This window comes from Kiloniellales bacterium (genome assembly GCA_030066685.1).
Classification (GTDB): domain Bacteria; phylum Pseudomonadota; class Alphaproteobacteria; order Kiloniellales; family JAKSBE01; genus JAKSBE01.
Genome location: JASJBF010000057.1, coordinates 1 through 46,990 on the forward strand (window position 1 = coordinate 1; position 46,990 = coordinate 46,990).

Annotated in this window: 40 protein-coding genes; 21 read left to right on the forward strand and 19 right to left on the reverse strand. The window is 69.1% G+C overall.

All coding sequences use genetic code 11. From position 1 onward, the window contains the following. Window positions 1-184 precede the first annotated feature (184 nt). Window positions 185-1,294 carry a CoA transferase gene (locus QNJ30_26650; protein ID MDJ0947047.1) on the forward strand — a complete coding sequence of 370 codons (1,110 nt, stop codon included), beginning with the start codon at window positions 185-187 and terminating at the stop codon, window positions 1,292-1,294. A gap of 12 nt (window positions 1,295-1,306) precedes the next feature. Here the strand turns inward: QNJ30_26650 and QNJ30_26655 are convergent, their stop codons facing one another. From QNJ30_26655 to QNJ30_26675, 5 genes are all read right to left on the reverse strand, one after another. Then, entirely contained in the window at window positions 1,307-2,473 is a 1,167-nt protein-coding gene (locus tag QNJ30_26655; protein MDJ0947048.1) for a GNAT family N-acetyltransferase, read from the reverse strand. A 150-nt stretch (window positions 2,474-2,623) separates the two neighbouring features. Continuing rightward, window positions 2,624-3,091: a RidA family protein gene (locus QNJ30_26660; protein ID MDJ0947049.1), complete on the reverse strand. Its 468-nt coding sequence runs from the start codon at window positions 3,089-3,091 to the stop codon at window positions 2,624-2,626. Between the two features lie 200 nt (window positions 3,092-3,291). Further along, window positions 3,292-6,966 (reverse strand): vitamin B12-dependent ribonucleotide reductase, encoded by a 3,675-nt coding sequence (locus QNJ30_26665; GenBank protein ID MDJ0947050.1) that lies wholly within the window; start codon window positions 6,964-6,966, stop codon window positions 3,292-3,294. Window positions 6,967-7,165: 199 nt separating this feature from the next. Next, window positions 7,166-8,107 carry a DMT family transporter gene (locus QNJ30_26670; protein MDJ0947051.1) on the reverse strand — a complete coding sequence of 314 codons (942 nt, stop codon included), beginning with the start codon at window positions 8,105-8,107 and terminating at the stop codon, window positions 7,166-7,168. A 105-nt stretch (window positions 8,108-8,212) separates the two neighbouring features. Beyond that, a complete protein-coding gene (locus QNJ30_26675) occupies window positions 8,213-9,247 on the reverse strand; it encodes a DUF6352 family protein (GenBank protein MDJ0947052.1) in 1,035 nt (344 codons plus the stop codon). 138 nt (window positions 9,248-9,385) lie between these two features. Between QNJ30_26675 and QNJ30_26680 the strand changes: the two genes are divergently transcribed. From QNJ30_26680 to QNJ30_26700, 5 genes are all read left to right on the forward strand, one after another. Continuing rightward, on the forward strand, window positions 9,386-9,766 hold the full coding sequence (locus QNJ30_26680; protein MDJ0947053.1) for an NADH:ubiquinone oxidoreductase subunit NDUFA12: 381 nt from the start codon (window positions 9,386-9,388) through the stop codon (window positions 9,764-9,766). 71 nt (window positions 9,767-9,837) lie between these two features. After that, on the forward strand, window positions 9,838-10,341 hold the full coding sequence (mlaD, locus tag QNJ30_26685; protein MDJ0947054.1) for an outer membrane lipid asymmetry maintenance protein MlaD: 504 nt from the start codon (window positions 9,838-9,840) through the stop codon (window positions 10,339-10,341). Continuing rightward, a complete protein-coding gene (locus QNJ30_26690; GenBank protein ID MDJ0947055.1) occupies window positions 10,338-11,153 on the forward strand; it encodes a class I SAM-dependent methyltransferase in 816 nt (271 codons plus the stop codon). The genes mlaD and QNJ30_26690 overlap by 4 nt, the downstream gene beginning before the upstream one ends. 48 nt (window positions 11,154-11,201) lie before the next feature. Next, window positions 11,202-11,468 carry a hypothetical protein gene (locus QNJ30_26695; GenBank protein MDJ0947056.1) on the forward strand — a complete coding sequence of 89 codons (267 nt, stop codon included), beginning with the start codon at window positions 11,202-11,204 and terminating at the stop codon, window positions 11,466-11,468. 1 nt (window position 11,469) lies between these two features. Beyond that, window positions 11,470-11,862: a DUF2155 domain-containing protein gene (locus QNJ30_26700; protein ID MDJ0947057.1), complete on the forward strand. Its 393-nt coding sequence runs from the start codon at window positions 11,470-11,472 to the stop codon at window positions 11,860-11,862. On the opposite strand, the gene aat is transcribed toward QNJ30_26700, so the two are convergent. The 6 genes from aat to QNJ30_26730 all read right to left on the reverse strand — a co-directional run bounded on the left by aat (window position 11,793) and on the right by QNJ30_26730 (window position 16,963). Further along, window positions 11,793-12,440: a leucyl/phenylalanyl-tRNA--protein transferase gene (gene aat, locus QNJ30_26705; protein ID MDJ0947058.1), complete on the reverse strand. Its 648-nt coding sequence runs from the start codon at window positions 12,438-12,440 to the stop codon at window positions 11,793-11,795. The genes QNJ30_26700 and aat overlap by 70 nt on opposite strands. 20 nt (window positions 12,441-12,460) lie before the next feature. After that, window positions 12,461-13,810: an acetyl-CoA carboxylase biotin carboxylase subunit gene (gene accC, locus QNJ30_26710; GenBank protein ID MDJ0947059.1), complete on the reverse strand. Its 1,350-nt coding sequence runs from the start codon at window positions 13,808-13,810 to the stop codon at window positions 12,461-12,463. 21 nt (window positions 13,811-13,831) lie between these two features. Beyond that, window positions 13,832-14,284, reverse strand: coding sequence for an acetyl-CoA carboxylase biotin carboxyl carrier protein (accB, locus tag QNJ30_26715; GenBank protein ID MDJ0947060.1), 453 nt, complete (start codon window positions 14,282-14,284; stop codon window positions 13,832-13,834). Further along, the gene (gene aroQ, locus QNJ30_26720; GenBank protein MDJ0947061.1) at window positions 14,284-14,742 is read right to left on the reverse strand and encodes a type II 3-dehydroquinate dehydratase; all 459 of its coding nucleotides are present in this window, start codon (window positions 14,740-14,742) and stop codon (window positions 14,284-14,286) included. Before aroQ ends, accB begins: the two co-directional genes overlap by 1 nt. Window positions 14,743-14,825: 83 nt before the next feature. Then, complete coding sequence (locus QNJ30_26725) at window positions 14,826-15,584, reverse strand: DsbA family protein (GenBank protein ID MDJ0947062.1); 759 nt, start codon at window positions 15,582-15,584, stop codon at window positions 14,826-14,828. 83 nt (window positions 15,585-15,667) lie between these two features. Then, on the reverse strand, window positions 15,668-16,963 hold the full coding sequence (locus tag QNJ30_26730) for a M48 family metalloprotease (protein ID MDJ0947063.1): 1,296 nt from the start codon (window positions 16,961-16,963) through the stop codon (window positions 15,668-15,670). A 169-nt stretch (window positions 16,964-17,132) separates the two neighbouring features. Here QNJ30_26730 and QNJ30_26735 point away from each other — a divergent pair, with 169 nt between their 5' ends. Both QNJ30_26735 and QNJ30_26740 read left to right on the forward strand, forming a co-directional pair. Continuing rightward, entirely contained in the window at window positions 17,133-18,632 is a 1,500-nt protein-coding gene (locus tag QNJ30_26735) for a gamma-glutamyltransferase (protein ID MDJ0947064.1), read from the forward strand. 4 nt (window positions 18,633-18,636) lie between these two features. Continuing rightward, window positions 18,637-19,791, forward strand: a complete 1,155-nt coding sequence (locus QNJ30_26740; protein ID MDJ0947065.1) for an aminotransferase class I/II-fold pyridoxal phosphate-dependent enzyme — start codon at window positions 18,637-18,639, stop codon at window positions 19,789-19,791. A 73-nt stretch (window positions 19,792-19,864) separates the two neighbouring features. Here the strand turns inward: QNJ30_26740 and QNJ30_26745 are convergent, their stop codons facing one another. Next, window positions 19,865-22,474, reverse strand: coding sequence for a ribonuclease E/G (locus QNJ30_26745; GenBank protein ID MDJ0947066.1), 2,610 nt, complete (start codon window positions 22,472-22,474; stop codon window positions 19,865-19,867). Between the two features lie 480 nt (window positions 22,475-22,954). Here QNJ30_26745 and QNJ30_26750 point away from each other — a divergent pair, with 480 nt between their 5' ends. The 3 genes from QNJ30_26750 (at window position 22,955) to prfB (ending at window position 27,909) form a co-directional block, all read left to right on the forward strand. Further along, complete coding sequence (locus QNJ30_26750; GenBank protein ID MDJ0947067.1) at window positions 22,955-24,151, forward strand: N-acetylmuramoyl-L-alanine amidase; 1,197 nt, start codon at window positions 22,955-22,957, stop codon at window positions 24,149-24,151. A 122-nt stretch (window positions 24,152-24,273) separates the two neighbouring features. Then, entirely contained in the window at window positions 24,274-26,718 is a 2,445-nt protein-coding gene (locus QNJ30_26755; protein MDJ0947068.1) for a penicillin-binding protein 1A, read from the forward strand. A gap of 59 nt (window positions 26,719-26,777) precedes the next feature. Further along, window positions 26,778-27,909, forward strand: a protein-coding gene (prfB, locus tag QNJ30_26760; protein MDJ0947069.1) for a peptide chain release factor 2 whose coding sequence is annotated in 2 segments (ribosomal slippage) — window positions 26,778-26,846 and window positions 26,848-27,909 — 1,131 coding nt in all. Because the reading frame shifts where the segments join, the coding sequence is not laid out codon by codon here. Window positions 27,910-28,157: 248 nt separating this feature from the next. Here prfB and QNJ30_26765 read toward each other — a convergent pair. The 4 genes from QNJ30_26765 to QNJ30_26780 form a co-directional block, all read right to left on the reverse strand. Continuing rightward, a complete protein-coding gene (locus QNJ30_26765) occupies window positions 28,158-28,442 on the reverse strand; it encodes a hypothetical protein (GenBank protein ID MDJ0947070.1) in 285 nt (94 codons plus the stop codon). A 140-nt stretch (window positions 28,443-28,582) separates the two neighbouring features. Further along, the gene (locus QNJ30_26770; protein MDJ0947071.1) at window positions 28,583-29,407 is read right to left on the reverse strand and encodes a ferritin-like domain-containing protein; all 825 of its coding nucleotides are present in this window, start codon (window positions 29,405-29,407) and stop codon (window positions 28,583-28,585) included. A 3-nt stretch (window positions 29,408-29,410) separates the two neighbouring features. After that, window positions 29,411-29,875 carry a thioredoxin-dependent thiol peroxidase gene (gene bcp, locus QNJ30_26775; GenBank protein MDJ0947072.1) on the reverse strand — a complete coding sequence of 155 codons (465 nt, stop codon included), beginning with the start codon at window positions 29,873-29,875 and terminating at the stop codon, window positions 29,411-29,413. Between the two features lie 27 nt (window positions 29,876-29,902). Continuing rightward, window positions 29,903-32,884 carry a bifunctional [glutamine synthetase] adenylyltransferase/[glutamine synthetase]-adenylyl-L-tyrosine phosphorylase gene (locus QNJ30_26780; protein ID MDJ0947073.1) on the reverse strand — a complete coding sequence of 994 codons (2,982 nt, stop codon included), beginning with the start codon at window positions 32,882-32,884 and terminating at the stop codon, window positions 29,903-29,905. A 155-nt stretch (window positions 32,885-33,039) separates the two neighbouring features. Here QNJ30_26780 and QNJ30_26785 point away from each other — a divergent pair, with 155 nt between their 5' ends. After that, window positions 33,040-36,351, forward strand: coding sequence for an AsmA-like C-terminal domain-containing protein (locus QNJ30_26785; GenBank protein MDJ0947074.1), 3,312 nt, complete (start codon window positions 33,040-33,042; stop codon window positions 36,349-36,351). A 30-nt stretch (window positions 36,352-36,381) separates the two neighbouring features. Here the strand turns inward: QNJ30_26785 and tyrS are convergent, their stop codons facing one another. Together tyrS and QNJ30_26795 are read right to left on the reverse strand one after the other, a co-directional pair. Then, window positions 36,382-37,635 (reverse strand): tyrosine--tRNA ligase, encoded by a 1,254-nt coding sequence (gene tyrS, locus QNJ30_26790; GenBank protein MDJ0947075.1) that lies wholly within the window; start codon window positions 37,633-37,635, stop codon window positions 36,382-36,384. A 149-nt stretch (window positions 37,636-37,784) separates the two neighbouring features. Beyond that, the gene (locus tag QNJ30_26795; GenBank protein ID MDJ0947076.1) at window positions 37,785-38,444 is read right to left on the reverse strand and encodes an alpha/beta hydrolase; all 660 of its coding nucleotides are present in this window, start codon (window positions 38,442-38,444) and stop codon (window positions 37,785-37,787) included. 209 nt (window positions 38,445-38,653) lie between these two features. Between QNJ30_26795 and cysE the strand changes: the two genes are divergently transcribed. From cysE to QNJ30_26825, 6 genes are all read left to right on the forward strand, one after another. Next, window positions 38,654-39,418, forward strand: coding sequence for a serine O-acetyltransferase (cysE, locus tag QNJ30_26800; GenBank protein MDJ0947077.1), 765 nt, complete (start codon window positions 38,654-38,656; stop codon window positions 39,416-39,418). 36 nt (window positions 39,419-39,454) lie between these two features. Beyond that, a complete protein-coding gene (locus tag QNJ30_26805) occupies window positions 39,455-39,925 on the forward strand; it encodes an Rrf2 family transcriptional regulator (GenBank protein MDJ0947078.1) in 471 nt (156 codons plus the stop codon). A gap of 26 nt (window positions 39,926-39,951) precedes the next feature. Next, on the forward strand, window positions 39,952-41,064 hold the full coding sequence (locus tag QNJ30_26810) for a cysteine desulfurase family protein (protein ID MDJ0947079.1): 1,113 nt from the start codon (window positions 39,952-39,954) through the stop codon (window positions 41,062-41,064). Between the two features lie 56 nt (window positions 41,065-41,120). Further along, window positions 41,121-42,323 carry an IscS subfamily cysteine desulfurase gene (locus QNJ30_26815; GenBank protein MDJ0947080.1) on the forward strand — a complete coding sequence of 401 codons (1,203 nt, stop codon included), beginning with the start codon at window positions 41,121-41,123 and terminating at the stop codon, window positions 42,321-42,323. A gap of 95 nt (window positions 42,324-42,418) precedes the next feature. Further along, window positions 42,419-42,751, forward strand: a complete 333-nt coding sequence (locus tag QNJ30_26820; protein MDJ0947081.1) for a ferredoxin family 2Fe-2S iron-sulfur cluster binding protein — start codon at window positions 42,419-42,421, stop codon at window positions 42,749-42,751. A gap of 7 nt (window positions 42,752-42,758) precedes the next feature. Next, window positions 42,759-43,466 (forward strand): TenA family protein, encoded by a 708-nt coding sequence (locus QNJ30_26825; GenBank protein ID MDJ0947082.1) that lies wholly within the window; start codon window positions 42,759-42,761, stop codon window positions 43,464-43,466. Window positions 43,467-43,488: 22 nt separating this feature from the next. Here the strand turns inward: QNJ30_26825 and QNJ30_26830 are convergent, their stop codons facing one another. Next, window positions 43,489-43,977 carry a DUF302 domain-containing protein gene (locus QNJ30_26830; protein ID MDJ0947083.1) on the reverse strand — a complete coding sequence of 163 codons (489 nt, stop codon included), beginning with the start codon at window positions 43,975-43,977 and terminating at the stop codon, window positions 43,489-43,491. Between the two features lie 101 nt (window positions 43,978-44,078). Between QNJ30_26830 and QNJ30_26835 the strand changes: the two genes are divergently transcribed. The 3 genes from QNJ30_26835 (at window position 44,079) to QNJ30_26845 (ending at window position 46,978) form a co-directional block, all read left to right on the forward strand. Next, a complete protein-coding gene (locus tag QNJ30_26835) occupies window positions 44,079-45,431 on the forward strand; it encodes a hypothetical protein (protein MDJ0947084.1) in 1,353 nt (450 codons plus the stop codon). A 55-nt stretch (window positions 45,432-45,486) separates the two neighbouring features. Then, entirely contained in the window at window positions 45,487-46,611 is a 1,125-nt protein-coding gene (gene mnmA, locus QNJ30_26840) for a tRNA 2-thiouridine(34) synthase MnmA (protein MDJ0947085.1), read from the forward strand. Window positions 46,612-46,672: 61 nt separating this feature from the next. Continuing rightward, window positions 46,673-46,978 carry an SCP2 sterol-binding domain-containing protein gene (locus QNJ30_26845; protein MDJ0947086.1) on the forward strand — a complete coding sequence of 102 codons (306 nt, stop codon included), beginning with the start codon at window positions 46,673-46,675 and terminating at the stop codon, window positions 46,976-46,978. Window positions 46,979-46,990: the final 12 nt, after the last annotated feature.

Sequence of the window (46,990 nt, forward strand, 5' to 3'; positions counted from 1 at the left end):
GGCTTCCCCGAGAACAAGGGCAACGGCGGCAGCCCCAAGGGCAAGCGCGGCCCCGGAAAGCCCCGCCGCCCGCGCAAGCCCGGAAAGCCAAAGACAAAGCTCCCCGTCCTCGTCGAATAGGACGAGACCGTGGCGCGCTTGCGCTGGCGAGGGGCGCAAGGCGATTTGAGCGGCCGGGCACAAGATGACCTCCGATTGTCTCGCCGGATATCGCGTCGTCGACCTCTCGCAGTACCTGCCGGGGCCCTTCGCCGGCCAGATCCTGGCCGACCTCGGCGCCGAGGTGGTTAAGGTCGAACCGCCGGGCGGCGATCCCATGCGCGGCATCGGCCCGCCGGACCCGGACGGGGTCTCCGCCTACTACAAGCTGGTCAACGCCGGAAAGCGGGTGGTCCGGATCGACCTCAAGGTCGCGGCCGGGCGGGCGGCCTTCGGCGACCTGATCACGGCGGCGGACGTGCTGCTGGAGTCCTATCGGCCCGGCATGCTGGCTCGCCTCGGCTTCGACCGCACGGCCTTGGCGACCTTGAACCCGCGGCTGGTCCACTGCGCGCTCTCCGGCTACGGCCAGACCGGGCCCTATGCCGAAAAGGGCGGCCACGACCTGAACTACCTGGCCTGGAGCGGTGGCCTGGCGACCTCGGGCAGCGCAGCGCGGCCGACGATCGCCCATCCGCCGGTGGCCGACCACGCCGGCGCCCTGCAGGCGGTGATCGCGATCCTGGCGGCCCTGCTGCGGCGCGAGCGGAGCGGGGAAGGGGCCTTCCTGGACGTCAGCCTGGCCGAGACGGTGCTGGCTTGGCAGGGCGGCCAGCTCACGGCCGCCTTGCGCGGCCGGCCCATGACCCGGGGCCGGGACCTGCTGAACGGCGGCGCCGCCTGCTACGGGATCTACGCCACCGCCGACGGCCGCTTCGTCACCCTGGGCGCCCTGGAGCCGAAGTTCTGGGCCGCCTTCTGCGCGGCGGTCGAGCGGCCCGACTGGATCGCCCGGCAGGCCGAGGCCCTGCCCCAAGACGACCTGATTGCCGAGGTCGCCGCCCTTTTTGGAACTGAGAGCCTCGCCAAATGGCAGGCGCTGCTCGGGCCCGTCGATTGCTGCTGGCAGCCGGTCCTGGAGGCGGAGGAGCTGCTCGCCGACCCGCAAACCCGGGCCCGCGGCCTTTTGCAACGGACCGGGGACTTGGCCGAGGTCCTCTTCCCGGCCCTGATCGACGATGGGGTGCCCGCGCCGCGCCGGCCCTTGGAGGAGGTTTCGGCCGACGCCGTTCTGCGCGCCTGGGGGGCCGAATAGCCGCGCCCGGCGTCAGCCGCAGCCGTCCTTGCGGTAGGGGCCTTCGCCGGCGAGGGCGCGGGCCTCGTGGGAGATCGCCCGGCCCTCGCGCTGGAGGAAGTCCTCGACCGCCTGGCGGAAGCCGCCGTCGGCGATCCAGTGGGCGCTGTAGGTCTCGACCGGCAGGTAGCCGCGTTGGATCTTGTGCTCGCCCTGGGCGCCGGCTTCGACGTGCTGCAGGCCTTCACGGATCGCGTGGTCGATGGCCTGGTAATAGCAGAGCTCGAAGTGCAGGAACTTGAAGCGGCCCAGGCAGCCCCAGTTGCGGCCGTAGAGCGTGTCGGCGCCGCGCAGGTTAAGGGCGCCGGCGACCGGCCGGCCCTCGTCCTCGGCCAGGACCAGGACGACCTTCTCGCCCAGGGTCGCGCCGAGCCGGCGAAAGAAGTCCCGGGTCAGGTAGGGATGGCCCCATTTGCGCTCGCTCGTCGCGATGTAAAAGCGGTAGAAGGCGTCCCAGTGCCGGGGCCCGATGTCGTCGCCGCAGCGCCGCGTGATGGTCAGGCCGCAGGCCTCGGCCTCGCGGCGCTCCTTCCGGATCGCCTTTCGCTTGCGCGAGGCCAGGGCGGCGAGGAAGCCGTCGAAGTCCTCGTAGCCGCGGTTGTCCCATCGGTACTGCAGGCCGCGCCGCTGCAGCATCCCGAGGTCCCCGAGCAATGACCACTCCTTCAGGGTCGGGAAGGTGATGTGGGCCGAGGAAATCTTGAGCTGCCGCGCCAGCTCGGCCATGGCCCCGGCCAGGGTCCCGGCGGTCTGCCGCCAGTCCGCCTCGGGATGGACCAGCAGCCGCGGCCCGGTCACCGGCGTGAAGGGTACGCTGGACTGTAGCTTAGGGTAATAACGGCCGCCGGCCCGCTCGTAGGCGTCGGCCCAGGCCCAGTCGAAGACGTACTCGCCGTAGGAATGGCTCTTGAGGTAGAGCGGCAGGCAGCCGAGCAAGCGGCCGTCCTCGCCGTGATAGGCCAGGTGCTGCGGCAGCCAGCCGGCCTCCTGGCCGACCGAGCCGCTGTCCTCCAGGGCGGAGAGGAAGGCGTGGCTGACGAAGGGGTTTTCGGTTCCGGCGCAGGCGTCCCAGGCCGCCGCCGGCACCTCGTCGATCCCGGTCAGGACCTTGATCGCGGCGGGCTCGCGTCCGTCCGGCATGCCTTTGCGTGCTCCTCCTGCCCTTCGCCGCGGCGCGCCTGCCGCTACTCAGACCTACGCCGCGAAAGGAGAAGTGGATCTTAGCAGACTGCCGGCCGGGCTTCCCGCGCCGGGCGATGAACTTTTCGCCGGCACCTTCCCCTTCGCCGCTCAGTCGATCTCGAAGATCGCGTCGACTTCGACCGCGACGCCCCTGGGCAGGGAGGCCGCCGAGACCGCGGCCCGGGAGTGCTTGCCCTTGTCGCTGAAGACCTCGACCATCAGGTTGGAAGCGCCGTTGACGACTTCGGGCTGGTCGGTGAAATCGGCCGTCGAGTTGACAAAGCCGCCCAGGCGCAGGCAGCGCACCACCCGGTCCAGCTCGCCGCCGCAGGCCGCCTTGACCTGGGCGATGATGTTGAGGGCGCAGAGCCGCGCCGCCGCCTGGCCCTCCTCGACCCCGTAGTCGCGGCCCAGCTTGCCGACGTACTGGATCTCGCCGTTGTGGATGGTGATCTGCCCGGCCACGAAGACCTGCTTGCCGGAGACCACGTAGGGCACGTAGTTGGCGGCCGGGGCGGCCGCCTCCGGCAGCTCGATCCCCAGTTCCTCAAGGCGCGCGTCGATCGCTCCGGCCATGTCGCTTCGTCCTCCCTGTCGGCAGCGTGTTCCCGAGACCGCGCCGAGCTTATCCGCAGGCCGGAAACCGGACAAGCGAGGCGAGGGGAGGGTGGCCCAAAAAGGGGGGCGGACCGCCGCCCGCCCCAAGGTCACAGGGAGAACTCAGACATGAGTCGTCGGATAGGGCGCGCTTGCCTGCGCGCGACTTCCACCGCTCCTCATGAGCAGCCGCTGGTGGCGCCGCAGGTCACGCACTTCATGCAGGTCCCGTTGCGCACCAGTGTGAAATTGCCGCAGCCTTCGCAAGGGTCACCTTCGTAACCCTTGAGGCGCGCTTCACGGACGCGCTCGAGCCGGATATCCACGGTCTCGGTGACTACGGTCTCGACGGCAAGGGCTTCGGCGGAGCCCCCTGCGCCGGCGAGCTCTGAGGTGGCGGCGCCCGACGCCTCGGCCTTGAGGGCCGTCGCGCCGTTGCCGCCGCCGTTCAAGACGATCAGCTGGTTGCGGACGTAGCCGTTGGAGGCGATGCGGCGCACGGTCTCCGCGACCGCCTCGCGCTCCGCCTCGGGCAGCTCGCCCTCCTCGTCCCCGCGGCCCACGCTGTCGGGCAGCAGGTCGTTGGGCTCGACGTGGGCCAGGTCGTTGCGGCCCAGGTAGGAGATCGCCAGCTCCCGGAAGATGTAGTCAATGATCGAGGTCGCCATCTTGATGGCGTCGTTGCCTTCGACCATGCCCGAGGGCTCGAAGCGGGTGAAGGTGAAGGCCTCGACGTACTCCTCCAGCGGCACGCCGTACTGCAGCCCGATCGAGATCGCGATGGCGAAGTTGTTCATCAGACTGCGGAAGGCGGCGCCTTCCTTGTGCATGTCGACGAAGATCTCGCCCAGGCGGCCGTCCTCGTACTCGCCGGTCCGGAGATAGACCTTGTGGCCGCCGACGATCGCCTTCTGGGTGTAGCCCTTGCGCCGTTCGGGCAGGCGGGCGCGCTCGGTGACCCGCTCGACGATGCGTTCGATGACCCGCTCGGCGACGATCTCGGCGCGGGCCGCGGCCGGCGCCTCGGCGATGGCCTCGGCCAAGTCCTCGGCCGCCTCGCCATCGTTCTCCAGCAGGGCCGCCGAGAGCGGCTGCGACAGCTTGGAGCCGTCGCGGTAGAGCGCGTTGGCCTTGAGGCCCAGCTTCCAGGACTGCCGGTAGGCGTCCTTGCAGTCCTCGACCGTCGCGTGGTTGGGCATGTTGATGGTCTTGGAGATCGCCCCGGAGATGAAGGGCTGGGCCGCCGCCATCATCTCGATGTGGCTGCCGACCGAGAGGTAGCGCTTGCCGATCCGCCCGCAAGGGTTGGCGCAGTCGAAGACCGGCAGGTGCTCCGCCTTGAGGTGCGGTGCGCCTTCCAGGGTCATGGCCCCGCAGCAGTAGGTGTTGGCGGCCTCGACCTGCTCCCTGGTGAAGCCCAGGGCGGCGAGCATGTCGAAGGCCATGTCGTCGAGCTGCTCGGCGCTGAAGCCCAGGTGCTTGGTGCAGAAGTCCTCGCCCAGGGTCCACTTGTTGAAGGCGAACTTGATGTCGAAGGCGCTGCCCAGGCTGGCCTCCACGGCGTCCAGGCTCGCCTGGGTGAAGCCCTTCTGGATCAGCGCCGCGTGGTTCACCCCCGGCGCGTCCTTCAGGGTGCCGTGGCCGACCGCGTAGCGGATGATCTCCTCGATCCGCGTCTCGTTGTAGCCCAGGGTCTTGAGCGCGACCGGGACCGTGCGGTTGATGATCTTGAAGTAGCCGCCGCCGGCCAGCTTCTTGAACTTGACCAGGGCGAAGTCGGGCTCGATGCCCGTGGTGTCGCAGTCCATGACCAGGCCGATGGTTCCGGTCGGCGCGATGACGCTGGTCTGGGCGTTGCGGTAGCCCTGCGCCGCGCCGAGGCGCAGGGCCTCGTCCCAGGCCTCGCAAGCGGCCGAGACCAGCGCCGGATCCGGGCAGGCCTCGCCGTCCAGGGCCACCGGGGCGATCGAAAGGCCCTCGTAGCCCTCCTCCTCGCCGTGCGCGGCACGGCGGTGGTTGCGGATCACCCGCAGCATGGCCTCGCGGTTCTCGGCATAGCCCGGGAAGGCGCCCAGCTCGCCGGCCATCTCGGCCGAGGCGGCATAGGCGTCGCCGGTCAGGATCGCGGTCAAGGCGGCGGCCATCGCCCGCCCGGCGTCGGAGTCGTAGCTCAGCCCGCCGGCCATCAAGAGGCCGCCCAGGTTGGCGTAGCCAAGGCCCAGGGTGCGGAACGCGTAGGACTTCTCGGCGATGGCCTTGGAGGGGAACTGGGCCATCAGGACCGAGATCTCGAGAGTCAGGGTCCAGAGCCGGGTGGCGTGGCGGTAGGCCTCGATCTCGAAGCGGCCGTCCTTGCCCAGGAAGGTCATCAGGTTCAAAGACGCCAGGTTGCAGGCCGTGTCGTCCAGGAACATGTACTCCGAACAGGGATTGGAGGCGTTAATCCGGCCCGACTGCGGGCAGGTGTGCCACTCGTTGATCGTGGTGTCGAACTGGACGCCCGGGTCGGCGCAGGACCAGGCGGCCTCGGCGATCTGGTCCCAGAGCTGCTCGGCCGGCAGGCTGTCGGCGACCTTACCGTCGGTGCGGCGGACCAGGTTCCAGGTGCCCCCGCCCTCGACCGCCTCCAGAAACGCGTTGGTCAGGCGCACCGAGTTGTTGGAGTTCTGGCCCGAGACGGTCAGATAGGCTTCGGAATCCCAGTCCGTGTCGTAGGTCCGGAACTGGATCGAGGTGGCGCCCTGGCGCGCAAACTGGACGACCCGCTGGATGTAGTTGTCCGGCACCTTGGCCTTGCGCGCTTCGCGCACCGCCGCCTTGAGCTTCGGGTTCCGCTTGACGTCGAAGGCGGCCTCCGGCTCGCCGGCATCGGGTGCCGCGTGGCAGGCCTGGATCACCGCGTTCAGGTGCTTGCTGCAGAGCTTGGAGCCGGCGACCAGGGCCGCGACCTTCTGCTCCTCGACGGCCTTCCAGTTGATGTAGTCGAGGATGTCGGGATGGTCGACGTCGACGGTCACCATCTTCGCGGCGCGGCGGGTCGTGCCGCCCGACTTGATCGCGCCGGCGGCCCGGTCGCCGATCTTCAGGAAGCTCATCAGGCCCGAGGAGCGGCCGCCGCCGCTCAGCGGCTCGCCCTCGCCGCGCAGGCGCGAGAAGTTGGTCCCGGTGCCCGAGCCGTACTTGAACAACCGCGCCTCGCGGACCCAGAGGTCCATGATCCCGTTCTCGTTGACCAGGTCGTCGCCGACCGACTGGATGAAGCAGGCGTGCGGCTGCGGGTGCTCGTAGGCCGAGGCCGCCTTGGTCAGCTTGCCGCTCTGGAAGTCGACGTAGTAGTGGCCCTGGCTGGGGCCGTCGATGCCGTAGGCCCAGTTGAGGCCGGTGTTGAACCACTGCGGCGAGTTGGGCGCGGCCATCTGGCGGGCCAGCATGAAGCGCATCTCGTCGTAGTAGGCGCGGGCGTCCTCCTCCTGGTCGAAGTAGCCGCCCTTCCAGCCCCAGTAGGCCCAGGTCCCGGCCAGGCGGTCGAAGACCTGCTTGGCCGAGGTCTCGCCACCCTCCGCCGGCTCCTTGGCCGCCTTGCCGCGCCTGGGGGCCGGCTCGGAGCGCCAGAGCCAGGTCGGGACGCCGTCCTCCTCGACACGCTTCAGCTTGGCCGGAATGCCGCGCTTGCGGAAGTACTTCTGGGCCAGGATGTCACAGGCGACTTGGCTCCAGTCTGTTGGCACCTCGATGTCCGACTGCTGGAACACCACCGAGCCGTCGGGGTTGCGGATCTCGCTCGACGTCTTGCGGAAAGGGATGGTCTCGTAGACATCCTTGCCGTCCTCGGTGAAGTGTCGCCTGATCCGCATGTGACCCCCTTCTCGATGACTGCTGCCTGCGCGCGAGACCGGCCTCGCCAGGACTCCACCCCCAAGGGACTCGGGGCCATTGCGGCCCAGAATCTCGCCCGAACAGGGATCCAAGGCAGGTCTCGTGATGAGGAGGAAGCTAACCACAAAATCTAGATAGTGTCACCAGATTTTGTGGTTAATGAAGCGGATATCGGGATTAGTCCCTAGATGTAGTGGCGACTTTCCCTCGAGTCTCGGCCTGCGGCTGCCAGGCCAGCAGCACCAGGGCTGCGGTGACGATGAGGGCGCCCAGGAACTGCAGGGGGGCGAGAAGCTCGCCCAGGATCACCGCGGCGATGGCGATGGTCAGCAGGGGCTCGGCGTAGGAGACCAGGCCCAGCCGGCCCGGGCAGGACAGGCCCATGGCGGCGAACTGGACGACGATGGCGACGGCGTAGAAGGCGCTGGCGCCGACCAGCCCGGCCCAGCCGGTGAAGGCGTAGGGCAGGCTGAAGCCGCCTAGGAGCGTCAGCGCCGCGGCCAGCAGAAGGGCGCCGCCCAGGTTGACGTAGACGGTGATCGAGAAGACGTCGTGCAGCCCGGCCAGCCGTCGGCTGACCAGCACCGTCACGCTGGCGCCCGCCGCCGCCAGCAGGGCGAAAAGCAGGCCCTGGGGGTCGAGGTCGGCGTAGACCGTGGCCACGGCGAGCCCGAGCCCGATCAGGGCGAGAAGCGCCGCGCCGAGCCGCCGGCCGCCCAGGGCGCCGGCGCCGGACAGCGGCACCAGAAGGGCGGCGAGGAAGGGGAAGCAGTAGAGCAGCAGGCAGGCCAGACCGACCGGCAGGTAGAAAACTGCCGCCAGGTAGCTGACGTTGGTGACGAACCAGGACAGGGTGACCAAGGCGGTAAGGGGCCAAGCCTTGCGCGGCAGCAGGATCGGGCGCCGGAACATCAGGATCATCATGACCAGCGCCAGGCTGCCCATGAGGTAGCGCATGAAGGCCACGGTCAGGGGATCGCTGCCGCCGTCGTAGGCAAGCCGGGCCAAGGTCGGGATGCTGGCAAAGGAGACCGCCGCTGCCAGGGCGAGAAGCAGCCCAGCGATCCAGGGGTCGGCGCGGCCGATGCCGCGCTCCCGGGTCTGCCCGATCTCACTCATGGTCTCTGATCTCGCATTAGGCCATAAGGTGTAGCCGCTCGGCCCTGCTTTTCCATTAAGGATAAGCTTGCCCTCGCGGCAAATTCGCCCGAAATCCCGTGGGAATCAGGCGGGTCTGGCAAGCGGCAGGTTGACCAGGAGATTCTGCGGCTTGAGCTTCAGCCGGCCGCTCTCCGACATGCAGAGCGCCAGATAGACCGGGCGGCCGGCGAGCTCGGAGCGCATCGCGCCGGGGTCCTTGAAGTCGAGGCGGAACAGCGAGAGCAGGCGGGCCAGGCGGGCCTCGCCGACCTCGACCCCGTTGTAGAGGTCGTTGAGCAGGCGCGAGCCCTCGGCGTCGAGACCGAGGTGCCAGGCCCATTTCTCGTCGCGGATCTCCTGGACCGGCTGCAGGCTGACCTCGACCTCGTGGAAGCGCCGCACCCAGGCCTCGAGGACCCGGCAGAGCGCGTCGAGCCCGGCGCCGGCAAAGTTCAGGTTGAGGACCAGGTCGTGGCGTTGGTCGCGCGACCAGTAGAGCGCGGCGTTGGCCTCGTCGATGACCTCGAGGTCGACCCGGCGCAAGGGGGTCTGCGCCTCGACCACGAGGCGGCCCAGGTCGCCGAAGCCGCCGGTGGAGGCATACATCTCCACCGTCTCGGCGTCCGCGGCCATGATGTGACCGTCGTTGATGGTCACCTGCTGCTCGCGGAACAGCAGTTCGGCAGCCCGCGCTCTCAGGCCGTCCTCGCAGCCCTCCAGCAAGGCTCGTGCGATGACGTGGGCGAGCTGGTCGAGGAACAGGGGCGGCACCGGGACCCCCTTCGGCATGCTGCCGCCCGACTCGGCGAAGATCCGGGCGTAGGCGGCCTCGATCGTGCCGGCCCGAACCAGGCGGTCGCGGAAGCCGAGCACGACCTCGTAGTTCTCTCGGGCGTCCGGGTCGGCGAGCTCGGCCAAGCGGGCCTTGGAGACGGCCTCGCGCGGGTTGGCCAGGAGGCTACGGTGCAAAGCGATCTCGGCGGCACAGGACTCTTCGACCGGACGAATCTCCGGGCGCCGAAAATAGGCGGCCAGGAAGGCGTCGGTCACCGCCAGGCGGCCGGACTCGGCGTCCTGCCGCAACAAGTGATAGCCGGAATCTCGCCAGAAATCGGGCATGGCGCCACTATCGGGCGCACTCCGGGCGCTGTCCAGTCCGCCGCCGGCGGGCCCAGTCCTCCCCGGACGCAGCGTCTGGACGGGCGGGAGCGGAGGTGCAATAGTCGCGCCGGCCAAAATCTGCTGGACCAAAGGGCTATGGCACGGAATACGCTCGGTACGCTTCTCCACACCTGGCTGCGCGGCGAAGAGGTCGGCAAGGACGGGGAAGGGAACCGCTATTTCCGCGAGAAGGGCGGCGGCCGGGTCCATCCCGACAGCATCCGCAAGGAGCGGCGCTGGGTGCTCTACGACGGCGAGGCCGAGGCCAGCCGGGTGCCGCCGGAATGGCACGCCTGGCTGCATCACACCACGGACGAGGTGCCGCCGGCCGGCGGGCCGGCGAAGCGGCCCTGGCAGAAGGACCACCAACCCAACCTGACCGGCACCGACCAGGCCTATCGCCCACCGGGCCACACGCTGAGCGGGGGCCGCCGGGACCGGGCCACCGGAGACTACGAGCCCTGGCGACCGGAGTGACCGTCGCAACCAGAGGCGTCCCTGCCGACCGGCGTTAGCCGGACCCACTGACTGGCATCCGGAGTAGAGTCATGCAGAGGAACATCATCGAAACCGTGATGGGCGGCGTCGTGCTGATCGTGGCGGTGTTCTTCGTGGGTTTCGCCTTCACCAGCGCCGGGGTCAGTCCCGTGACCGGCTACGAGGTCTCGGCCCGCTTCGAGAACGCCTCGGGGCTCTCGCCCGGGACCGATGTCCGGATGAGCGGGGTCAAGATCGGCACGGTGACGCGCCAGTCGCTCGATCCCGAGACCTTCTCGGCCGTCGTAACCATGACCATCCAGGGCGACCTCGAGCTGCCGCTGGACACCTCGGCACGGATCATCCCTGACGGTCTGCTGGGCGGCAATTTCGTCGAGCTGGAGCCCGGCGGCGAAATCGAGAGCATCGCGCCCGGCGGCTCGATCGAGTACACCCAGGGCGCGATCAACATCATCGACCTCGCGACCAGGCTGTTCTTCAGCACGACAGACGGCGGCGAGTCCGGCGATGGCAGCGCGGCCGGCGGTGCCGGCGAAAGCGGCGGTCAGCAGTGAGCCCCGCGGCCGGCGATACCTCTTCCGGCCAGCGCTGGGATCCCGAGCGCTACGCCCGCAACGCGCGCTTCGTGGCCGACCTCGGCGCGCCCTTGGTCGAGCTGCTCGCGCCCCAGCCGGGCGAGGCGATCCTCGATCTCGGCTGCGGCGACGGCGCCCTGACCGAGGCCCTGATCGCCGCTGGCGCCGTGGTCGTCGGCGTCGACGGCAGTGCCGAGCAGGTCGCCGCGGCGCAGACGCGCGGCATCGACGCCCGTCAGGCCGACGGCGAAGCGCTGGATTTCGAAGCCGCCTTCGACGCGGTCTTTTCGAACGCGGCCCTGCACTGGATGCGCAGGGCGGATGCGGTCATCGACGGGGTCTGGCGGGCCCTCAAGCCCGGCGGGCGCTTCGTCGGGGAGATGGGCGGCGCCGGCAACGTCGCCGGGATCACGTCCGCGCTGCTGGTGGCGCTGGACCGCCGCGGCGTCGACGGCCGGGCGGTCAACCCCTGGTATTTTCCCACCCCCGAGGACTATCGCGGGCGCCTCGAAGCCCGCGGCTTCGAGGTCCGGAGCATTGCGCTGATCGACCGGCCGACCCCGCTGCCGGGCCCCATGGCCGAATGGCTGGAGACCTTCGCCGAGACCTTTCTCAAGCTGGTGCCGGCCGCGGCGCGCGCAGAGCTGGCCGCGGAGGTTTGCGAGGCGCTGCGGCCGACCCTCTGCGACGCCGAAGGGCGCTGGACCGCGGACTACGTCCGCCTGCGCTTCTCGGCCCGCAAGCCGGTCTTAGCCTCCGGCGGGCTTGCAGATTCGGCGGCTTCTGCCTAAGTCTCGGCTCAGGCCTCGGAATTCGGGATCAAAAGGAGGATCGCCCCCTTGGCGGCGGAGAAGGATCAAGACTTCGACTTCCCGACCTGGCTCCAGCCAGACGGCGTGCCGGTGTCCTGCATCGAGAAGATCAAGGTGCTGAACGAGAACCTCGAAGAGCTTCGAGAGATGGCCCAGGACGCCCTGGAGGACGGTATCTTGATCGGCTGCGACGAGGCGCAGATCCGCAACGTCCTCCACCTGCTGGTCGATTCCCTCGCCAATCCCTACCGCGACAAGGCGCCCGAGGACGACCGGGCCGGAGACGGTGCCTGAGATGCGTCTGGCGCGCCTGATGCTGCCGGTCCTGCTGGCCGGCCTGGCCGCGCCCGCGGCCGCGGCCGAGATCGCCGTGCTTCAGGGCCTGGACAAGATCACCGCCCGGATCTCGACCTTCGAGGCGCCGATCGACCAGATCGTCCGCTTCGGTACCTTCGAGATCATTGCCCGGACCTGCCACAAGACGCCGCCTGAGGAGCCGCCGGAGCGCGCGGCCTTCCTGGAGATCACCGAGGTCCGTCCGGATTCCCCCTCGGCGCCGATCTTCACGGGCTGGATGTTCGCCTCCTCGCCGGCGCTCTCGGCCGTCGAGCACCCGGTCTACGACGTCTGGGTGATCGACTGCAAGAGCACGTCCAGCTCGGCGGCATCGAGTACCACCGGGAACTGAGCGGTGACCGAGAGCGCCTGAGCCAGGCGCATCTTGTACTCCTCGCGGGGCAGCTCGACGGCCCCGAACTGCCGCAAGTGCGGCGTCGTGAACTGGGTGTCGAGCAGGCTGTAGCCGCCCTTGATCAGGCGCAGGACCAAGTGCACCAAGGCAACCTTGCTCGCTTCGGATTCCCGGCTGAACATGCTCTCCCCGAAGAAGGCCGCGCCCAAGGACACGCCGTAGAGCCCGCCGACCAGCTGGCCGTCCCGCCAGCATTCGATCGAATGGGCGAATCCCATGTGGTGCAGTTCGGTGTAGAGCCCCTCGATCGTCCGATTGATCCAGGTGTCCGGGCGGTTGAGCCCGGGCTCGGCGCAGCCCGCGATCACCTCGTCGAAGGCAGAGTTGCAGCGCACGTCGAAGTCCTGGCGCCGCACCCGGCGTTTCAGCCGCCGCGGGATGTGGAACTTCTCGAGAGGCAGGACGCCTCGGTTGTCGGGATCGATCCAGTGGACCACGGGGTCGTCGCGACTCTCCGCCATGGGGAAGATCCCGATGGCGTAAGCCCGCAGCAGGAGCTCAGGATTGAGCTTCATCCGCCGGTTACCATCCTCCTTCAGGCCTCGGGCGTCTGCTCGACGAACCTCTCTAGCCAATGGATATCATAGTCGCCGTTGATGAAATCGTTAGCCCCGATCAATTCGTGGTGTAGAGCAATCGTGGTCTTGACCCCGTCGACGACGTATTCCTCCAGCGCCCGCCGCAGCCGCATCAGGCATTCGTTGCGGTTGCTTCCGTGCACGATCAGCTTGGCGATCAGACTATCGTAATAGGGCGGAATCCGGTAGCCGCCGTACATCGCAGAGTCGACGCGCACGCCCAGGCCGCCGGGAACGTGGTGGCTGGTGATGGTCCCGGGGCTGGGCACGAAGGTCTTCGGATCCTCGGCGTTGATCCGGCATTCGATGGCGTGGCCCGAGAACACGACGTCCTCCTGGGTCAGGGCGAGGGGCGATCCGGCCGCGATCCGGATCTGCTCGCGTACAATGTCGATCCCGGTGATCGCCTCCGAGATCGGATGCTCGACCTGCAGGCGTGTGTTCATCTCGATGAAGAAGAACTCGCCGTTCTCGTAGAGGAACTCCAGGGTGCCGGCGCTGCGGTAGCCGAACTTCTTCATCGCGTCGGTGGCGACCTTGCCGATGCCCTCGCGCGCGCTTTCGTTGAGGGCCGGCGAGGGCGCCTCCTCCAGCAGCTTCTGGTGGCGCCGCTGCAGCGAGCAGTCGCGCTCGCCCAGGTGGATGGCGTTGCCTTGGCCGTCGGCCAGGATCTGGATCTCGATGTGCCGCGGCCCGCCCAGGTAGCGCTCGAGGTAGACGGCATCGTTGCCGAAGGCGGCCTTGGCCTCGCTGCGCGCCATGCCCAGGGCCTGGATCAGCCCGTCGCGGTCCTCGGCAACCTTCATGCCGCGCCCGCCGCCGCCGGCCGCCGCCTTGACCAGGATCGGGAAGCCGACGTCATCGGCCACCCGCAGCGCCTCCTCGTCCTCGGTGATCGCGCCGTCGGAGCCGGGAACGACCGGGATTCCGAGGGAAACCGCCGCTTCCTTGGCCGCGACCTTGTCGCCCATCAGCTGGATGTGCTCGGGCGAGGGGCCGATGAAGACGAAGCCGTGCTCCTCGACCATGGCCGCGAAGTCGGCGTTCTCGGAGAGGAAGCCGACCCCGGGATGAATCGCGTCGACCCCGGTGATGATCGCGGCCGAGAGGATCGCCGGGATGTTCAGATAACTGTCCCGACCCGGCGGCGGCCCGATGCAGACGCTCTCGTCGGCCAGGCGGACGTGCATGGCGTCGGCGTCCGCGGTTGAGTGGACGGCGACGGTCTGGATGCCCATCTCGCGGCAGGCGCGATGGATCCTCAGCGCGATCTCGCCGCGGTTGGCGATCAGGACCTTTTCGAACATCGCTCCGGCGGCCCCCGCGCGCTACTCGATGACCATCAGGGGCTCGCCGAACTCGACCGGCTGGCCATCCTGAACCAGGATCGCCTTGACCGTGCCCGCGCGGGGACTGGGGATCTGGTTCATCACCTTCATGGCCTCGATGATCAACAGGGTCTGGCCCTCGCTGACCTGGTCGCCGACCTTGACGAAGGCGGGCTTTCCGGGCTCCTCGGCGACGTAAGCCGTGCCGACCATGGGCGAGGTGACCGCGCCCGCCGGGACCGCTTCCGCGGCGCCCTCGGCTGCCGGCGCCGCCGCGACGGCAGGCGCCGGCGCTGCGACCGCGCCGGGCGCGATCATCGCGGCCGCGCCGCCCTTGGCGATGCGTATTCGGCGGCCTTCGGCCTCGTATTCGATCTCGGTCAGCCCGGTCTCGGTCAGGAGATCGGCCAGCTTGCGCACCAGCTTCTCGTCGATGGATAGCTTGTCAGCCATCAAACCTCTTCCTCGGTTTTCAAGAGGCGGGCCATGGCGTCCAGGGCCAGCAGATAGCTCTGGGGGCCAAAGCCACAGATCGTGCCGGTCGCCGCCAGGGAGATGTAGGAGTGGTGGCGGAACGACTCGCGCCGATAGATGTTCGAAAGGTGGACCTCGATCGTCGGCAGAGCCACGGCCTGAAGGGCGTCCAGCAGCGCGATCGAGGTGTGGGTCAGGGCGCCGGCATTGAGGACGAGGCCCTGGTGGCTGCCGCGCGCCTCCTGCACCCAAGTCACCAGGTCGCCTTCCGCGTTGGACTGGCGGCAGTCCACGGCGAGCCCGCGTTCCCGGCCCCGTGCCAGACAGGCGGCCTCGATCTCCGCCAGGGTGATCCGGCCGTAGACCTCCGGTTCACGGGTTCCGAGCAAGTTGAGGTTGGGACCGTTAAGGACCAGAATTGCCGGGGCTTTTGCCACCCCTTCCTCCGCGGGCGTGTGACGTCGGCCACAGCGTTATCATAGGCGCCCGAGCCGGTGCAATCTGCTCTTGGTGTCCGGTCTCAGCCGGTCTTGGCGCGTTCGCGCCGGACCAGCTCCATCAGCTGCCGCATGGGCACGGCGCCGGGGACGATTTCCTCGCCGACGACGAAGGCCGGGGTGCCGTTGATCTGGAGCGCCTGCCCCAATCTGTGGTTGTCCCGGATCTGCTGCTCGACGCCTTCAGAGACCATATCCTTGCGCAGTCGCTCGACGTCGAGGCCGAGATCGCTGGCAACGGCCAGGACCCTCGCTTCGTCCAGCTGGCCCGGCATGGTCATCAGCGCGAGGTGGAAGTCGCGGTAGCGGTCCTGCTCGGCAGCGGCCAGCGCCGCCCGCGCCGCCACCACGGACTCCGGCCCGAGGATGGGGAACTCCTTGAAGACCAGGCGGATGCTGCCGTCCTTCTCGACCGCGTCCATGAGGTCGGCGGTGACCTTGCGGCAGTAAGGGCAGCGATAGTCGAAGAACTCGACCAGGGTAATGTCGCCGTCAGGATTGCCGAGGACGGGACTGTTCGGATCGCGCCCCAGGGTATCCAGGTTCGCTAAGATGGCATTGCGCTGGGCTTCGATCTTCGCGAGGCGCTGCTTCTCCTCCAGCCGCTGCATGCTCTCCAGCAGAATCTCGGGATGCTCGAGCAGGTAGTCGCGGACGATCTCCTCGATGGCCCGGGTCTCGGTTTCGCTGAAGCTGGCTTCGGGCGCGGCCGGCTCCTCGGCCGCGGCAGTGACGGCGCCGGCCAGAAGAGCCGCGGCCGTGATACTGACGAAAACCCTCATGGTCTGGCCCTCTGCTCGGTTGTCCCGGCGTCCTTGGCAGTCGTACATACAGGTCCGCGCCCGAAGCGGCAAACCCGGCTCCGTCAGCTGCGCTTGCGCAGGCGGTCGGCCAGTCCGTCGATGTCCTGCGCCCTGAGCCATCCGGGAGAATACTCCGGCAGGAGCTTCAAGGCGCGCTGGGCGAAACCCTTGGCCTCCCTGGGGTTATTCATTGCCAGGGCGGCCTCCGCCTTCGACAGGGTCGACATGCCCTGGTCGCCCATGCGGCCCTGGACGCTGGCCAGGAGGCGCCAGCCTGTCACGTTACGGGGCTCGCGCTGGGTAACGTACTGCAGGTGTCCCAGGGCTTCCTTGTTCAGGTTCGGCTGGTTGAGCTCGATCTGGACGTGCGCCAGGGCGCGACGGATCAGCGGCGCGTCGGGAAGGATCTGGACCGCCTTCTGGTATTCCGGCCTGGCGTCGGCAAGCCGGCCGCTGTGGAAGAAAATGTCGCCCTTGAGCTCGTGGAAATAGGGGTCGCCCGGGTAGTCCTCGATCAGGCTGTCCGCCTCCGCCAGCGCCTCTGGCATTTGGCCGCGCTCCAAATAAGCGATCGACCGGGCGTAGCGGGCCGGCAAGGAATCGTCGTTGTCGCTGAACCTCCTGAGCGCCTTAATCGGGGTCAGATAGCCGAGAAGCTTCGCGCGCATGCGCTCATGCATCGCGACCAGCTCCGGCGGCGCGGGCTCGTCGGCAAAGCGCGACTCTTGCACCGCCGCCCGCAGCGAGGCGATACGGTCCTGAGTCAGAGGGTGGGTGCGAAGATAGGGATCTTGCCGGCTCGACAGCAGGGCCTCCTGATCGCCGAGGATCTCGAAGAACTCCAAGAGGCCGCGCGGCGAGTATCCGGAGGACTCCAGCAGCTTGATCGCGGCTTGGTCGGCGGAGGCCTCCTGTCCCCGGGTGTAGGCCAGCAGGCTGGCGACCGCGGCGCCCTGGCCGCCGCTGATGATCGCCGCGCCGGCATCGCCGCGCCCGGTCGCGATCGCCGTGCCAATGCCCAGGACGTAGGACGCGATCAGGGCGGCCGTGGTCTTCTGGACCTCGTCGCCCCGCGTTACGATATGACCGCCCGTGATGTGGCCCGTTTCGTGGGCGATCACCCCCATCACCTGAAGGGGCGTCTCGGCGCGCAAGAGCAGGCCGGTATGGAGGAACATATTCTGACCGCCGGCGACGAAAGCGTTGAGCCTGGGGTCGTCTATCAGGTAAACGTCGACAGCCTGCGGGTTCAGCCCGGCAGCCAGGAAAATCGGGGTTGAATAGGCGCGGACGGTGTTCTCGATCTCCGTGTCCCGTATGAAGCGAAGACCCTTCGCCTCGACGACCGCAGGCGCCATGACGGCAGCCAGGACGAGAAGGACACAGAGTTTGGCAATGGGTCGAATGATCAAGGATTGGGTTCCACTTCTCCGCAGTGAAGGTAAGCGGAAAACACAAGCAATTCAACGCGAATGCATCGCAATCCGCTGGGCGGCGCCGTCGGCGGCCGCCCTGGGACTGGCGGTCATGCTCACGGCCTGCGGCAGTAGCGGGCCGAGCGGCCAGGTGATCGAAGTCACCGGCTTCGCCGGCCTGGTGGCGGCTGACGAGCCCTTCGCCGCGACGGTGGGCCGGGACGTCCTGGGCAACGGCGGCGGCGCGGCGGACGCGGCGGTGGCGATGTACTTCACCATGGCCGTGACCCTGCCGTCGCGGGCCGGCCTGGCCGGCGGCGGCGTCTGCATCGCCTTCGACCGGCAGGAGGAAGCCGGCGAGGTCATCGACTTCCGGCCAAAGACGACGGCCGGCGGCGGTGTCGTGCCCGGGAACACCCGCGGCATGGCGGTTCTGCACGCGCGGCGCGGTAGCCAGAGATGGCAGTACCTCCTGCGCCGGGCGGAGAACGTCGGCCGATTCAATGCCACCTACAGCCGGGCCCTGGTCCGCGACATCCAGGCCAGTCAGGCCAAACTCCGTGGAGATCCCGAGGCCGCGCGCCTCCTCCTCGTTGCCGGCGGCACGCCGCCGCGCGAAGGGGACAAGCTGGACCAGGTCGAGCTGGTGACGGTGATCTCCGGTATCCGCAGGGAAGGCGCCGGCTATTTCTACGCCGGGCCCTTCGCCCAGCGTCTCGCCGAGGCCTCGACCTTGGCCGGTGCCGCCATGACGACCGACGACGTTCGCGGCTACACCCCGCAGGTCGCCGAGGCGGTGAAGGTCCCCGTCGGGCCGCACACCGCCTTCTTCGCACCTCAACCGGCTTATGGAGGCACGGCCGCGGCCCTGATCTGGAGCCTGCTGACGGAGCTCGAGGACTACGGCGGCGCCGGGGCCGAGGAGCGGGCGACCCTCCTGGCAGCGGCATCGCTCGCCGCCCTGGACGGCCCGGCGACCGGGGAGGGCCTCGCGAAGATCCGGAGCGTCTTCGATGAAGGCGATCTGCAGCGCCTGCAGGCCTCCTTTCGGCCCGAGCCGGCCGGTCTCGGCGGCCCGGCCCCTGACGCTGGCGAAGGCGCGAGCTTCGTCGTCGCCGATCAGTGGGGCTCCGCGGTCGCCTGCAGCTTCACCATGAACGGGCTCTTCGGCGCAGGCCGCGTGGCGCGCGGCACCGGCCTGATTCTGGCGGCCGCGGATCGGAGCAACCCCGGGCCGAGCTCTCCTGTCATCCTGGCCAACGAGAACACCGGCGAACTCTACTTCGCCGCCGCAGCCGGCAGCGGCGCGAGCGCGGTCTCGGCCCTGTCCACCGTGATGCTGGAGGCCGTCGCCGCCGAGCGGCCCCTGCCGAACGCGGTGGCGCGCGGCCGGATCCAGGCGTCCCTGCCCAGCGGCACGGTTCTGGTCGAAAGCGGGCTTCCCGCCGGCGAACGCGCGGCCCTGGCCGCGCAAGGCCTGCAGACCGTGCCCGTCGATCGCCTGGGACGGGTCAACACGCTGCATTGCCCCCAGGGCCTGCGCCGCGATCCGGACGACTGCGAGGTGGTCACCGACCCGCGCGGCTGGGGCCTGGCGCGGCGGGCGCAATAGCGGCATGGCCCTCAAAGCCGCACAGCGAGGCAAGGTCCCGCCCTTCATCGTCATGGACGTCATGCGGGCGGCCGCGGCGCGGGAAGCGGCCGGTGGCGAGGTCCTGCACATGGAGGTCGGACAGCCGGGCACCGCCGCCCCGCCGGCGGTCCTGGAGGCCGTGCGACAGGCCCTGGACAGCGACCGCGTCGGCTACACCCTGGCGCAGGGGATCGAGCCGCTGCGCCGGCGGATCGCGCGCCATTACCAGGAGAGCTACGGGGTCGAGGTCGATCCCGAGCGGGTGATGGTAACCACCGGCTCCTCCGGCGGCTTCCTGCTGTCTTTCCTCTCGGCCTTCGAGGTCGGCGACCGCGTCGCCCTGGCGGCTCCGGGTTATCCCGCCTATCGGAACATCCTGGCGGCGCTCGGGGTGGAGCCGGTCCTGATCCCGACCGAAGCCGAGCATCGCTTCCAGCCGACGCCGGACCTGCTTGACCGGGTGGCCGGGCCGCTCGACGGCCTGATCGTCGCCAGCCCTTCGAATCCGACCGGGACGATGCTCGACCACGCGCAGCTCGCCGCTTTGGTGGACTACTGCGCGGCGCGCGGGCTGCGCCTGATCTCGGACGAGATCTACCACGGCATCACCTACGAGGCGCCGGCGGTCACCGCACTCGGGCTGACCGAAGACGCTATCGTCATCAACAGCTTCTCGAAGTACTTCTCCATGACCGGATGGCGCCTGGGCTGGATGGTCCTGCCCGAAGACCTGCTGAGGCCAGTCGAATGCCTGGCGCAGAACCTTTTCATCTCGCCACCGACCCTGTCGCAGATCGGTGGCCTCGCGGCCTTCGAAGCCCGCGAGGTACTGGAGGGCTATGTCGCCAACTATGCGCGGAACCGCGCGTTCCTGCTGCAGGCCTTGCCGGCAGCGGGCTTCGACCGGCTGGCGCCGGCAGACGGTGCCTTCTACCTCTACGCCGATGTCGGCCATCTCACCAACGACAGCGAGGCCTTCTGCCGGCGCATGCTGGCCGAGACCGGGGTTGCGACCACGCCCGGCCTCGACTTCGACCCCGAGCGGGGCCATCGCTTCGTCAGGTTCTCCTTCGCCGGCACGGAATCCGTGATGCGGACGGCCGCGAGCCGGCTCCAGGACTGGCTGAAGAGGGGTTAGAGCAAGCCGCCCGCCGGCTCAAGACCCGGCGGGCGATCCGGAAGCGTGGATTTCCTCAGGGGAGGCGGCGGCGTCAGCCGCCGAGGCGGTTCCACCAGCCCTTGCGCTTCGGTTTGTCGTCTTCCGCGTCCTGCGGCGGGGGCGGCGCCTCCTCGGCCGCGGCCAGACCCGTCGGCTCTGCCCCGTTCTCGACTCCCTCCTGGGGTCCATCCTGGGGTTCGGCGTCTCCGTTCATCGCCGCCTTGGGCTCGGGCTCCGGCTCCGCAGGCGCCTCCGGGGCCGGTTCCGCCGCGGGCGCCGGCTCGGGCGCAGCGGCCGTTTCGGCTTCCGCCCCCGCGCTGACCGCCGGCTTCGCCTCGGCCGGGTCCTCGGCCTTCTTGCGGGTGCGCCGGCGGCGCTTCGGCTTCTCCGTCTTCTCCGGCTCGGCCTCAGCGGCGGCTTCGGCCTCCGCGACGGCCTCCGGCGCCTCGGCGCCGTCTTCGGCTGCCTTCTTGCGGCTGCGCCGGCGGCGCTTCGGCTTTTCGGGCGGGGCCTCGGCCTCGGCGGAAGCTTCCTCCGCCGCAGTCACGGCTTCGCTCGTCTCTTCCGCGGCGACCGGCTCGGGGCGCGGCTCCTCGTGGGTCTCCGGGGCCGTCTCGGGGGCCGGCGGCGCCGACGGCTGGGCTTCCCCCGAAGCGTCGTCGCCCTCGGCCTCGGCGGCCTCGATGCCGGTCTCGGCCTCGCCCTCCTGGCGCCGTCGCGAGCGCCGGCGGCCACCGCGCTTTCCGCGCCGGCGACGGCGCGGCTTGTCGCCGTCTTCCGAGGCCTCGGCCTCGGCTTCCGGCCCCTCTTCCTGCGGCTCGGCCTCGGCGCCGGCCTCCTCCGTCGTCTCCTCGGCGGCGCTGTCCTTGCCGCGCCGCGACCGGCGGCGCCGGCGCCGGCGATCGCCCTCGGCCGCCTCGGCCTCGTCGCGGATCGCGACGCTCTCGCCGGTCGCGCTGACGATCTCGAGGCGATGATCGGGCGGGACCAGGGCCGCATCGGTCTTGATGCTGACCCGCAGCCCGTAGCGCTGCTCGATTGCGATCAGCCGGTCGCGCATCTGGTTGAAGAGATAGAGCGCGACGTCCGGATGAACGGTGACGGTCAAGGTGACCGCGCCGCGCTTGATGCCCTGCTCCTCGATCACCCGCAGGACCTGGAGCGCCGAGGAGTCGCTGGTCCGGATGTGACCGGTGCCTTGGCAGGTCTGGCAGACCACGGTCGAGGCCTCGATCAAGCTCGGACGCAGGCGTTGGCGCGACATTTCCAGCAGCCCGAAATGGCTGATCCGGCCGAGCTGGATCCGGGCCCGGTCGTGGCGCATCGCCTCTTTCAGGCGGCGCTCCACCTCGCGGTTGTGCCGCGGCTCCTCCATGTCGATGAAGTCGATGACGATCAGGCCGGCAAGATCGCGCAGGCGGAGCTGGCGGGCGATCTCCTCCGCCGCCTCCAGGTTGGTCTTGAGGGCGGTGGTCTCGATGTGCCGCTCCTTGGTGGCGCGGCCCGAGTTGATGTCGATCGAGACCAGGGCCTCGGTCGGCGAGATCACGATGTAGCCGCCCGAGGCCAGTTCGACCACCGGGTTGTGGATGGCTTCGACCTGGGATTCGACCTGATGGCGCTGCAGCAGCGGGATGGCCGGATCCTTGTAGAGCTTCACGTGGCGCGCGTGGCTCGGCATCAGAGTCTTCATGAAGGTCTTGGCCGCCTTGTAGCCGTCCTCACCCTCGATCAGGATCTCTTCCATCTCGCGGGAGTAGAGGTCGCGGATCGTGCGCTTGACCAGGTCGCCTTCCTCGTAGATCAGCGAGGGCGCGCTCGATTCCAGGGTATCGCGCCGGATCTCGTCCCACAGGCGCAGGAGATACTCGTAGTCGCGCTTGATCTCCGGCTTGCTGCGCTGGCTGCCGGCGGTCCGGACGATGACCGCCATGCCCTCCGGGATCTTCAGCTCCGAGATGATGCTCTTGAGCCGGCGCCGGTCGTTGGCGCTGCCGATCTTGCGGCTGATCCCGCCGCCGCGGGCGGTGTTGGGCATCAGGACGCAGTAGCGGCCGGCCAGGGACAGGTAGGTGGTCAGGGCCGCACCCTTGTTGCCGCGCTCCTCCTTGGCGACCTGGACCAGGATCACCTGGCGGCGCTTGATGACCTCCTGGATTTTGTAGCGGCGCAGCAGCTTGGCCCGCTTGCGCCGGTCCTCCTCGACCTCGTCGCCGCCGACGGTGTCGACGCCGGTCTCGGTCTCGACCTCCTCGACTTCGTCCTTCGCGGCGCCGTTTGCCGCCTTGGCGTCGACCGCCTGCTCCTCGGCAGCCTCTTCGGCGCCGCTGGCCGCCTCGCCGTCGGAGTCCTCGTCCTCGCCGGAATCGCCCTTGAGGGCCGCCTCTTCGGCGATCAGAGCCTCCCGGTCGGCGATCGGGATCCGATAGTAATCGGGATGGATTTCGGTGAAGGGCAGGAAGCCGTGGCGGTTGCCGCCGTAGTCGACGAAGGCCGCCTGCAGGGAGGGTTCGACCCTTGTGATCTTCGCCAGGTAGATGTTGCCTTTGAGCGGCTTCCTAGCCGTGGTTTCGTAGTCAAACTCTTCCAGGCGCTTGCCGTTGAGCACGGCCACCCGGGTCTCTTCCGGGTGGCTGGCATCGATGAGCATTCGTTTGGGCATAAAAGTGGATCTCCGGGAAGCGCCCGGCAATGCCCGGCTCGGCGGGCAGCGGCGCTGATCTCGAGGTGAATGTGAGGCGAGGGCCCGGGCGAACCGTGAGAAGTCTTCGCGAGGAGTCGCAGCTCATGGCCAATGGCCCGTTCCCAATTTGAATCCTGCGCCCGTCGGGGGCGGCAGGGTCACTTAACTGGATGCGGGGCCTTGAGCCCCGCAGCTTCGGCTTGTGCGCCAAATTTGCCCGGACCGCAAGATGGACCCTCAGAGGGCCTGGAGCGCTGGACCGCGCTGGTCCCTGGGCTGGCTCGTCATGCCAGGACGGCGCCGCTTTGGCGCGCACACAATATGACGATATCGTCCTATCACTCAATGAATTAATGTCGTCTACCTGGCAATGCAACCGCCGATTTGCTTGTTGCCATCGATCCTTATCAAGTATATCTAGCCTACCCTGTAAGGAGTCGGCGCTACATCTGGCAGGTCGTGCGGACACTCGGGACAGCTCTGATCTTCCTGGCCGGGATCGTGATCGGTGCCAGCGGCGCCCTCGCCCAGCCGAAAGTGACCGCGGTGCGGATCGGCCCGCACCCGGACAAGACTCGCTTCGTCATGGAGCTGACGGAGGAGCCGGCCTACCGCGTCTTTGCGTTGCCCGACCCCTTCCGGGTGGTGCTCGATCTGCCCGAACTGGACTGGCAGCTGCCGGACGACGCCTGGCGCAAGGGCGGTGGCATGGTCAAGGCGCTGCGTTTCGGCCTCTTCGCCCCGGGCACCAGCCGCGTCGTGCTGGACGTCGAGGGGCCGGTGCGGATCAAGTCGGTCTTTACCATCGGCCCGACCGGAGGCAAGCCTTACCGCCTGGTCGTCGACCTGGTTCCGGTCACCCGCCAGGCCTTCCTCGCCGAACCTGGCCGGGCGATCCATTCGGCCAAGGCCCTACCGGCGTTGCAGCCCAGCAAGCCGCGGATCGAAGGCAAGACCGACGACCGGATCACCGTGGTGGTCGACCCCGGCCACGGCGGCGTCGACCCCGGCGCGATCGGCGTCTCCGGCGTACGCGAGAAGGATGTCGTCCTGCGGGTTGCGCAGGAGCTCAAGAGGCAGCTCGAGGCCAAGGGCCGCTACCGGGTCATCCTGACCCGGACGAAGGACATCTTTCTGACCCTGGCGCAGCGGCGCGAAGTCGCCCGCCAGGCCGGCGCCGACCTCTTCATCTCCCTGCACGCCGACTCCCACAAGTCGCGCAAGGTGCGCGGCGCATCGGTCTACACCCTGTCCGAGACCGCCTCGGACGCGGTCGCCAGCGAGCTGGCGGAGCGCGAGAACAAGGCCGACCTGATCGCCGGTGTCGATCTCGAGGGCCAGACCGACGACGTCTCCAGCATCCTCCTAGACCTGACCCAGCGCGAGACCATGAACCTCTCGGCCCAGTTCGCCGCCATGACGGTCGAGGAGCTGTCCAAGCGGACCAAGGTGCTGGCCAACACCCATCGCTTCGCCGGCTTCGTTGTGCTCAAGTCCCACGACGTGCCCTCGGTCCTGATCGAGCTTGGATTTCTCTCGAACCGTGCCGACGACCGCTTGCTGACGGCGCCGAAGCAGCGCAAGCGCCTGGCAGAGGCGGTCCGGGCGGCGGTGAACCGCTATTTTTCCTGGCAGGCCTCGCTTAGGCGGTCATAACCGCGCCACATTTGCCGTCTAGCTGATAGGTGACCGGGCGAGCCTTTGGTTTGCCAAAATAAACTCAGTGGCGACAACGGCTTAGTGTATACTCCGGTACGTGAACCGGTCGGGAACCTGACATGCTGAAGATCTTGGGAGCCCTCTTCTCGGTGCTGTGCGTGATCGTCCTAGTCGCGGGCGTCGGGCTGTTGTACGGCTACTACCACTATGCCCGGGATCTGCCCGACTACCGGCAGCTGGCCAAGTACGACCCGCCGACCGTGACCCGGGTCCATGCCGGCGACGGCCGGCTCCTGGCCGAGTTCTCCTTGGAGAAGCGGGTCTACGTGCCGATCCAGGCGATTCCGCCGCGCGTGATCAGCGCCTTCCTGGCGGCCGAGGACAAGAACTTTTACAGCCATCCCGGCGTCGATTTCCGCTCTGTGGCCCGGGCCGTCGTCACCAACATCATCAACATCGGCCGCGGCCGGCGGCCGGTCGGCGCCTCGACCATCACCCAGCAGGTCGCCAAGAACTTCCTGCTGACCAACGAGGTCTCGGTCGAGCGCAAGATCAAGGAAGCGATCCTGGCCTTCCGGATCGAGCAGGCCTTCTCCAAGCACCGGATCCTCGAGCTCTACCTGAACGAGATCTTCCTCGGCTTCCGCTCCTACGGCGTCGCCGCTGCGGCCCTCAACTACTTCAACAAGTCGCTCGACAGCCTGACCATCGCCGAGGCCGCCTACCTCGCCGCGCTGCCCAAGGGGCCCAACAACTACCACCCGGTCCGCAAGCGCGACGCCGCCGTGATCCGGCGCAACTGGGTGGTCGGGCGGATGCTCAAGGAGGGCTACATCACCACCGAGGAGGCCCAGGCGGCGACGGCGGAGCCGCTCCAGGTCGTCGAGCGCGACCCGACCGAGGTCGCCGAGGCCGACTACTTCGCCGAGGAGGTCCGGCGCGAGCTGGTCCGGCTCTACGGCGAGGAGAAGCTCTATCAGGGCGGCCTCTCGGTCCGCACGACCCTTGATCCCCGGCTGCAGACCGCCGCCGACACCACGCTGCGCCAGGGGCTGATCGCCTACGACCGCCGCCACGGCTGGCGCGGCCCGGTGGCCAAGCTCAAGCTCGAGGCGGCCGACTGGAGCAGCCAGCTGGCAGAAGTGCCGGCGCCCAAGGGCGCCCTCGCGCCCTGGCGCCTGGCCGTGGTGCTCGACCTCAAGGCGGAGGGCGCCGGGATCGGTCTGGCCGACGGCAACCTGGGCGTCCTGCCGATGACCGAGCTGACCTGGGCCCGGCCGCCCCTGGAGGGGCAGAAGGTCGGTCCGGCGCCGAACTCGCCAAGCCAGGTGCTCGAGGTCGGCGACGTGGTCATGGTCGAGCCGGTGGCCAAGGGGCCCAAGGGCCAGGACTATCCGGCGGGCAGCTACGGCCTGCGTCAGATACCCGAGATCAACGGCGCAATCGTTGCCATCGACCCGCACACCGGCCGGGTGCTGGCCATGACCGGCGGCTTCTCCTTCCGGGCCAGCGTCTTCAATCGGGCGACCCAGGCTGCCCGCCAGCCGGGCTCGGCTTTCAAGCCCCTGGTCTACCTGGCGGCTCTGGAGCAGGGCCTGACCCCCTCGAGCATCGTCCTGGACGCGCCCTTCGTCGCCGACCAGGGCGCCGGCCGCGGCAAATGGAAGCCGGGCAACTACACCAAGAAGTTCTACGGGCCGACGCCGATGCGAGTCGGCATCGAGAAATCCCGCAACCTGATGACCATTCGCCTGGCCCAGACCATCGGCATGGAGATGGTCGCCGAGACGGCCGAGCGTATGGAGGTCGTGGACTATCTGCCGCGGGTGCTGTCGATGTCGCTGGGCGCCGGCGAGACCACCCTGCTGCGCCTGACCACGGCCTACGCGATGCTGGTCAATGGCGGCCACCGGATCACCCCGACCTTCATCGACCGGGTCCAGGACGGCCAGGGACGTTCGGTGTTCCGCCACGACCAGCGCGACTGCCCGACCTGCCGGGCCGACCTCTGGCTGGACCAGCCGGTGCCCGAGCTGCCCGACGAGCGCGAGCAGGTCGCCGACCCGGCCAGTGCCTACCAGATCGTGTCCATGCTCCAGGGCGTGGTCGAACGCGGAACCGGCGTGCGGATCAAGGCGGTCGGCAAGCCGCTGGCCGGCAAGACCGGGACCACCAACGACAGCCTGGATACCTGGTTCGTCGGCTTCTCGCCCGACCTTGCCGTCGGGGTCTTCGTCGGCTTCGACGAGCCGCGGACCCTGGGCCCCAAGGAGACCGGCTCCAGCGTTGCGGCGCCGATCTTCCGCGATTTCATGGCCGCCGCCCTGAAGGAGCAGCCGGCGATTCCCTTCCGGATCCCGGCCGGAATCCGTCTGGTCCGGGTCAACCAGGACACCGGGCGCCTGGCCAAGCCGGGCGACAGGAAGGTGGTGCTTGAGGCCTTCAAGCCGGGCAGCGAGCCCTCCGGCGCCCAGGTGGTGATCGACGGCGGCTACAATCCCTGGACCGGCAACAGCGGCTCCGAAGGCGGTCCGGCCTTGACCGGCGATTCCGGTCTGTATTAAGCCGCTCCGAGACAGTGAACAGCGCGTCGCCCCGGAGGCGGCGCAGATCGGGAGTGCCCATGCGCGCCGAGATCGAGGCGGTCGTCAACGACATCCAGGAGTCGCTGGCCCTGCTGAGGAGGCATCTTTGACCTCGAGGCCACGACAGCCCGGCTCGAGGAGCTGAACCACAAGGCCGAGGACCCCGGCCTCTGGGAGGATCCGGAAGCGGCCCAAAAGGTCATGCGCGAGCGCCAGCGCCTGGACCGTGCCATCGGCGGGTTCCGCGAGCTCGAGAACGGCCTCGAGGATGCCCTGACCCTGATCGAGCTGGGCGAGGCTGAAGAGGACCAGGCCAGCGTGCGCGAGGCCGAGCAGCAGCTCGAGGCGCTCAAGGCCGTCTGCGAAAAGCGGCAGCTCGAAAGCCTGCTCTCCGGCGAGGCCGACGCCAACGACTGCTATCTGGAGATCCATGCCGGCGCCGGCGGCACCGAGGCTCAGGACTGGGCCCAGATGCTGACCCGGATGTACCTGCGCTGGGCGGAAGCCCAGGGCTACAAGACCTCGCTTCTGGAAGAGAGCCCCGGCGAAGAGGCCGGGATCAAGTCGACCACGCTTCAGATCGAGGGCGACAACGCCTACGGCTGGCTGAAGACCGAGTCCGGCGTGCATCGCCTTGTGCGGATCTCGCCCTTCGATTCCCAGGCGCGGCGCCACACCTCCTTCGCCAGCGTCTGGGTCTATCCCGTCGTGGACGACAACATCGAGATCGAGATCGAGGAAAAGGACCTGCGCGTCGATACCTACCGCGCGTCCGGTGCCGGCGGGCAGCACGTCAACAAGACCGACTCCGCGATCCGTATCACCCACCTGCCGACCAACATCGTCGTCCAGTGCCAGAACGACCGCTCGCAGCACCGCAACCGCGCCCAGGCCTACGCCATGCTGAAGGCGCGGCTCTACGAGCACGAGCTGCAGAAGCGGGAGGAGGAGGCCCAGGCCGAGGCGGAAGCCAAGACCGATATCGGCTGGGGCCATCAGATCCGCTCCTACGTCCTGCAGCCCTACCAGATGGTCAAGGACCTGCGGACCGGGGTCGAGAAGGGCAACGCCCAGGGGGTGCTGGACGGCGGCATCGGCGAGTTCCTCGAGGCCGCCCTGGCGGCCCGGATCGAAGGCGGCCTCTCGGCCGCCGAAGTGCCGGATGACTAGGGAAGGCGCCGCGGACGAAGGCCAGGTCAAACTGCGCTCAACTGGAATCAACTGAGCGCAGATAACTTGATCTATTCCATATAGATAGAGCAGCTTATCTGCGTTCGAATGAACGCAGGCCGCTCTAGCGCACTTCCCGATCAGACGCGTTCGCGTCTGGCCGGGAGTAGTGCGCTAATGCCTTGAATTCAGGGCATTACATCCGGCCAGATGGATCGCGAAGCGATTCCATCTGATCGGATAATGCCCTAGTCGTCGTCCCTGCGGTAGTAGTCGAGCAGGCGCCGTCGTTCCCGGTGGGCGAAAAACAGGGCGCTGAAGAAGGCGAAGGCCGTGAGGCCGCCGGGGATCAGGTAGAGCCAGAACTCGGCCCGGCTCTTGGCGACGTTGAACCCGAGGGTCATGGCGAAGAAGGTAATCCAGCCGGCGAAAAAGCCGAAAAAGGCGAACAGGACGGTGGCGATCAGGACCTTGCGGACGTCCCAGAAAAGCTCCGGCGGTCCGGAGGGTTGATTGTCGAAGTCCAGATCCATGCCCTGCGGTTCCGTTTCGCCTGGCCTCGATCAAGCGCGGCTCGGGTCGGCTCGATCCGAGGCGAGAATCTTGATCTGTCTTAACACCATGGAGGCCGTTCTGCGTCCGATGCGGTACGCGGTCAGACTTCCGTCCAACATCAAGACCCGAGTCCGGTAAAGTATCCGTAAACGTCGGGTGACATCCCGGCGGCCCGCCTCGCCTCGTCGTTGAAGGGGGGCTTGAGCACCCCCTTGAAATGCTGCCGGACGAGGGCCTTCCAGGTCGGCCCGGGATCGCGGCCCAGGCGCCGACAGAGAAAGGCGAACCAGCGCTCGCCGGCGGCGACGTGGGAGACTTCCTCGCGATATATCAACTCCAGAACGGCGGCGCTGACCGTGTCGCCGGCCCGGCGGAGCTTGTCGATCATGCCCGGCGTGACGTCGAGGCCCCGGGCCTCGAGCACCAGGGGCACCACCGCCAGCCGGGCCGCAAGGTCGCCCGCGGTCGCCCCGGCCGCCTCCCATAGACCGTCGTGCGCCGGCAGGTCGCCGTAGGCCGCGCCCAGGTCGCCGAGCCTGGCGCTCAAAAGGCCGAAGTGGCGGGCCTCGTCGGCGGCGACCCGGCACCAGTCGTCGAAAAAGGCGCGGGGCAGGCCGGCCCCGGCGGCGCCGGCGCCGAAGCGTGCGATCAGATCCCAGGCCAGGTCGACCGCATTGAGCTCGATATGGGCAAGGGCGTGCAGCAGCGCGATCCGGCCGCCGGGCTCGCGGCCGATGCGCCGCCGCGGGACCTCGCGCGGCGGCACCAGGGCCGGCCGGTCGGGGCGCGCGGGCCGCTCAGGCGGCCTGGCGGCCCCGATCGCGGTGATCCGGCCCGCCGCCCAGGCGGCGGTCGCCGCCCTGGTCAGGCGCAGCTTTTCCTGCGGTTCGGCGGCGGCCAGGACCGAGACGGCGGCCTCGGCCAAGCCCCGCGCCGCCGCCACGGGCTAGAGGTCCTGTGCGGCCTTCAGGACCTCTTCGACGTGGCCGGGCACCTTGACCTTGCGCCAGGCCCCCTGGACGACGCCGTTCTCGTCGATCAGGAAGGTCGAGCGTTCGATTCCCATGTACTTCTTGCCGTACATCGACTTCTCGACCCAGACGCCGTAGCTCTCGCAAATGCTGCCATCCTCGTCGCTGACCAGGGCGAAGGGCAGGTCGTACTTGGCCTTGAACTTGTCGTGGCTCTTCACGCTGTCCTTCGATACGCCGAGGATCTCGGCATCGACCTTCGTGAAGTCCGGCAGGGCGTCCCGGAAGCCGCAGGCCTCCTTGGTGCAGCCCGAGGTGTCGTCCTTCGGATAGAAGTACAGCACCACCTTGCGGCCCTTCAGCGACGACAGGTCCACCTGTCCGTCACTGTCGGTGGGGGCGGCGAAGGTCGGGGCGGCGTCTCCGATCGAAACGGTCATGTCCTCTCTTGTCTCCTCTGTCTTGCGTCAGGCCTCGCCGGCCGGGTCCTTTTTGTCTACGCGGCCGCCGGGGTCTTCGATGACCTCGCGGAACACGCGCCGAACACAGGACGTGGCGGCATCCATGCGGTCTTTCAAGGCTGCGAAGCCGGCGCAGTTCCCGGCCGCGGCCAGCCGCACCTTCAAGCCCTCCGGGGCCTGGGCTTCGTCGAAATCCTGACCCACCGTCAGGCGCAGGACGGCCTGCAGATGCCGCAGCAGACGGGCTGCGTCGTCCAGGGCCGCCGCCCTGTCCGCGTCCAGGACCCCGGTCTCTGCCAGCTTGTGCAGGGCCGTCGAGGTGACCGGGTCCAGCACCTCCGGGTGGGCATGGCCGTGGCGTAGCTGCCAGTACTGGACCAGGAACTCCAGGTCGACCAGGCCGCCCGGCCTCTGCTTGACGTCCCAGAGGCCGCCGGCCCGATGCTCGCGGGCGACCCGCGCCCGCATGTCGGCGATATCCCGGACCAGCTTCTCCGGATCCCGCTCGCCGGCCAGCAGCTCGGAGATCGCGGCCTGGACCCGGCCGGCGAAGTCCGGGACGCCGATGATCGTCCGCGCCCGGGTCAGGGCCATGTGCTCCCAGGTCCAGGCCTGGTCGCGCTGGTACTTCACGAAGCCGGGCAGGGTCGTGGCGATCGGCCCGGCGTTGCCCGAGGGCCGCAGGCGCATGTCGATCTCGTAGAGCCGGCCCTCGCCGGTCGGCGCCGAGAGGGCGTTGATGAAGCGCTGCGCCAGCCGCGCGTAGTAGACGCTGGGCGGCAGCGGCTTGGCCCCATCCGACGAGGCCGAGTCGCCAGGCGCGTCGTAGAGGAAAACCAGGTCCAGGTCCGAGGTCACGGTCATCTCGCGGCCGCCGAGCTTGCCGAGCGCGATCACCGCCAGCCCGTCGCCCGGCAGGGACCCGTGGGCCGCCTCGAACTCGGCGCGCACCGCCGGGAAAAGGCCCTTCATCGTGGTCTCGGCGATGGCCGTCAACGCGGCGGCGCAGTCGTCGGCGTCGCTGATCCGGTCGAGGAGGTGGACTCCGACCTGGAACTTGCGGTCGTTGGCCCAGCGGCGCGACAGCTCGAGAACGTCCTGGAAATCCCGCGCGTCGCGCAGGGCGAGCTCGAGCTGCGGTTCCAGGACCTCGGCGCCGGGCAGGGGCTCCCGGAAGTCCGGGGACAGCACCGCGTCCAGGAGCCCGGGCCGGCGGCTCAGCTGCTCGGCCAGGGCCGGCGCGCTCCCCATGATCCCTGCCAGCAGCCGCAGCAGGCCGGGGTTGGCGTGCAGCATCGAGAAGAGCTGCACGCCCGCAGGCAGGCCCTGTAGAAAGGTATCGAAGCGGCGCAGGGCCTGGTCCGGCTGGGCGGTCGCCGCCAGGGAATCGAGCAGGGTGGGCATGATCTCGGTCAGGATCTCGCGGCTGCGCTTGCTGCGGGTCGCGCGGTAGCGGCCGTGGTGCCAGCCGCTGACCAGGTGGATGACCTGATCGCCCTCCGAGAAGCCCATGCTTTCCAGGGTTGCGACCGTGTCCGGATCGGGCTCGTTACCCGTGAACACCAGGTTTCCGGGCCCGGACAGCGCCGGCGCCTCCTCGAAGAGCGCCGCGTAATGCTCCTCGACGCGGCGCAGGTGGGCCAGCAGCTCCCGCCGGAAGGCCTCCGGCTCGTCGTAGCCCAGGAAGGCGGCCAGGGCGTCGAACTGGCGCGGATCCGAGGGCAGCTGATGGGTTTGCTGGTCGGCGACCATCTGCAGGCGGTGTTCCACCCGGCGCAGGTAGCGATAGGCCGCGGAAAGCTGCTTGGCGGTCTCCTCCTCCAGGCGGCCGGCCGCGACCAGGGCGGCCAGGGCGTCGACCGTGCGTGGCTGGCGCAGGGCCGGAGCGCGGCCGCCGTAGATCAGCTGCTGGGTCTGGGCGAAGAACTCGATCTCGCGGATGCCGCCCCGCCCCAGCTTGACGTTGTGGCCCAGGATCGCGACCTCGCCGCCGCCGCGCTGAGCGTTGATCTGGCGCTTGATCGAGTGGATGTCCTGGATCGCCCAGAAGTCCAGGTTCCGGCGCCAGACGAAGGGCCGCAGGATCGCCATGACCTCGCGCCCCAGGGCCGGGTCGCCGGCGATCGGCCGCGCCTTGATCATGGCCGCCCGTTCCCAGTTCTGGCCCAGGCTCTCGTAGTAGGTCTCGGCCGCGTTGATCGAGATCGCCAGCGGCATGGCCGCCGGATCCGGGCGCAGCCGGAGGTCGGTGCGGAAGACGTAGCCCTGGGCGGTGCGTTCGCTCAGCAGCCGGACCAGATCCCGCGTCAGCCGGACGAAGAAGTCCTGGCAGCCTCGGCTGCCTGTATAGGGCGCCCGCTCGGCATCGAAGATCGCGATCAGGTCGACGTCGGAGGAGTAGTTCAGCTCTCCGGCACCCAGCTTGCCCAGGGCCAGGACGCAGTAGCCACAGCCCTCCGCGGGCGCCTCGAGGTCCGGCAAGGCCAGCTCCTCGCGGCCCGCGGCCCGGCGCAGCAGGAAGGCCAGAGCATGGCCGATCGCCTGGTCGGCAAAGCGGCTCAGGGATCCGGTCACCTCGTCGACCGACCAAGCGCCGGCCAGGTCGGCCAGAGCGACGATCAGCGCAACCTTCTGCTTCGCCCGGCGAAGCGCCGTCTCGACCGACGAGGCCTCCCTCTGTCCGCGCACGTCCGCGTCCAGCCCTTCAAGCGTTTCCTCCAGGAGTTTTTTCGGTCCGCGCCTTAAAACCGCCTCGAAAAGTTCAATATCATGGATCAGGCAGCGGCTCAGGAAGGGGCTGTAGGCGAAGACCGCTCCCATGAGCTGCCTCACCTTGGGGTCCTCAGACGGCTCGCCGAGCTTTCCAGCGCCTCCGGACTCTGCCATTTTGCTCAGTCGGCTGGTCCAGTCCTGCCATCCGGCTTCGGCCCGCTCGGGATGGGCAAGTACGGGAAGTAGGGCCTTGGATGTAAAGAGAGGCAAACGCATAACCCTGCGACCTGGTTTCGGGCAACACTGCGTGCCGCCCCGGTGGCGGTCAAGGACCGGTCTGGATCGGTCCGCAAACGGATGGGGCGAGCCGGTACTTGATAAAGCGAAGCGCTAAGATCTGCCTTGAAGTCTTGCTGGGTGCGGTTGCGACCGTGGCGGTGATTGTCGGGCTCCTGATCTGGCGCCTGTCCAGCGGCCCGGTGACCCTCGACTTCGTCACGCCCTATCTCGAGTCAGCGCTTTCCGACGGCGATGCCGGGGTCAACGTCCGGGTCACGAACACCGTGCTGACCTGGGACCGGGCGGAAGGCGACCTCGACCTGCGCGCCCTCGACGTGACCGTGCGCGATCAGCAAGGCCGACCGATCCTGTCCCTGCCGACCGTCGAGGTCGGCGTCAGTCTGACCGCACTCCTTTTCGGCACCGTTGCGCCGACCCGCATTGCCGTCGTTGGCGCCCGAATCACCCTGCTCAGAAGCGCCGACGGAAGTTTCCACTTCGGCGACGGCGACGCGGCCGAACCGGCGGAAGAGGCTATTCCGGAGGAAGTGCCGGAACTCGCCGGCTTTATCCCGGATCTGCTCGAAGACCTGCAGGCGCAGCGCGATCCAGGCAGAGCCATGTCCTTCCTGCGCCAGCTGGACATCGTCGACGGCCAGTTGCTCATCCGCGACGAGCAGGCCGGGGTCGACTGGTGGGCCAAGTCGGCCAACATTGCCGTGCGCAGCGGTTCGGTGGGATTGTCGGGCGAGCTCTCCCTCGACATCGCCGAACCGAAGGAGATTTCAGGAGTCCGGGGCGCCTTCTCCTACCATCGCGAAACCAAGCGTCTGGACCTCGTGGTCGAGGTCGACGAGGTGCTGCTCTCCGACCTCGCACTGCTTTCGCCGGACTTCGAAAAGCTCGGCGGCGTGGACGTGGCCCTCAAGGGTTCCTTGATCTCCGCCTTCAACGGCGAGGGCCAGGTCACCAACCTCGGCTTCGACGTTTCGGGCGGACCCGGGAAGATTGCCATCGCGGACCTCTGGCCCGCGCCTGTGCCGGTACGATCCTTCAAGGCCCGCGGGATCTTCGACGGTGCCGCGGGCAAGATGCGCGTCGAGGACGCGACCCTCACCCTCGGCAGCGAGGCCGATCCGGGCCCGCAGGTCGGCCTTGTCGGCAGTGCCGAGCTTCAAAGCGAGGGTGTCGTGATCAAGGCCCGGGCTGTCGGCCAGTCGATCGCGCTGGACGACCTGGCGAGCTACTGGCCGCTGGGGCTCAACAACAATGCCAGGACATGGGTCACGGAGAACATCCGTGACGGACTGGCCGACACCGCGGAGATCAACCTCGACATCCTGCTGCCCGAAGGCGCGAAGCAGGAGGTGCGGGCCCGCGAGGTCTTCGGTCGGCTGACCTACAGCGACCTTTCGGTGCATTACTTGCGGCCCCTGCCGCCGGTCACCGGGATCAGCGGCGAGGCGACCTTCAACGCCGAGGAATTCGTTCTCCATCCCAGGGGCGGGAAGCTCGGGAACATCTCAGTGCCCAAGGGCGAGGTTACGATCGACGGTCTCAACGTCAGGGATCAGACGATCGACATCGATCTGGAGGTGGCGGGTCCCATCCGAGAGAAGCTGGAGCTGCTCGATCACGAGCGCCTCGATCTCGTCAGCGGCATGGGTATCGAACCGGCCCGGGCCTCCGGCAGGTCCGCCGGCCGGCTGCGGTTCAAGTTCCCGCTGGAATCCGATCTCACCGTGGATGAGATCGAGGTCGCCACGGAGGCGACCCTGACCGACGTCGGGGTCAATGGGATACTGCTGGACAAGGACTTGGGCGCCAATCGGTTGCAGCTCGTTCTCGACACCAAGGGTATGCAGATCAGCGGTCCGATCCGGCTCGACGGTCTCGGCATGACCCTCGATTGGCAGGAATTCTTCGGCGCTGAGAACCCCATGAGGACGCGAATCACGGCACGGGTGCCGCGTGTCGAGGTCGCGGATTGGGCGGCCTACGGCATCGACGTTGTCCCATACATCGCGGGGCCATCGGTGACCCAGATCACGGCCACCATCGACCGCGCCGGGGTCACGACCGTGGAGGGCAAGGCCAACCTCCGCCTGGCCAAGCTCAGCTTCCCGATCCTCGGCTGGAGCAAGCAGCCGGGCGCCGATGCGAGCGCCACGGCGACCGTGGTCTTCGCCGAGGGCGTCCTGGACCGGGTCGAGGCCTTCCGGGTCGACGCCGGCGATCTGCAGGCCGACGGCGGCGTGACCTTCGACCCCGGGAACCGCAACATTATTACGCTCAAGCTCAAGAACCTGGCGGTCGGCCGGACCCGTCTCAGTGACGTGACCGTCCGGGAGGGCGGAGAAATGCTTCAGGTCGAACTGGGCACCGGAACGATCGATCTGAGCCCTCGCCTGAGCGACGACGCTGCGGCTTCGGAAGAGCAAGAGACTGCTCCCGCGGAAACACGCGCGGAGAGCGCCGAAGGCGGGCCTTCGGAGACCGTACAACCCTTCGACTTGCGGGCAAAGTGGCTCGATCGGGTCTACTTCGGTCCGAACGAATACCTGGAGAACGTCCGGCTGTGGCTGGTGCGTGCCGAGGGCGGCTGGGATCGTATGGAGATAGACGGCCAGGTTCCCTGGGAACTGGCCCGTCATCCGAAGGCCAGGCCCGACTCCGAGCGGCGCGCGCCGCCCGCCGGGTTTGGCAGAAGGTTCGGCGAGGCGCCCGATCCGACCGAGGCCAAGTCCGAGGCGATTGACGAGGGCCCGGTAACGCTCAATCTGCGTCTGGCTCCGATCGAGGACGGCACGCGGCGCCTGGCCGTGCGATCCCGCGACCTCGGCGCGATCCTTCGCGCTCTGGCCATCGAGCCGAGCATCGATGGCGGCAAGCTGGAGGTCACCGGCGAGACCGATGACCCGGATCCGGCCAGCCCGATCCGGGGCCGGATCGAGGCCGACGGATTCCGGGTCTACGACGCGCCGATCCTGGCCAAGGTGCTGACCGTGGCCTCGCTCACCGGAATCGTCGAATCCCTCGGCGGCGAGGGTCTGGTCTTCGACCGGGTGACCGGCGACTTCGTCTACGAAAGCGATCGCCTGTCGACGGAGTTGCTGCGGGTCTACGGAACCTCGCTCGGCATCACCACCCAGGGCGAGGTCGATCTCGCGCGCGGCTGGATCGACGTCGAGGGCACGGTCGTGCCGGCCTACTTCCTGAACCGGATCCTCGGCGCCATCCCGATCATCGGCAACATCCTGATCGGCGGCGAGGGCGAAGGCCTGATTGCCTTCACCTACGAGGTGGAGGGACCGAGCGACAATCCCGACGTCAGCGTCAACCCGCTGTCGGCCCTGACGCCGGGCTTCCTGCGCGGCATCTTCGACATCTTCGACAGCGACGGTGAAGGTCCCCGGTCCGGAGAGGACATGACCGCACTGCCCTCCGGACGCGGCGACCGGTAACCGGGCCGGAGCGAGCGGTCTACGGACGGATCAGGCGACCCGGACCAGGGCGTGGCGCTTCTTGCCGGCGGAAAGCTTGATCACACCTTCGGGATTGCGGTCGGCCAAGGTCACCGTTCGGGCCTCGTCGTCGATCTTCTGATCATTGATCCTGGCGCCGCCGCCCTTGATCAGCCGCCTGGCCTCGCCGTTGCTGCTGGTCAGGCCACTGCGGCTGAACAGCTCGTAGGCCGGGAGGCCCGCTGCCAGGTCGGCTTCCGGCAGCGCTAGGCTCGGCAGGTCCTCGCCCAGGCCGCCCTGCTCGAAAGTCTTGAGGGCGGTCTCCGCCGCCGCCGCCGCCGCGGCATCGCCGCGGCAGAGCCGGGTCGCCTCCAGGGCAAGGACCTTCTTGGCCTCGTTGATCTCGGCCCCCTCCAGGGCTTCCAGACGCGCGATCTCGGCCTCCGGCAGCTCGGTGAAGAGGCGCAGGAAGCGGCCGACGTCGGGGTCCTCGGTGTTGCGCCAGAACTGATAGTAGTCGTAGGCCGAGAGCCGGTCCTCGTTGATCCAGACCGCGCCCTCGGCGGTCTTGCCCATCTTGGTGCCCGAGGCGGTGGTGATCAGCGGCGTGGTCAGGCCGAAGAGCGTGGTCTGCTCGACCCGCCGGCCCAGTTCGACGCCGTTGACGATGTTGCCCCACTGGTCCGAGCCGCCCATCTGCAGGCGGCAGCCGTAGCGCCGCGACAGCTCGACGAAGTCGTAGGCCTGCAGCACCATGTAGTTGAATTCCAGGAAAGACAGCGGCTGCTCACGCTCCAGGCGCAGGCGGACGGAATCCATGGTCAGCATGCGGTTGACCGAGAAGTGACGGCCGTAGTCGCGCAGGAAGGCGATGTAGTTGAGCTCGTCCAGCCACTCGGCGTTGTCGACCATCAGCGCGTCCGTGGGGCCTTCGCCGAAGGTGAGGAACTGGGCGAAGATCCGCCGGATGCTCTCGTTGTTGCGCGCGATGCCCTCGAGGTCGAGGAGCTGGCGCACCTCGTCCCGGCCCGAGGGATCCCCAACCTTGGTCGTGCCGCCGCCCATCAGGACGATCGGCTTGTGCCCCGTCTTCTGCAGCCAGCGCAGCAGCATGATCTGCACCAGGCTGCCGACATGCAGGCTGGTCGCGGTCAGGTCGTAGCCGATGTAGGCCACGATGCGCCCTTGGCTCGCCTCCTGGTCGAGGCTCTCCAGGTCCGTGCACTGATGGATGAAGCCGCGCTGGTCAAGGGTGCGCAGGAGATCGGATCGCAGCTTGCTCATGGCGGACAAAGGGCTCCTGATGGACGTCCGGCGGCCGGCCGGGGCGGCGCTGGAATATCACAACGGGGCCAGGGCCTCAAACGCGGGCGGTCGGCCGGACGGAGCCGGTCCGCGTGCCGCGGCCGGTCCCATCGCTGGAGGTGCGAGCGTCAACGCGCGGCGGCGACGGCCCCGTCTTCGGCCTTGGCCAGGTAGTCCTCGACGTGGCCGGTAAGCTCGTCCATCTGTTCGGTGAAGAAGTGGTTGGCGCCGGGGATGACCCGGTAGTCGATGGTGATGCCGCGCTGCTGCGAAAGCTTGTCGACCAGCTTGGCGACGGCGGCTTCGGGCACGATCTCGTCCCGGCTGCCCTGGATCACCAGGCCCGAGGAGGGGCAGGGCGCCAGGAAGCTGAAGTCGTACTGGTTGGCCGGCGGCGCGACCGAGACGAAGCCGGCGATCTCCGGCCGGCGCATCAAGAGCTGCATGCCGATCCAGGCCCCGAAGGAGAAGCCGGCGATCCAGCAGGCCGTCGCGTTCTCGTTGATCGACTGCAGCCAGTCCAAGGCCGAGGCCGCGTCCGACAGCTCGCCCTCGCCGCGGTCGTAGATTCCTTGAGAACGCCCGACCCCGCGGAAGTTGAAGCGCAGCACCGAGAAGCCTTGGCGGGCGAAGGCATGGTAAAGATTGTAGATGACCTTGTTGTTCATCGTGCCGCCGTGCTGCGGGTGCGGATGCAGCATCAATGCAATCGGGGCGGTCGGCACCTTGCTGTGCTGGTAGCGTCCCTCCAGGCGACCTTCAGGTCCATTGAAGATCACGTCAGGCATCGGCGGTATCCATGAGCTTGCTTCACGTCAGAATCGAGGAAATCTCAATCTAGATATCGGGTCTCGCGGCTGGCGTTACCAGGGCGCGAGGGGTAAACTTGAGAAGATTACTCGGACAAACCATATCCCACCCGATAGGGTGTCGAAGGCCGGGGGCGAGCTCTCCGGGAGGTCTAGCGGGCGCGGATCATAGCACGACGGGCAAGGCGATGTTCAAGTTCCTGGTGGAAGAGATCGACTCGATCATGCGCCGCGACCCTGCGGCCCGATCCCGCTTCGAAGTGGCCCTCTGTAACCCGGGCTTCCAAGCGATCCTGTTCTATCGCCTGGCAAACGGCGCCTGGGGGCAGGGCTGGCATCTGACCGGCCGCTTCCTGTCGCAGGCTGCGCGCTGGTTCACCGGAATTGAGATCCACCCCGGCGCCAGCATCGGCCGCCGGCTCTTCATCGACCACGGGATGGGCGTGGTGATCGGCGAGACCAGCCATATCGGCGACGATGTCACGCTTTACCATGACGTGACCCTGGGCGGTGTAGCGCCCAGCGTCGACAGCGACAGCCAGCGCAACCAGAAGCGCCATCCGACCCTCGAGGACGGCGTGATCGTCGGCTCCGGGGCCCAGATCCTTGGGCCGATCACGGTCGGTAGCAATGCCAGGGTCGGCGCCAACGCGGTGGTGACCAAGGACGTGCCGGCCTGCGCCACCGTGGTCGGCATTCCCGGCAGGGTCGTTCAGCCCGCGGCCAAGCGCGAAGAGCAGCCGGCCTTCGTTGCCTACGGCACCCCGACGGGCGACCTGCCCGATCCGGTGGCGCGGGCCATCGAAGGCTTGATGGACGAGGTCTCGCGCCTGCGCGCCCGGGTCACCGAACTGGAGGCGCGGAGCGAGGCCGGCGGCGATGTCGACGGCCTGGGGGTCGAGCCGGCGGCGACAGAGGACGGCGGCACCGATCTGCCCCAGGGCAAATGCTAATGGTGAGCGCATGAGCGTGCAGTTGGAGGATTGGCGGTGAAGCTCAGCACGAAGGGTCGCTATGCGGTGATGGCGATGGTCGATCTGGCGGCCCAGAGTAACGGCAAGCCGATTGCCTTGTCCGACATCGCCGACCGGCAGGAGATCTCGCTTTCCTACCTGGAGCAGCTCTTCGCCAAGCTGCGCCGCGGTGGCCTGGTCCGAAGCGTCCGCGGTCCCGGCGGCGGCTATCTGCCGTCCCGGCCGGCCGAGGAGATCCGGGTCTCGGACATCATCCTGGCGGTCGACGAGCCGATCCGGACGACCCGCTGCACGCCGGGCCAGCCGCTGGGCTGCCGCAGCAACAAGAGCCGCTGCGCGACCCACGATCTCTGGGAGGAACTGGGCAACCAGATCTACCTCTACCTGAGCTCGGTCACCGTGGCCGACGTCGTCGACCGGCGGGTGCTCGGGACCAGCAGCCTGCTGTCCCGCGACGGCTCCGGCCCGGTTGCGGCCGCGGAGTAGCGCCCCCCGCCGGCCCCGCGCTGCCCATGTCCCAATCGGTCTATCTGGACTACAACGCGACCGCGCCGCTGCGTCCGGAAGCTGCGGCCGCCCTGGAGGCGGCCCTGCGCGAGACGGGCAATCCGTCCTCCGTGCACCGCTTTGGGCGCCGCGCCCGGCGGCGGGTCGAGGACGCGCGCGAGGCCGTGGCGGCCCTGGTCGGCGCCCGCCCCGCAGGGGTGATCTTCACCGGCAGCGGCAGCGAGGCCAACAACCTGGCCCTCTCCGGCCTGCCTGCCGGCCGGGTCCTGGTCTCCGCGGTCGAGCACGATTCGGTGCTGCAGGCGGCCCCCGGGGCGCAGCGGCTGCCGGTCGATGCCGAGGGCCGGGTCGAGCTGGAGGCCCTGCGCGAGGCCCTGGCCGAAGGCGGCGGTGGGTCGGGGCCGACCTTGGTGTCGGTGATGCTGGCCAACAACGAGACCGGGGTGATCCAGCCGATCGGCGAGATCGCGGCCCTGGCCCGGGCGTCGGGCGCCCTGGTGCACTGCGACGCGGTGCAGGCCGCCGGCCGGCTGGATCTCGACCTCGAAGCCCTGGGCGTTGCCGCCCTCAGCCTCTCGGCCCACAAGCTGGGCGGGCCGCAGGGCGCAGGCGCCCTGATCCTGGCCGAGGGCGTGACGGTGGCGCCCCAGATCCGCGGCGGCGGCCAGGAGCGCCGGCGTCGGGCCGGGACCGAGAACGTGCCGGCCATCGCCGGCTTCGGGGCGGCGGCCGTGGCGGTCCTGGCCGCCCCCAAGCCGGATCCGGACCTTGCGCGCCTGCGCGACGGCCTGGAGGCCCGGCTCCGGGCCCTGGCGCCGGAGCTCATGGTCTTCGGGGCGGCGGGGCCGCGCCTGGCCAACACGAGCTGCTTCGCGCTGCCAGGCCTTTCGGCCGAGACCCAGTTGCTGGCGCTCGACCTCGCCGGCATCGCGGTCAGCTCGGGTGCCGCCTGCTCCTCGGGCAAGGTCGAGCCCTCCCATGTTCTGCGGGCCATGGGCGCCGACGCCGAGACCGCCGCCGCGGCGATCCGGGTCAGCCTGGGCTGGGCGACGACCGCGGGCGACCTGGAGCGTTTCGTCGAGGCCTGGGAGGGGCTATACAGACGGCGGGCGGCCTAATCCCGGCACGTCTTCGGACCTTGCCGAACCGCCGCCCGGAGCAAAGGAGGACGCGGGTGCAGGAGCGCTCCGAAGAGACCCCGATCTATCTGGATAACCAAGCGACCACGCCCCTGGACCCGCGGGTCCTGGAGGCGATGATGCCCTATCTGACCGCGCACTTCGGCAATCCGCACTCGGTCCATCACGCCTACGGTTGGAAGGCCGTCGCCGGCGTCGAGGCGGCCCGCGCCGAGGTTGCCGAGCTGCTCGGCGCCGAAGCGCGCGAGATCGTCTTCACCTCCGGGGCGACGGAGTCCAATAACCTGGCGATCAAGGGCGCTGCCCGCTTCCTGCGCCGCAAGGGTAAGAACCACGTCGTCACCCTGGCGACCGAGCACAAGTGCGCGCTGGAGAGCTGCCGCCGGCTGGAGAGCGAAGGCTTCCGCCTCACCGTCCTGCCGGTCGAGCCGAGCGGCCTGGTCAATCTGCAGCGCCTCAACGAGGCGATCTGCGAGGACACCGCCCTGGTCTCGGTCATGGCGGTCAACAACGAGATCGGCGTGATCCAGCCCCTGGCCGAGATCGGCGCGCTCTGCCGGGAGACCGGAGTCGTCTTCCACTGCGACGCGGCCCAGGGGGTCGGCAAGATCCCGATCGACGTCGAGGCCATGAAGATCGATCTGCTGAGCATCTCCGGCCACAAGATCTACGGGCCCATGGGCATCGGCGCGCTCTACGTGCGGCGCCGGCCGCGGGTCCGGCTGGAGCCGCTGTTCGACGGCGGTGGGCAGGAGCGGGGCCTGCGCTCCGGCACCCTGGCACCGGCGCTCTGCGTCGGGCTCGGCAAGGCCTGCGTCCTGGCCGGGCGCGAGATGGCCGAGGAGTCGGCGCGCCTCCTGGCTCTGCGCAGGCGGCTCCTGGACGGGATCCTGGCCGCCCTGGAGGGTGTGAGCCTCAACGGCGATCCCGATCAGCGGGTCGCCGGGAACCTCAATCTCGCGTTCGAGGGCATCGACGGCGAGGCCCTGATGAACGCCATGCCGAAGCTCGCCGTCTCCTCCGGCTCGGCCTGCTCCTCGGCTGCGGTCGAGCCCTCCTACGTGCTGCGCGCCCTCGGCTTGAGCGACGCGGCCGCTCACTCCAGCATCCGAATCGGCCTGGGCCGCTTCACGACCGAGGCCGAGATCGACACGGCGATCGAGGACGTCACCGCCGCCGTCACCGCCCTGCGCCAAAGCGAGGCCGCCGAGGGGCCGGCGGTCGGGGCCGCCGAATAGCCGTCACCGCGCTGCTTCGGTCGAATCGAGGCTGGATTTCGCCGGCGCCGGGCATTACCTAATGCCGGCTGAAATGATGCCTGGAGCTTGAGCAGATGCCGAAGATGGTGTTCCTCGAACCGGACGGGACCCGCAAGGAGGTCGACGCGCCGCTGGGGCTCTCCGTCATGGAGATCGCCCACCTCCACGGCATCGACATCGAGGGCGCCTGCGAGGGCTCGCTGGCCTGCTCGACCTGCCATGTGATCGTCGAGCCCGCCTGGTTCGGCCGGCTGGAGACCGCTTCGGAGGACGAGGAGGACATGTTGGACCTGGCCTTCGGCCTGGAGGAGACCTCACGGCTCGGCTGCCAGATCGTCATGACCGAGGAGCTGGACGGCCTGACCGTGAAGCTGCCGGCCGAGACTCGCAACATGCTCTTCGATTGAGGCGGCAATGGACCAGCCGGAGGGAGTCTTCGAGCGTCTGAAGCAGTCCTGTGCGGAGGACTGGTCGGCCTACACCGGGCACGCCTTCGTCCGCGGCCTGGGCGACGGCAGCCTGGCCGAGCCCTGCTTCCGCTGGTACCTGGCGCAGGACTACCTCTTCCTGATCCACTTCGCCCGGGCCTACGCCCTGGCCGCCTTCAAGAGCGACAACCTGGACGACCTGCGCCAGGCGAGCGCGACCCTGGACGCCCTGATCAACGGCGAGATGCAGCTGCACCTGAAGTACTGCGCCGGCTGGGGCCTGACCGAGCGCGACATGGCGGCCCTGCCCGAGGCCGAGCAGAACCTCGCCTACACCCGCTACGTGCTGGAGCGGGGCCTGTCCGGGGACCTGCTCGACCTGCTGGTCGCCCTGGCGCCCTGCGTGCTGGGCTACGGCGAGATCGGCCGGGCCCTGCTGGCCGACCCGGCGACCCGGCTGGGCGACAACCCCTACCTCGACTGGATCGAGGTCTACGGCGGCAACGAATACCAGGAGGTCGCGGCCGCCGCCCGGGCGCAGCTCGAAAGGGTCGCCCGGGCCCGGCTCGGCGCCGATCCCGCCGCCTCGCCGCGCTGGCCGGCCCTGGCCGCCACCTTCCGCAGCGCGACCCGCCTGGAGGTCGGCTTCTGGGACATGGGCCTGGCGCCGCCGGCCGCCTTCGGCGGCGCCTGAAGCCTGCGTGCGACCGCCCTCGCTACTGCGCCGCCGTGGCCTGCTTGGCGATGCTGGCAAAGACCTCGTCCAGGTCCTTCGCCAGCGTCTTGAGCTTCTCGCCGCCGTCCTCGTAGGGCGCGAAGATCACCGTCGGCTTGCGGTAGGTGAGGGAGGCCGTGCCGTCGTCGTTCTCGGTGACGTAGAAGCGGATCGGGGCCTCGATCCCGGCCGGGATGCTCGCCTCGAGCATGGGCACGGCGAAGCGCGGGTGGTAGACGCCGACCACCATGTTGCCGGGGATCACTTTGTCGAAGGCCGCCTTGGCACCGACCGTCGCGCTGGCACGGGTGACCAGGCCCATCTTGTGCGCCTTGACCGCCGTGTTCAGGCGCTCGATCAGGGTCTTGTAGCTGTGCGGCGTCTTGGTGGTCACCAGGCCCTCCGGCGCGGCCGGGGCCGGCCCGGAGATGAAGGCGGCGGCCAAGAGGGCGGCTGCGGGCAACAGACAGGCAAGCGGGCGGTGCGTCATGGCGGGTTCTCCTACCTCGATCCGGTGGCACGGATTGGGGCGCCCACTTTAGCCCACTGCCTGCCCACGGCAACTCCATGACCCCCGGCAGCCGAGGGCCCTTGACGGTCCCGGCCTGGCGCGTCCTGGCCGCCCGGGGCATGCTCTGGCCCTGGATGGACAGCGTGACCTTGCGCCTGATCGTGCGCTGGTACCTGCCGCTGTCCCGGGCCTGGGCATCGGCCCTGGCTTCCGAAGGTAGCCCGGCAGCCTTCTGGGAAGGCGTCGGGCTGGCCGAGCCGAAGAACGGCCCGGAGCGCGCTCGGGCGGAGGCCGCGATCGCCGCGGTCCTGCGCCGGGCGGCGGCCTATCGCGAAGCGGAGGCGGCCTGGCGGATTGCCTTCTTTGGTCCGCACGGGATCGCGCCTGGGCACTTGGCCGCATTTCAGGACGACCGGATCGCCGCCGCGGAGACCTTGATGCTGACCCGCGGGCGGTTCCTCGGCCTGCACGCGCGTCGCCGCCTGCCGCCGCTGCGCTGGGAGATTGCGGCGCCGGAGGCGGCCGAGGCGCGCCACGGCCCGCGCCTGTCCGAACCGGAGGCCGCCTTTCCGGCTCTGGAGGAAGCCGAGGTGGCCCAGTCCCAGGCGTCCGAACGGCGCCACGGTGCGCTGTCCTGGCTCCGCTTCCCGGCGCCCTTGGGTGACACCGCCTGGGCCCGGGTGACGACGCCCGGGGGCATCGCCGACCCGCCGACCCTGATCTTCCTGCACGGCATCACCATCGAGACCGAGATGTGGCGGGACAGCTTCGATCCGGTGGCGCCACTGGCCCGGGAAGGCATCCGGGTGATCCGGCCGGAAGGGCCCTGGCACGGCCGCCGCTGCCTGCCCGGCTTCTACGGCGGCGAGCCTGTGCTCGGGCGGGGGCCGCTCGGCCTGCTGGAGCTGTTCGGAAACTGGGTCGCCGAGACCTCGGCCTGGATCGCCTGGGCGCGCCGGACCAGCCGCGGCCCGGTTGCGATCGGCGGGATCAGCCTCGGCGCCCTGACCAGCCAGCTTGTTCTGATCGCCGCCCGGAACTGGCCCGAGGCGCAGCGTCCGGATGCCGCGCTGCTGATGGCCGGCAGCGGTGATCTGCTGGCCACGGGCTACGAGGGCGCGCTGCCCAGGGCCCTCGACATGCGGCCGCACCTGGCGGAGGCCGGCTGGGAGGAGGCCCAGGTCGCGCGCTGGCTGCCCCTTCTGGAGCCCCAGGGCCGGCCGCTGCTGGCGCCGGAGCGCATCCTCATGCTGATCGGCCAGGCCGACGAGGTGGCGCCGGCCGAGACCGCGCTGGCCCTGGCCCGGCGCTGGGCGCTCCCGGAGGCCAACGTCCTGCTGCGCCGGCACCAGGGGCATTTCACCCTCGACCTCGGCGTGACCACCGATCCCGAGCCTCTCCTGGCCCTGGCACGGCTCCTGAAGCGCCTGTGAACACGGTGGTTTTGCGACGGTTGCAAGCCGGCCGCCAAACCCTATAGTCCCGGCCATGAACGACCTGGGGATCGATAAGGCGCCCGCCGAGACGCGGGTCGTGGTGGCCATGTCGGGCGGCGTGGACAGCTCGGTAACGGCGGCGCTGCTGGCCGAGCGGGGCTACGACGTCCTCGGCATCACTCTCCAGCTCTACGACCACGGCCAGGCCCTGAACCGCAAGGGCGCCTGCTGCGCCGGGCAGGACATCTACGACGCCCGCCGGGTCGCCGACCAGCTCGAAATGCCGCACTACGTCCTGGACTACGAGAGCCGTTTTCGGAACAGCGTGATCGAGGACTTCGCCGACAGCTACCTGCGCGGCGAGACGCCGATCCCCTGCGTGCGCTGCAACCAGACCGTCAAGTTCCGCGACCTTCTGGCGACCGCCCGCGAGCTCGAGGCCGATGCCCTGGCGACCGGGCACTACGTGCGCCGGGTCGGCGGCCCCGCCGGGCCGGAGCTGCACCGCGCCGCCGAGGTCGAGCGCGACCAGAGCTACTTTCTCTTCGCCACCACCCGGGCGCAGCTCGACTTCCTGCGCTTCCCGCTCGGCGGCCTGCCCAAGGCCGAGACCCGGCGGATCGCCCAGCGCCTGGGCCTCAAGGTGGCCGAGAAGCCGGACAGCCAGGACATCTGCTTCGTGCCCACGGGCTCCTACGCCCGGGTGGTCGAGCGGCTGCGCCCCGGGGCCGCCGAGCCGGGCGAGATCGTCGACCTCGACGGCCGGGTCCTGGGCCGCCACGAGGGCATCATCAACTTCACCGTCGGCCAGCGCCGGGGCATCGGCATCGGCGGCACCGCCGAGCCGCTCTTCGTCGTCCGGCTGGAGCCCGAGGCCCGCCGCGTCGTGGTCGGGCCCAGGTCCGCGCTCGGCCGCGACCTCGTGCGCCTGACCGAGGTCAACTGGCTCGACGCCGAGCCTTTGCCGGCCGAGGGGCGGGCGGTCGCGGTCAAGCTGCGCTCGGCCAGCGCGCCGGCGCCGGCCCGGGTTGTCCCGGCAAGCGAGGGCGGTGCCGAGCTGCGGCTGGAGGCGCCCCAGTACGGGGTCTCGCCCGGCCAGGCGGCGGTCTTCTACGAGGGGCCGCGGGTCCTGGGCGGCGGCTGGATCACCGGCGCCGAGCGGTGCGCGGCGGCCTGACGGCAACAGCGCCATTCCGAGACATCAGAGGCCGGGGCAGGAAAGCAGTGGAGCAAGACATATGAGCCTGGACAGCCTGACCGAAGCGATCCGCAGCCAAGCGGCCCTCAACCCGCCGCTCGGCTACAAGGTCAAGTTCGACCTCGGCGACTTGGGGATCATCTTCTGGGACGGCACGGGGGCGACCCCGGAGATCTCCAACGACGATCTCGGCGCCGCCGACACCACCATGGCCATGGGCGAGGCGGACCTCCAGAGCCTGGTCAACGGCACCCTGGACCCGCAGCTGGCCTTCATGACCGGCAAGCTCAAGGTGGAGGGCTCGCTCGGCGTGGCGCTCAAGCTAGCCGGGATGATGGGCGACTGACCCGGTCGCGGC

What these genes read in the sequence shown, in the direction of transcription:
- mnmA (MDJ0947085.1), top strand. Translation starts at nt 45,487, where the DNA reads ATGAACGACCTGGGGATCGATAAGGCGCCCGCCGAGACGCGGGTCGTG.
- QNJ30_26830 (MDJ0947083.1), bottom strand. Translation starts at nt 43,977, where the DNA reads ATGACGCACCGCCCGCTTGCCTGTCTGTTGCCCGCAGCCGCCCTCTTG.
- QNJ30_26660 (MDJ0947049.1), bottom strand. Translation starts at nt 3,091, where the DNA reads ATGGCCGGAGCGATCGACGCGCGCCTTGAGGAACTGGGGATCGAGCTG.
- QNJ30_26735 (MDJ0947064.1), top strand. Translation starts at nt 17,133, where the DNA reads ATGCTCACGGCCTGCGGCAGTAGCGGGCCGAGCGGCCAGGTGATCGAA.
- QNJ30_26795 (MDJ0947076.1), bottom strand. Translation starts at nt 38,444, where the DNA reads ATGCCTGACGTGATCTTCAATGGACCTGAAGGTCGCCTGGAGGGACGC.
- QNJ30_26810 (MDJ0947079.1), top strand. Translation starts at nt 39,952, where the DNA reads ATGTCCCAATCGGTCTATCTGGACTACAACGCGACCGCGCCGCTGCGT.
- QNJ30_26765 (MDJ0947070.1), bottom strand. Translation starts at nt 28,442, where the DNA reads ATGGATCTGGACTTCGACAATCAACCCTCCGGACCGCCGGAGCTTTTC.
- QNJ30_26700 (MDJ0947057.1), top strand. Translation starts at nt 11,470, where the DNA reads ATGCGTCTGGCGCGCCTGATGCTGCCGGTCCTGCTGGCCGGCCTGGCC.
- mlaD (MDJ0947054.1), top strand. Translation starts at nt 9,838, where the DNA reads ATGCAGAGGAACATCATCGAAACCGTGATGGGCGGCGTCGTGCTGATC.
- QNJ30_26825 (MDJ0947082.1), top strand. Translation starts at nt 42,759, where the DNA reads ATGGACCAGCCGGAGGGAGTCTTCGAGCGTCTGAAGCAGTCCTGTGCG.
- QNJ30_26725 (MDJ0947062.1), bottom strand. Translation starts at nt 15,584, where the DNA reads ATGAGGGTTTTCGTCAGTATCACGGCCGCGGCTCTTCTGGCCGGCGCC.
- tyrS (MDJ0947075.1), bottom strand. Translation starts at nt 37,635, where the DNA reads ATGAGCAAGCTGCGATCCGATCTCCTGCGCACCCTTGACCAGCGCGGC.
- accB (MDJ0947060.1), bottom strand. Translation starts at nt 14,284, where the DNA reads ATGGCTGACAAGCTATCCATCGACGAGAAGCTGGTGCGCAAGCTGGCC.
- QNJ30_26680 (MDJ0947053.1), top strand. Translation starts at nt 9,386, where the DNA reads ATGGCACGGAATACGCTCGGTACGCTTCTCCACACCTGGCTGCGCGGC.
- QNJ30_26845 (MDJ0947086.1), top strand. Translation starts at nt 46,673, where the DNA reads ATGAGCCTGGACAGCCTGACCGAAGCGATCCGCAGCCAAGCGGCCCTC.
- QNJ30_26745 (MDJ0947066.1), bottom strand. Translation starts at nt 22,474, where the DNA reads ATGCCCAAACGAATGCTCATCGATGCCAGCCACCCGGAAGAGACCCGG.
- QNJ30_26655 (MDJ0947048.1), bottom strand. Translation starts at nt 2,473, where the DNA reads ATGCCGGACGGACGCGAGCCCGCCGCGATCAAGGTCCTGACCGGGATC.
- QNJ30_26665 (MDJ0947050.1), bottom strand. Translation starts at nt 6,966, where the DNA reads ATGCGGATCAGGCGACACTTCACCGAGGACGGCAAGGATGTCTACGAG.
- QNJ30_26755 (MDJ0947068.1), top strand. Translation starts at nt 24,274, where the DNA reads ATGCTGAAGATCTTGGGAGCCCTCTTCTCGGTGCTGTGCGTGATCGTC.
- QNJ30_26820 (MDJ0947081.1), top strand. Translation starts at nt 42,419, where the DNA reads ATGCCGAAGATGGTGTTCCTCGAACCGGACGGGACCCGCAAGGAGGTC.
- QNJ30_26670 (MDJ0947051.1), bottom strand. Translation starts at nt 8,107, where the DNA reads ATGAGTGAGATCGGGCAGACCCGGGAGCGCGGCATCGGCCGCGCCGAC.
- cysE (MDJ0947077.1), top strand. Translation starts at nt 38,654, where the DNA reads ATGTTCAAGTTCCTGGTGGAAGAGATCGACTCGATCATGCGCCGCGAC.
- QNJ30_26740 (MDJ0947065.1), top strand. Translation starts at nt 18,637, where the DNA reads ATGGCCCTCAAAGCCGCACAGCGAGGCAAGGTCCCGCCCTTCATCGTC.
- aat (MDJ0947058.1), bottom strand. Translation starts at nt 12,440, where the DNA reads ATGAAGCTCAATCCTGAGCTCCTGCTGCGGGCTTACGCCATCGGGATC.
- accC (MDJ0947059.1), bottom strand. Translation starts at nt 13,810, where the DNA reads ATGTTCGAAAAGGTCCTGATCGCCAACCGCGGCGAGATCGCGCTGAGG.
- bcp (MDJ0947072.1), bottom strand. Translation starts at nt 29,875, where the DNA reads ATGACCGTTTCGATCGGAGACGCCGCCCCGACCTTCGCCGCCCCCACC.
- QNJ30_26650 (MDJ0947047.1), top strand. Translation starts at nt 185, where the DNA reads ATGACCTCCGATTGTCTCGCCGGATATCGCGTCGTCGACCTCTCGCAG.
- QNJ30_26780 (MDJ0947073.1), bottom strand. Translation starts at nt 32,884, where the DNA reads ATGCGTTTGCCTCTCTTTACATCCAAGGCCCTACTTCCCGTACTTGCC.
- QNJ30_26730 (MDJ0947063.1), bottom strand. Translation starts at nt 16,963, where the DNA reads ATGGCGCCTGCGGTCGTCGAGGCGAAGGGTCTTCGCTTCATACGGGAC.
- QNJ30_26675 (MDJ0947052.1), bottom strand. Translation starts at nt 9,247, where the DNA reads ATGCCCGATTTCTGGCGAGATTCCGGCTATCACTTGTTGCGGCAGGAC.